At 50.4% G+C, this 56512-nt stretch carries 57 protein-coding genes, 3 tRNA genes and 1 pseudogene (1 of these 61 cut by a window edge); 34 read left to right on the forward strand and 27 right to left on the reverse strand.

Features of this window, described 5'->3' with window-relative positions:
• Nucleotides 1-103: 103 nt before the first annotated feature.
• Nucleotides 104-177: transfer RNA gene (locus GQE98_RS11210), tRNA-Gly, on the reverse strand.
• A gap of 57 nt (nucleotides 178-234) precedes the next feature.
• A tRNA-Tyr gene (locus GQE98_RS11215) sits at nucleotides 235-319 on the reverse strand.
• Nucleotides 320-487: 168 nt separating this feature from the next.
• Between GQE98_RS11215 and rlmB the strand changes: the two genes are divergently transcribed.
• The gene (gene rlmB / locus GQE98_RS11220; RefSeq protein ID WP_161315725.1) at nucleotides 488-1363 is read left to right on the forward strand and encodes a 23S rRNA (guanosine(2251)-2'-O)-methyltransferase RlmB; all 876 of its coding nucleotides are present in this window, start codon (nucleotides 488-490) and stop codon (nucleotides 1361-1363) included.
• 70 nt (nucleotides 1364-1433) lie between these two features.
• A tRNA-Thr gene (locus GQE98_RS11225) sits at nucleotides 1434-1509 on the forward strand.
• A gap of 163 nt (nucleotides 1510-1672) precedes the next feature.
• On the opposite strand, the gene GQE98_RS11230 is transcribed toward GQE98_RS11225, so the two are convergent.
• A complete protein-coding gene (locus GQE98_RS11230) occupies nucleotides 1673-2938 on the reverse strand; it encodes an amidohydrolase/deacetylase family metallohydrolase (protein ID WP_161315726.1) in 1266 nt (421 codons plus the stop codon).
• Between the two features lie 252 nt (nucleotides 2939-3190).
• Between GQE98_RS11230 and GQE98_RS11235 the strand changes: the two genes are divergently transcribed.
• Genes GQE98_RS11235 through GQE98_RS11250 form a run of 4 tightly spaced genes read left to right on the forward strand, consistent with a single transcriptional unit; the run spans nucleotide 3191 to nucleotide 9286 of the window.
• The gene (locus GQE98_RS11235) at nucleotides 3191-5569 is read left to right on the forward strand and encodes a xanthine dehydrogenase family protein molybdopterin-binding subunit (protein WP_161315727.1); all 2379 of its coding nucleotides are present in this window, start codon (nucleotides 3191-3193) and stop codon (nucleotides 5567-5569) included.
• Complete coding sequence (locus GQE98_RS11240; protein WP_161315728.1) at nucleotides 5566-6393, forward strand: FAD binding domain-containing protein; 828 nt, start codon at nucleotides 5566-5568, stop codon at nucleotides 6391-6393. The genes GQE98_RS11235 and GQE98_RS11240 overlap by 4 nt, the downstream gene beginning before the upstream one ends.
• Entirely contained in the window at nucleotides 6390-7559 is a 1170-nt protein-coding gene (locus GQE98_RS11245) for a 2Fe-2S iron-sulfur cluster-binding protein (protein ID WP_161315729.1), read from the forward strand. The genes GQE98_RS11240 and GQE98_RS11245 overlap by 4 nt, the downstream gene beginning before the upstream one ends.
• Before the next feature lie 56 nt (nucleotides 7560-7615).
• On the forward strand, nucleotides 7616-9286 hold the full coding sequence (locus tag GQE98_RS11250) for an oxamate carbamoyltransferase subunit AllG family protein (protein ID WP_202526230.1): 1671 nt from the start codon (nucleotides 7616-7618) through the stop codon (nucleotides 9284-9286).
• A 7-nt stretch (nucleotides 9287-9293) separates the two neighbouring features.
• On the opposite strand, the gene GQE98_RS11255 is transcribed toward GQE98_RS11250, so the two are convergent.
• Nucleotides 9294-9641: a Rieske (2Fe-2S) protein gene (locus tag GQE98_RS11255; RefSeq protein WP_161315731.1), complete on the reverse strand. Its 348-nt coding sequence runs from the start codon at nucleotides 9639-9641 to the stop codon at nucleotides 9294-9296.
• Between the two features lie 32 nt (nucleotides 9642-9673).
• On the opposite strand from GQE98_RS11255, the gene GQE98_RS11260 reads away from it, so the two are divergent.
• Nucleotides 9674-10420 (forward strand): phosphoribosyltransferase, encoded by a 747-nt coding sequence (locus tag GQE98_RS11260; protein WP_161315732.1) that lies wholly within the window; start codon nucleotides 9674-9676, stop codon nucleotides 10418-10420.
• Here GQE98_RS11260 and GQE98_RS11265 read toward each other — a convergent pair.
• The 8 genes and pseudogenes from GQE98_RS11265 to GQE98_RS18560 form a co-directional block, all read right to left on the reverse strand.
• Nucleotides 10417-11133 (reverse strand): ABC transporter ATP-binding protein, encoded by a 717-nt coding sequence (locus tag GQE98_RS11265; RefSeq protein WP_161315733.1) that lies wholly within the window; start codon nucleotides 11131-11133, stop codon nucleotides 10417-10419. The two genes, GQE98_RS11260 and GQE98_RS11265, sit on opposite strands and share 4 nt — an antisense overlap.
• Nucleotides 11126-11884: an ABC transporter ATP-binding protein gene (locus GQE98_RS11270; RefSeq protein WP_161315734.1), complete on the reverse strand. Its 759-nt coding sequence runs from the start codon at nucleotides 11882-11884 to the stop codon at nucleotides 11126-11128. Before GQE98_RS11270 ends, GQE98_RS11265 begins: the two co-directional genes overlap by 8 nt.
• Nucleotides 11881-12855 (reverse strand): branched-chain amino acid ABC transporter permease, encoded by a 975-nt coding sequence (locus GQE98_RS11275; RefSeq protein WP_161315735.1) that lies wholly within the window; start codon nucleotides 12853-12855, stop codon nucleotides 11881-11883. Before GQE98_RS11275 ends, GQE98_RS11270 begins: the two co-directional genes overlap by 4 nt.
• Entirely contained in the window at nucleotides 12855-13715 is an 861-nt protein-coding gene (locus GQE98_RS11280; RefSeq protein WP_161315736.1) for an ABC transporter permease subunit, read from the reverse strand. The genes GQE98_RS11275 and GQE98_RS11280 overlap by 1 nt, the downstream gene beginning before the upstream one ends.
• A 119-nt stretch (nucleotides 13716-13834) precedes the next feature.
• On the reverse strand, nucleotides 13835-15043 hold the full coding sequence (locus GQE98_RS11285; RefSeq protein WP_202526231.1) for an amino acid ABC transporter substrate-binding protein: 1209 nt from the start codon (nucleotides 15041-15043) through the stop codon (nucleotides 13835-13837).
• Nucleotides 15044-15431: 388 nt separating this feature from the next.
• Nucleotides 15432-16259 carry a phytanoyl-CoA dioxygenase family protein gene (locus GQE98_RS11290; protein ID WP_161315737.1) on the reverse strand — a complete coding sequence of 276 codons (828 nt, stop codon included), beginning with the start codon at nucleotides 16257-16259 and terminating at the stop codon, nucleotides 15432-15434.
• Nucleotides 16260-16283: 24 nt separating this feature from the next.
• Nucleotides 16284-17489 (reverse strand): amino acid ABC transporter substrate-binding protein, encoded by a 1206-nt coding sequence (locus GQE98_RS11295; protein ID WP_161315738.1) that lies wholly within the window; start codon nucleotides 17487-17489, stop codon nucleotides 16284-16286.
• Nucleotides 17490-17924: 435 nt separating this feature from the next.
• Nucleotides 17925-18056, reverse strand: a pseudogene (locus GQE98_RS18560) (LysR family transcriptional regulator); the annotation flags it as partial.
• A gap of 3 nt (nucleotides 18057-18059) precedes the next feature.
• Between GQE98_RS18560 and GQE98_RS11300 the strand changes: the two are divergent.
• Nucleotides 18060-18323, forward strand: coding sequence for a pirin-like C-terminal cupin domain-containing protein (locus GQE98_RS11300; protein WP_161315739.1), 264 nt, complete (start codon nucleotides 18060-18062; stop codon nucleotides 18321-18323).
• A 142-nt stretch (nucleotides 18324-18465) separates the two neighbouring features.
• On the opposite strand, the gene GQE98_RS11305 is transcribed toward GQE98_RS11300, so the two are convergent.
• On the reverse strand, nucleotides 18466-18813 hold the full coding sequence (locus tag GQE98_RS11305) for an antibiotic biosynthesis monooxygenase family protein (protein WP_161315740.1): 348 nt from the start codon (nucleotides 18811-18813) through the stop codon (nucleotides 18466-18468).
• Nucleotides 18814-19147: 334 nt separating this feature from the next.
• Here GQE98_RS11305 and GQE98_RS11310 point away from each other — a divergent pair, with 334 nt between their 5' ends.
• The 14 genes from GQE98_RS11310 to GQE98_RS11375 all read left to right on the forward strand — a co-directional run bounded on the left by GQE98_RS11310 (nucleotide 19148) and on the right by GQE98_RS11375 (nucleotide 32713).
• On the forward strand, nucleotides 19148-19795 hold the full coding sequence (locus tag GQE98_RS11310; protein WP_161315741.1) for a TetR/AcrR family transcriptional regulator: 648 nt from the start codon (nucleotides 19148-19150) through the stop codon (nucleotides 19793-19795).
• 95 nt (nucleotides 19796-19890) lie between these two features.
• A complete protein-coding gene (locus GQE98_RS11315; protein WP_161315742.1) occupies nucleotides 19891-20934 on the forward strand; it encodes an NAD-dependent epimerase/dehydratase family protein in 1044 nt (347 codons plus the stop codon).
• 22 nt (nucleotides 20935-20956) lie between these two features.
• Entirely contained in the window at nucleotides 20957-21886 is a 930-nt protein-coding gene (locus GQE98_RS11320) for a dihydrodipicolinate synthase family protein (protein WP_161315743.1), read from the forward strand.
• Between the two features lie 66 nt (nucleotides 21887-21952).
• The gene (locus GQE98_RS11325; protein WP_161315744.1) at nucleotides 21953-22954 is read left to right on the forward strand and encodes an ABC transporter substrate-binding protein; all 1002 of its coding nucleotides are present in this window, start codon (nucleotides 21953-21955) and stop codon (nucleotides 22952-22954) included.
• A gap of 44 nt (nucleotides 22955-22998) precedes the next feature.
• Nucleotides 22999-23820: an ABC transporter permease gene (locus GQE98_RS11330; RefSeq protein WP_161315745.1), complete on the forward strand. Its 822-nt coding sequence runs from the start codon at nucleotides 22999-23001 to the stop codon at nucleotides 23818-23820.
• Entirely contained in the window at nucleotides 23820-24593 is a 774-nt protein-coding gene (locus GQE98_RS11335) for an ABC transporter ATP-binding protein (RefSeq protein WP_161315746.1), read from the forward strand. The genes GQE98_RS11330 and GQE98_RS11335 overlap by 1 nt, the downstream gene beginning before the upstream one ends.
• 32 nt (nucleotides 24594-24625) lie before the next feature.
• The gene (locus tag GQE98_RS11340) at nucleotides 24626-25339 is read left to right on the forward strand and encodes a DUF4286 family protein (protein ID WP_161315747.1); all 714 of its coding nucleotides are present in this window, start codon (nucleotides 24626-24628) and stop codon (nucleotides 25337-25339) included.
• A gap of 21 nt (nucleotides 25340-25360) precedes the next feature.
• On the forward strand, nucleotides 25361-26209 hold the full coding sequence (locus tag GQE98_RS11345; protein ID WP_161315748.1) for a fumarylacetoacetate hydrolase family protein: 849 nt from the start codon (nucleotides 25361-25363) through the stop codon (nucleotides 26207-26209).
• Nucleotides 26210-26216: 7 nt separating this feature from the next.
• Entirely contained in the window at nucleotides 26217-27836 is a 1620-nt protein-coding gene (locus GQE98_RS11350; protein WP_161315749.1) for a GMC family oxidoreductase, read from the forward strand.
• Between the two features lie 346 nt (nucleotides 27837-28182).
• A complete protein-coding gene (gene rfbF, locus GQE98_RS11355) occupies nucleotides 28183-28956 on the forward strand; it encodes a glucose-1-phosphate cytidylyltransferase (protein WP_161315750.1) in 774 nt (257 codons plus the stop codon).
• A gap of 13 nt (nucleotides 28957-28969) precedes the next feature.
• On the forward strand, nucleotides 28970-30046 hold the full coding sequence (gene rfbG / locus GQE98_RS11360; protein ID WP_202526233.1) for a CDP-glucose 4,6-dehydratase: 1077 nt from the start codon (nucleotides 28970-28972) through the stop codon (nucleotides 30044-30046).
• Nucleotides 30046-31281, forward strand: coding sequence for a methyltransferase domain-containing protein (locus GQE98_RS11365; protein WP_161316277.1), 1236 nt, complete (start codon nucleotides 30046-30048; stop codon nucleotides 31279-31281). The genes rfbG and GQE98_RS11365 overlap by 1 nt, the downstream gene beginning before the upstream one ends.
• The gene (rfbC, locus tag GQE98_RS11370; protein WP_161315752.1) at nucleotides 31278-31814 is read left to right on the forward strand and encodes a dTDP-4-dehydrorhamnose 3,5-epimerase; all 537 of its coding nucleotides are present in this window, start codon (nucleotides 31278-31280) and stop codon (nucleotides 31812-31814) included. The genes GQE98_RS11365 and rfbC overlap by 4 nt, the downstream gene beginning before the upstream one ends.
• Nucleotides 31814-32713: an NAD-dependent epimerase/dehydratase family protein gene (locus GQE98_RS11375; protein ID WP_161315753.1), complete on the forward strand. Its 900-nt coding sequence runs from the start codon at nucleotides 31814-31816 to the stop codon at nucleotides 32711-32713. The genes rfbC and GQE98_RS11375 overlap by 1 nt, the downstream gene beginning before the upstream one ends.
• 11 nt (nucleotides 32714-32724) lie before the next feature.
• Here the strand turns inward: GQE98_RS11375 and GQE98_RS11380 are convergent, their stop codons facing one another.
• Nucleotides 32725-33531: a methyltransferase domain-containing protein gene (locus tag GQE98_RS11380; protein WP_161315754.1), complete on the reverse strand. Its 807-nt coding sequence runs from the start codon at nucleotides 33529-33531 to the stop codon at nucleotides 32725-32727.
• A 227-nt stretch (nucleotides 33532-33758) separates the two neighbouring features.
• Here GQE98_RS11380 and GQE98_RS11385 point away from each other — a divergent pair, with 227 nt between their 5' ends.
• From GQE98_RS11385 to GQE98_RS11395, 3 genes are all read left to right on the forward strand, one after another.
• Nucleotides 33759-34622, forward strand: coding sequence for a glycosyltransferase family 2 protein (locus GQE98_RS11385; RefSeq protein WP_161315755.1), 864 nt, complete (start codon nucleotides 33759-33761; stop codon nucleotides 34620-34622).
• A 111-nt stretch (nucleotides 34623-34733) separates the two neighbouring features.
• Nucleotides 34734-35399 (forward strand): class I SAM-dependent methyltransferase, encoded by a 666-nt coding sequence (locus tag GQE98_RS11390; protein WP_161315756.1) that lies wholly within the window; start codon nucleotides 34734-34736, stop codon nucleotides 35397-35399.
• Nucleotides 35400-35414: 15 nt separating this feature from the next.
• Nucleotides 35415-36251: a hypothetical protein gene (locus GQE98_RS11395; protein ID WP_161315757.1), complete on the forward strand. Its 837-nt coding sequence runs from the start codon at nucleotides 35415-35417 to the stop codon at nucleotides 36249-36251.
• On the opposite strand, the gene GQE98_RS11400 is transcribed toward GQE98_RS11395, so the two are convergent.
• Entirely contained in the window at nucleotides 36248-37204 is a 957-nt protein-coding gene (locus GQE98_RS11400; protein WP_161315758.1) for a GlxA family transcriptional regulator, read from the reverse strand. The genes GQE98_RS11395 and GQE98_RS11400 overlap by 4 nt on opposite strands.
• A 150-nt stretch (nucleotides 37205-37354) precedes the next feature.
• Nucleotides 37355-38050, reverse strand: a complete 696-nt coding sequence (locus GQE98_RS11405; protein ID WP_161315759.1) for a 2OG-Fe(II) oxygenase — start codon at nucleotides 38048-38050, stop codon at nucleotides 37355-37357.
• A gap of 140 nt (nucleotides 38051-38190) precedes the next feature.
• On the opposite strand from GQE98_RS11405, the gene GQE98_RS11410 reads away from it, so the two are divergent.
• Nucleotides 38191-39213, forward strand: a complete 1023-nt coding sequence (locus GQE98_RS11410; protein ID WP_161315760.1) for an NAD-dependent epimerase/dehydratase family protein — start codon at nucleotides 38191-38193, stop codon at nucleotides 39211-39213.
• A 21-nt stretch (nucleotides 39214-39234) separates the two neighbouring features.
• Nucleotides 39235-40116, forward strand: coding sequence for a DMT family transporter (locus GQE98_RS11415; protein ID WP_161315761.1), 882 nt, complete (start codon nucleotides 39235-39237; stop codon nucleotides 40114-40116).
• On the opposite strand, the gene GQE98_RS11420 is transcribed toward GQE98_RS11415, so the two are convergent.
• On the reverse strand, nucleotides 40113-40802 hold the full coding sequence (locus tag GQE98_RS11420) for a cell wall hydrolase (protein ID WP_161315762.1): 690 nt from the start codon (nucleotides 40800-40802) through the stop codon (nucleotides 40113-40115). The two genes, GQE98_RS11415 and GQE98_RS11420, sit on opposite strands and share 4 nt — an antisense overlap.
• A 705-nt stretch (nucleotides 40803-41507) precedes the next feature.
• On the opposite strand from GQE98_RS11420, the gene GQE98_RS11425 reads away from it, so the two are divergent.
• Complete coding sequence (locus tag GQE98_RS11425; protein ID WP_161315763.1) at nucleotides 41508-41828, forward strand: ArsR/SmtB family transcription factor; 321 nt, start codon at nucleotides 41508-41510, stop codon at nucleotides 41826-41828.
• Nucleotides 41829-41908: 80 nt separating this feature from the next.
• On the opposite strand, the gene GQE98_RS11430 is transcribed toward GQE98_RS11425, so the two are convergent.
• On the reverse strand, nucleotides 41909-42904 hold the full coding sequence (locus GQE98_RS11430) for an NADPH:quinone oxidoreductase family protein (RefSeq protein ID WP_161315764.1): 996 nt from the start codon (nucleotides 42902-42904) through the stop codon (nucleotides 41909-41911).
• Nucleotides 42905-43049: 145 nt separating this feature from the next.
• Between GQE98_RS11430 and GQE98_RS11435 the strand changes: the two genes are divergently transcribed.
• Both GQE98_RS11435 and GQE98_RS11440 read left to right on the forward strand, forming a co-directional pair.
• Entirely contained in the window at nucleotides 43050-43799 is a 750-nt protein-coding gene (locus GQE98_RS11435) for a cytochrome c biogenesis CcdA family protein (RefSeq protein WP_161315765.1), read from the forward strand.
• A gap of 313 nt (nucleotides 43800-44112) precedes the next feature.
• Nucleotides 44113-44805, forward strand: a complete 693-nt coding sequence (locus GQE98_RS11440; RefSeq protein WP_161315766.1) for an SOS response-associated peptidase — start codon at nucleotides 44113-44115, stop codon at nucleotides 44803-44805.
• Here the strand turns inward: GQE98_RS11440 and GQE98_RS11445 are convergent.
• Together GQE98_RS11445 and GQE98_RS11450 are read right to left on the reverse strand one after the other, a co-directional pair.
• Nucleotides 44802-45707, reverse strand: a complete 906-nt coding sequence (locus tag GQE98_RS11445) for an RNA polymerase factor sigma-32 (RefSeq protein WP_161315767.1) — start codon at nucleotides 45705-45707, stop codon at nucleotides 44802-44804. The genes GQE98_RS11440 and GQE98_RS11445 overlap by 4 nt on opposite strands.
• A gap of 231 nt (nucleotides 45708-45938) precedes the next feature.
• Nucleotides 45939-47177: an MFS transporter gene (locus tag GQE98_RS11450; protein ID WP_161315768.1), complete on the reverse strand. Its 1239-nt coding sequence runs from the start codon at nucleotides 47175-47177 to the stop codon at nucleotides 45939-45941.
• 196 nt (nucleotides 47178-47373) lie between these two features.
• On the opposite strand from GQE98_RS11450, the gene can reads away from it, so the two are divergent.
• From can to GQE98_RS11465, 3 genes are all read left to right on the forward strand, one after another.
• Nucleotides 47374-48012, forward strand: coding sequence for a carbonate dehydratase (can, locus tag GQE98_RS11455; protein WP_161315769.1), 639 nt, complete (start codon nucleotides 47374-47376; stop codon nucleotides 48010-48012).
• Nucleotides 48013-48143: 131 nt separating this feature from the next.
• Nucleotides 48144-48989: an AAA family ATPase gene (locus GQE98_RS11460; RefSeq protein ID WP_161315770.1), complete on the forward strand. Its 846-nt coding sequence runs from the start codon at nucleotides 48144-48146 to the stop codon at nucleotides 48987-48989.
• Between the two features lie 11 nt (nucleotides 48990-49000).
• On the forward strand, nucleotides 49001-50179 hold the full coding sequence (locus tag GQE98_RS11465) for a vWA domain-containing protein (RefSeq protein WP_161315771.1): 1179 nt from the start codon (nucleotides 49001-49003) through the stop codon (nucleotides 50177-50179).
• A gap of 30 nt (nucleotides 50180-50209) precedes the next feature.
• Here the strand turns inward: GQE98_RS11465 and GQE98_RS11470 are convergent, their stop codons facing one another.
• The 5 genes from GQE98_RS11470 to GQE98_RS11490 form a co-directional block, all read right to left on the reverse strand.
• A complete protein-coding gene (locus tag GQE98_RS11470) occupies nucleotides 50210-50995 on the reverse strand; it encodes an SAM-dependent methyltransferase (RefSeq protein ID WP_161315772.1) in 786 nt (261 codons plus the stop codon).
• Between the two features lie 93 nt (nucleotides 50996-51088).
• A complete protein-coding gene (locus GQE98_RS11475; RefSeq protein WP_161315773.1) occupies nucleotides 51089-51643 on the reverse strand; it encodes a paraquat-inducible protein A in 555 nt (184 codons plus the stop codon).
• 101 nt (nucleotides 51644-51744) lie between these two features.
• Nucleotides 51745-52176, reverse strand: a complete 432-nt coding sequence (locus GQE98_RS11480; RefSeq protein WP_161315774.1) for an EamA family transporter — start codon at nucleotides 52174-52176, stop codon at nucleotides 51745-51747.
• 128 nt (nucleotides 52177-52304) lie between these two features.
• Entirely contained in the window at nucleotides 52305-52769 is a 465-nt protein-coding gene (locus tag GQE98_RS11485; RefSeq protein ID WP_202526236.1) for a MarR family winged helix-turn-helix transcriptional regulator, read from the reverse strand.
• A gap of 65 nt (nucleotides 52770-52834) precedes the next feature.
• Nucleotides 52835-53389, reverse strand: coding sequence for a histidine phosphatase family protein (locus GQE98_RS11490; RefSeq protein ID WP_161315775.1), 555 nt, complete (start codon nucleotides 53387-53389; stop codon nucleotides 52835-52837).
• A gap of 228 nt (nucleotides 53390-53617) precedes the next feature.
• Between GQE98_RS11490 and GQE98_RS11495 the strand changes: the two genes are divergently transcribed.
• Entirely contained in the window at nucleotides 53618-54532 is a 915-nt protein-coding gene (locus GQE98_RS11495; RefSeq protein WP_161315776.1) for a LysR substrate-binding domain-containing protein, read from the forward strand.
• 11 nt (nucleotides 54533-54543) lie between these two features.
• Here the strand turns inward: GQE98_RS11495 and GQE98_RS11500 are convergent, their stop codons facing one another.
• Together GQE98_RS11500 and GQE98_RS11505 are read right to left on the reverse strand one after the other, a co-directional pair.
• Nucleotides 54544-55398, reverse strand: coding sequence for an MBL fold metallo-hydrolase (locus tag GQE98_RS11500; protein WP_202526237.1), 855 nt, complete (start codon nucleotides 55396-55398; stop codon nucleotides 54544-54546).
• Between the two features lie 156 nt (nucleotides 55399-55554).
• Nucleotides 55555-56512 carry the 3' portion of a M20 aminoacylase family protein gene (locus tag GQE98_RS11505; RefSeq protein WP_161315778.1) on the reverse strand. It continues 218 nt past the right edge of the window, so the window shows 958 of its 1176 coding nt (coding positions 219-1176); the start codon falls outside the window, past its right edge — the gene reads right to left on this strand; it ends in the stop codon at nucleotides 55555-55557.

Here is a 56512-nt window from a genome sequence, read left to right on the forward strand (position 1 = left end):
CCGTCGTCCCGAAGCAATAAATTACACAGCCCAAAAATACCGAATCTCACTCAACCCGATATCATCAATTCCTTGGCCTATTTATAATGCGCTGACCAGCGCGTGGAGCGGGTGAAGGGAATCGAACCCTCGTATTCAGCTTGGAAGGCTGCTGCTCTACCATTGAGCTACACCCGCCTCGTTCGCGTCGATCGATGCCAGCTCCGTGACATCTTATATATATCAGCATGCAGATGGTGGAGGGAGTTGGATTTGAACCAACGTAGGCATAGCCAACGGATTTACAGTCCGTCCCTTTTAACCACTCAGGCACCCCTCCGCACATGCATCAGGCCTCCAGCTTACGCCGAAGGTGTCCGGCACTATCGAAAATTCCCGAACAAAGTCAACCGAAAAAGAGTAAATCTTACCGATTTATTCAAATTTTTTCAGTCCATTCGAAAATGCTGACTTGTTGCAAGATACGAAGCACCATATAAGCATCGCCATGACGAGAAGCAAGTCGACAAATACACGAAGCAGGAAACCGCACAGAGAAGCGGGGATTTCTGCGCGGAACAGGCCTCGGTCACACCATGGCGGCAAGCCGGGCGCGGCCCAGGACAGCTGGTTATATGGCGATCATGCTGTTATGGCCGCGCTGGCTAACCCGTCGCGAAGATTCCGTCGCCTCGTCATTACGAAATCCAAATTTGACAGCCTGGATGTGGAGGTCCAGGGAACAATTGAAGAAAAGGTCCCACCGGAACTCATGGAGAAAGAGGGTATTGCCAAACTTCTCCCTGAGCATGCCATCCACCAGGGCATTGCCCTCCTGCCCCTGCCCCTCCCCGATTTCAGAATTGAGGATCTTCCAGGCAAGGATGACCAAGGTTTCAAGGTGGTTGCCGTTCTCGATCAGGTGACCGATCCGCAAAATGTCGGCGCCATATTGCGCTCGGCTGCAGCTTTTAATGTTGGCGCCGTCATTCTTCCCGACCGGCATTCCCCGCCGATTACAGGCGTTCTGGCGAAAGCCGCGTCCGGCGCCGTTGAGTGCGTCCCGGTTATCCGCGTTGGAAACCTGTCCCGTGCACTCGAGCAGCTGGCCGAACTAGGCTATTGGCGAATCGGCCTCGACGGTCATGCGGACCAGGAACTGGAGCAGGCCGCATCCGATTTACAAAAAATTGCCATCGTTCTGGGTGCGGAAGGGAAAGGCCTTCGTCAACTGACCGCCCGAAAGTGTGATTTAATCGCCAAGCTCCCTATCAGTTCGGAAGTTGAAAGCCTTAACGTCTCCAATGCCGCGGCCATCACTTTTTACGAATTGGCGCGCGCCGCTCGCACCCGCGAGAACACTGCTCTGGCGGGCCAAAAATAGCCATATAAAAAAAACTCAACTTTTTGCTTGTAGAAGCCGCATAAGCTGACTATTTTGCGCCCCGCACAATGCCGCTATAGCTCAGCTGGTAGAGCAGTTGATTTGTAATCATCAGGTCCCGGGTTCGACTCCTGGTGGCGGCACCACATAAGCCCTTGGAAGCCCCGGTTTCCGAGGGCTTATCTGTTTCCAGGCCCCTTATCAGCTCTAGCAGAAAGAACGCTTTAACACCGCTTTTCACCCCACAGAAGCGCGGGCGCTCTCCTCTGAAAGCATCCACTCGACTATTTTTAACTCCTGAACACGCCCTTAAGCGACAACAGCTTCCGGCACAAAAGCTGAGGTGGCATCGAACCTTTGACCGGCACGCAAGCAAAATGCCGGCCTGATCAGTTTTTCCGCCGTCACATTCTCACCGCTGTTATCGGACAGCTTGAAACGCCCCGTTTCAATTTTAAGAACAGAAATATCCGCCTCACGCCCCACCGCAATGCTGCCAAGCTCATCTTCCATTCGCAACAGTTTTGCAGGGTTACAGGTAACCATTTCAATGACTTGCTCCAACGGCACCCCAAGATGCAGCAGCTCCGACATTGCAATGGTCAGGTTAAAGGGAGCAACGCCAGAAAACGGATTCGCTGCGCGCTCAGACTTATCCGTGGCGTCAGGAATAGTAACATTATATCCATGCATATCCGCCCCGAGGGTGAAAGGCATAATTCCCGCATCCAGAATTCGCCGGGCAACATCAAAACTGAAATGAGATCCATGCCCGACATCCACGAGAATCTGTTTCTGTTTCACGGCTTCCAGTAATATCGGATGAATTTCTCCTTGATCGGAGACAAAGCCGCCAGGATGGCGAGTGAAAGGATGCGCCAGTACATCCCCCTCTTTCATGATCGGCAACAACTCGCGCATGAGCTCGTCCGATGACGGAATCGGTGCACTATTGCTTGTCGGCCACAATTGACCGAGATGAATATAGAGTGGAAGGTCTGTCGCCGTCGCAATCTCCTGCCCGATCTTGATGACTTCCATCCCCCAGCGGGACTGACCGCCAATTTCCGCATGGGCCTTTATACCCTTGACCAGATCCAGGTTATCCTTTGCAACAGCGATCGTATGCTCTGCGTTCACGCCGTTCGGCCCGTAAAGCTCAGGATATAAATGTCCCTCCAGACCACCAACGAGATAGGCCGAAATAAAGGCAAGGACACGGCTGGCTGATGGTCTCGCAATAAAATTTCGAAATCCACCGATCGTCATGCAGCTCGGGCCGCCCTGATCAACCAGGGTTGTCACGCCGGAATAAACTCCCACAAGATCAGGTGATAACCCGAATTTACCGGTTACATGTTCATACACATGCGCGTGAGTATCGATCATTCCGGGAATGACATGATGACCCGCTACATTTATCCGCTCAACCGCCTCTACTGATTTAAGGCTGTCACTTACTGCGACGATGACTCCATCCTGAACACCGATATCAAAGCTTCCATTCAACCCTGTTGCAGGGTCGATCAATGTCCCGTTTTCCAACACAACATCAAGAGGTTTCAAATTGCTCATCGGTGGCTTCCTTCTACTTTATGACAACGCGTTTAAATGAATATATCCCGCAGCGCACAATGGGAAAAGGAAAAAAGTTGTAATAGCTAAAATTATATCTACAATTATTTATCGAAATCCATTATTGTGCTCTTGTGCAGTGCAATATTTAATGACCTGAAAGAGCAGTATGGCGCCCTTCAAACAAGATTCACGGCGCCAATACCAATCATCCAGGGTGATGTTTTTTTAGGGCGCAATGGAAAGGTTGATATGAGTAACGATCCAGACGTCAAGGAACGCGAGACCGGCATCGGCGCGCGGCTTATACGAAAAGAAGATGATCGCTATTTAAACGGCAAGGGTCGCTACATTGCCGACATGCGCATGACCGGCATGCTGGAGCTGGCGTTTTTAAGAAGCCCACTTGCGCATGCCAAGATTATTTCCCAGACGAAGCCGGAGCAGTCGGATAACAGGGTGTTCTTGGGCCGGGACCTGGAAGGGGTTTCCGGCATTCGCGCAGTATCCGGGCTGCCGGGCTTTCGCCCTTCAACCCAGCCCATACTGGCAGATGAGAAAGTTCGCCATGTAGGCGAGCCAATTGCAGCCTGTCTTGCCGATAGCAGAGCAAAAGCCGAAGACCTGGCAGAAAAAATCGATGTTGTCTTTGATGAATTGCCGGCGGTCCATGACATGACCAAAGCTCGTGACAAGGAGAGCCCCTTGCTGCATGAGGATTGGGAGGAAAATTCCTTCCTTGAAAGCAACGCCGATATCAATTTTGAGGCGGCTATCGCAGAGGCTGACGTTATTATCAAGCGCAGCTTCAAGACAGCACGGCAATGTATGGCGCCCATTGAAGGGCGCGGCCTTATCGCGGTCTGGGACAGGAACCTGGAACTCCTTACTCTCTACTCCGCAACGCAAATGCCCCATATTGTGCGCACTGGCCTTGCGGATTGCCTGAATATGGATCATGGGCAAATTCGGGTAGTAGCGCCAGATGTGGGGGGCGGATTCGGTTATAAAGGCATCCTGCTCGCCGAAGAAGTTTGTGCCTGCTTCCTTGCAATGAAGCTGGATCGTCCCATCAGGTGGATTGAGGATCGGCGTGAACATTTGATCGCGGGAGCCAATTGTCGGGAACATAGCTATGAAATTACAGGCTATGCAAAAGCGGATGGTGAATTGCTGGCTGTAGACTGTACGGCCATCGTCGATTCCGGCGCCTATTCCAGCTATCCTTTCTCTGCCTGCCTTGAGGCAGCGCAGGTCGCCAGCATATTACCGGGCCCCTATGTTATGAAGGGTTTTCGTTGCAAGACCTGGTCAGTCGCGACCAACAAACCGCCTATCCTACCCTTTAGGGGCGTCGCCCGGACCGGGGTGTGTTTTGCATTGGAGGTTTTGCTGGACGGTATCGCAAGAGAGTTAAAGATTACGCCCGAAGCCATTCGAGCCCGCAATCTCGTGCAGCCGGAACAGATGCCCTTTACCAACATCACGAACAAATTCTTTGATAGCGGTGATTATCCCGAAGCTCTGAAACGCGCCGTTGCCGCAATCGACATGGAGGGTATTCGTGCAGAGCAAAAAAGCCAGACAGGCCGCACTCGCATCGGCGTCGGCCTATCAATATTTTGCGAACAAGGAGCGCATGGAACCTCGGTCTATCACGGTTGGGGAATTCCGATGGTTCCGGGGTTTGAGCAGGCTACTGCCCGCCTGACGCCTGACGGGGGCCTTGAATTACGGGTGGGTGTTCACAGTCACGGTCAAAGCCTGGAAACAACACTGGCCCAGATTGCCAATAGTGAAATCGGAATTGATCCGGAAAAAATCAAACTCGTCCATGGGGATACGGCTTCTACGCCCTACTCCACTGGCACTTGGGGCTCACGATGTATCGTTATGGCAGGAGGCGCCGTAGGTTCCGCCTGTGAACTTCTAGGGGAGCGTGTCCGAAAGATCGCGGGCCACTTAATGCAAGCTGATCCGGCAGACATCAAACTCGAAGGTGGTATGGCATCTGCCGGTAGCAGCACCATCAGTATTGAGGAGGTAGCCCGAACCTGGTACCTCAAACCCCAGTTGCTACCCGATGATGTCGACCCCAGAGGCCTGGATGTCGTCGCAGGTTATAAAACCACCAAGGATACGGGCACCTTTTCCTATGCCTGCCATGCGGTGAAGGTAGAGGTGGATATGGATCTGGGCCATGTACGCCTGCTCGACTATGTTATTATCGAGGATGCCGGCACGATGATCAATCCGATGGTTGTGGATGGTCAGGTCTATGGCGGCGCTGCACAGGGAATCGGTACGGCCCTGTTCGAGGAGATGTGCTTTGATGCCTCCGGCCAGCCGCTGGCCTCAACCCTTGCGGATTATCATTTGCCGCTCGCCTCCGATCTGCCGAACATCCGGATTGAGCATATGGAAACCCCTTCCCCTCTGAGCAGGTTTGGTCAGAAAGGTATTGGAGAAAGCGGGGCAATTGGTCCGCCGGCGGCAATTGCAAATGCCGTTAATGATGCCCTTTCCTTCATCGGAGCGGAAGTAGCGGAGGTTCCCATGACGCCGGAGCGGGTGTTGTCAGCAATCGCTCAGGCAGAATTCTCCAAAACAACTGAAGGAGACGTAGCATGAAGCCAGCACTGTTTGACTTTGCGGTTGCACAATCCCTTTCCGACGCCCAGAGCGCCCTTCTTGGGGGACAGAACAAGCTGGTATCCGGAAACCAATCCCTGGGGCCGATGTTGAACTTGCGATTGACCCGACCAGCCGGACTGATTGATATCTCCCGATTGCCGGAATTGCGCAACATAGAGGAATTTGAGGACCGCGTTCGATTTGGTGCCGCTATCACCCATGCGGAGATTGAGGATGGGGAGTTTCCGGACCCGACCGGCCATTGGATGCGCGATGCGGCGGCTAATATCGCTTATCGTGCCGTTCGTAACCGTGGCACAATTGGCGGAAGTCTTGCCCATGCCGATCCGGCGGCGGACTGGGTTATTGTCATGACCGGGCTTTGTGCGACGGCCATTATACTCGGGCCAGAGGACAATACGCCCCCTCGCTCCCTTCCCATGGAAGACTTCTTTACGGGCCCCTATAGTACCGACCTTGGTCCGGACGATATTTTGGCGGCAGTAGACGTACCCATCCCGGGCCAAGGCGCGCGTTGGGCCTATTGGAAATATACCCGGCAAGTCGGGGAGTTCGCCAAGGCAAGCGCGACAATCCTGATTGATCCCGCACATAACCGTACCCGAATTGCAATCGGAGCGCTGGGTCGACAACCTGCACTGCTCTCAAACCCCGAGGCTGTTCTTGATGGAAAGCAATCCCCGATAGAGGCCTTATCTGAGGCGATCCCGGACCAGCCCGCAAACGCGCTTAACCTTCATGCCGTTGCCCTTTCCAGAGCCCTCGAGCAGATAAAAGAGTCCAAGGAGTTTTCAGCATGACCAATATGACTGTCGATCTTGTCGTCAATGGTACACCAGTTTCCGAAACGACAGAGCCCCGCACCCATCTTGCTGATTTCCTGCGCGAAGAGTTACACTTGACGGGCACACATTTGGGTTGTGAGCAAGGCGTCTGCGGCGCATGCACTGTTTTTGTCGATGGCCGGCCGACACGATCCTGCATCACACTGGCTGCCACCTGCGAGGGGGCGGAAGTTCGGAGTGTTGAGGGATTTGATGATGACGCCTTGATGGCCGCGTTGCGCGATGCCTTCAAGCGACACCATGGCCTTCAATGCGGATATTGCACGCCCGGCATGTTGGTGACGGGCTATGATATCGTCCGGCGTCTTCCAAATGCCGATGCGACGCGCGTCCGTAAAGAGCTCTCGGGCAATTTATGTCGTTGCACCGGATATGCCGGCATTGTCGCTGCGATAATGGATGTTCTTGAGAATAATCCGCCGCTGGCAACTGTCCAACCGCAGACAAGAACTGTGCAGAAATCGGAAAAAAGCGCTGTTGAGTCAATCGGGGCGACCGCAAGCATCTTGTCTCCTGTTGCAGCAGAAAAAATTACCCCTGCCAGCATACCAACAAAGTCATCACTTGCTGAGGCGCCTACTCTCTCGCGGACCCGTCGATTTGATCTGGCCGCAACGGATATCTGGAACGTAGTGTCCGATCCTGAAAAGATTGCATCCTGCATGCCGGGCGGCCAGCTCGACAGCATCACTGACGATAATCTGTTGCAGGGAAAATGCGCGGTTTCTATGGGGCCTATCAAGGCCGCGTTTGCCGGAACCGCGAAAATGGACCTAAACGAGGCCGAGAAATCCGGTCATGTGATTGGCCGTGGCAAGGATGGCCTGAGCCGGTCTCAGTTGGACGGCATGCTTGATTTCAAAGTAATCAGCTTACCCGAAGGCGGTGCAGAACTTACCCTTGATATGGTTTACAAATTGACGGGCCCGTTATCACAGTTTAGCCGCCCCACTCTGGTCGCGGAGATAGCGGACCGTATCCTTGATCAGGTCGCGGCCTCAATCGACGCGCTTGCCCGGGGCCAGGAACCGGACCTTACCACGCAAAGCAACCTGAACGGCCTGTCTCTGATGGCTTCCGTGTTTATGGGATGGATTAAAAGGGTCTTGAGGTTTCGCTAACTTTGTTTCACTCTAAAAAGAAAAATGACAATGATAACAACTCAATGGCTGATTTCATGAATGAAGACAACACACAGACCGCTTCCTCTGATCCGTGGCGAAATGGATCCCTGACGTCGCGCCCTGGAGTTCTGATAAGACGGTTACATCAAATTCATACAGCTCTATTCGCACTCGAATGCGGTGACCAGAACATCACACCGGTAATGTATTCAGTGCTATCTGCGCTGCAGCAACACGGCGCCGTGGACCAAACGACCCTTGCCAAAGCAGTGGCAATCGACAAAACCAACATGACTGACATTCTCGACCGGCTGAAAAAGCGCGGCCTGATCAAGCGGCGCGTTTCCAGCAGCGACAGGCGCGTCCGTCTCACCTCCCTTACAGAAGAAGGACAAAATATTCTCAGCACGCTGGATGAACGGGCACAACGCGCGCATAACCGCACAGTCGAAAGCCTCGCGCCTGAAGATCGCCCTCGCCTCATCGAGATGATGACACAGATTATTAACGCGAATACCCCGAACAGTGACGAGCAAATTCCAATTACGACTTCCGGTGACAAAATCGCCGCAAGTATCTCCCGCTCTTCTTCAGCCACACAGAAATCCTACAAGAAACTGATTGCGGTTGAGCCTGCCCTGACACGCATTGCAAAGCTTGAAGACCTGATCACGAACCTGCCAGATCGCACCCTGTTGCATGCAGGCCCACCCTTTTCTGATCTGGCTGCACTGCCCAGGCCGATGCGTAATTCGCTGATTGCGGCTGCCCGGCTTGAAGGCTGGGCCACATCTGAGGAAGAGGCCCTTTCCCAGTTACAAAGCGGCAAACTTCACCTTCGTCCAGCGCAGGATTTTGGTGTGGTGACGCCCTTGGCCTTTATCGTCGGGCCCAGCGCCTACTGCCTGGAAGTTGAAGATTTGGCGGCACCTGGCCATCGCCGACTTTCACCCTTGAATGACGGCCCCCTTCCCTACGCACTGCGGTTGGGAAATGGGCATCCTGATGGATTGGCACTGTTACACCGGATGTCGGAGCATATTGGTTCGGTGCTTGCAAAAATGCTGACCACGCCAATTCCGTTGCTGCCAATACTGGACCACGGTTTAAGAAATGGCGACGACCTGCATGGGCAGGTCGCAGCCGCACAGGAACAAGTACGACGCCTGTTTCCGGATCCAGATGATTCTGAAACAGCAGACTATCTTGCATCGGCCGGCCAGTTTTCCCTGAACATCATCATGGCTACAGCTGCCCTCATGATCGGTGCCGGGGCAGATGTTAGTGAGAGCAACATGGTGATTGCGTGCGGCGGAAATGGACAGGAAATCGGCTACAAGCTGGCGTCGGATCCAAGTTCATGGATTACACTTCCAGCCTTGCCACCAGTAGGGATAAAATTTGAAGGTCAGGAAATGGCGGATGCGCTGCCTGCAATTGGGGACAGTGCCGTGATTGATGCGCTCGGCTTTGGCGCTGCCTGTTTGCGGACCGCGCCCAGCTTGGGAGAGGGTTATCGTGGGCATATTCATCCCGATTTCTTCAGCCCTGCCGCGCACGCACCCTTCATTGGGCCACACCCTGCATTGTCAGATAGTAGTATAATGTTGGGGCTAGATCTGACGCGGCCCCGGTCATGCCTTGGCATTAACCTTGGTATGGTGGAACGAACGGGAACGACAGGCCTGATCGGTCGCGGCGTGTCCTCTTGGCCAGAGGGATAGATAATTGTCAATCCTGCCCAGGCTTGAACACCAGAGGATTAGGCAGCGATACGACCCCCGCTTCCACGCGGACATGATACTGACGCAAAGCTGGCAGCTGCCAGCCGGGCCCGCAAACGCCGTCATGAATATCAAAACATGCTTTATGACGGGGGCAATGTATGAAGCCCTCTGAGATGGTTCCCAAGGATAATCTGGCGAATTGATGCGGACACAAACCCTGGTATGCCTTGACGTCGCCCCCAACCTTCAGCAGGATTACAGCTGTATTCCCGACGAATATCTCCAGTGGCCGATCGGCTGCAATGTCGGTAAGAGAGGCGACAACTTCCCATTCAAGCATTTCATTTTTCATATTTTTGCAAGATCCAACAAAGAGTTTCACATATGAGCCAACAGCCGCCAGCATCTAGTGACTATATCATGCCCACAACCAGTTTCTGGCAGGAATTGATTCCCGCCGGAGACCCCAAAATGCTGCAGAACCCGCCCTACCAATATGGCTATCCGGCCATTCTGCCAGACGGAAGAGCCTTATTGTTACCGTTGCGCAAACTTCCCAATGATACGCGTGCTGTTGCTTCCCTCATTGCAAATCAGGCCAGCTTTCCAGTGATTACCTCCCTTGCGACATCGATGGTAGAAATCGCGAAGGCCTTCAATCCGGATTATATTGTTGGATTACCAACATTGGGACTGGCCTTTGCTCCGATGATCGCAGAAGGACTTGGACACCAGAATTTTATTCCCTTGGGCTACTCCCGAAAATTCTGGTACTCCGAGGATCTATCCGAACCTGTTAATTCAATTACAAGTCCGGACCGAAGCAAGAAAATATTTCTTGACCCTAACATGTTGCCACGCCTTGAAAAGAAGCGCGTCCTCGTCGTTGATGATGCGATCTCCAGCGGATCAACCATCCTGTCTGTCTTGAAACTCCTAAGCCGTATCGACTGTGAAGTCGTTGGCATACTCGTTGCCATGCGCCAGGGCGTTTTATGGAAAAGCAAGCTGGAAAAGGAAATGCCCGGCATGTCTGCATTGGTCAAGAGTGTCATTGCTGCGCCGCTGTTTGAGCGTGCGGTGGAGGGATGGGTGCCAATTGCCGAAACAATTGACACCGGTGTTTCCTAAATTCCCATATAGGCTTCCTTGATCTTCGGATTGTCACCGAGCGCTTCAGTCGTGTCCGAGACTGTGACGCGACCTGTTTCAATAACAAAGCCGTGCCGCGCAATCTCGAATGCTGTCATAACATCCTGCTCAACCAGTAGAATCGTGAGACCGGCCTTATTGATCTCCAGCAACGTTTCGCTTAACCGGTCGACTAGGCGCGGAGCCAACCCGAGAGATAATTCGTCGATCATCAACAGGCGAGGCCTGGACATGATACCGCGTCCGATGGCACACATCTGTTGTTCGCCGCCGGACATTGTCGTCGCGTCCTGCGTCGCCCGTTCTTTCAATCTTGGAAAGATCTCATAGACGAACTCCAGATCTTCCTTGATTGCCTCGCGATCATTGCGCAAGTAGGATCCCAGCATCAGGTTATCCTGAACGGATAACCCTTTGAAGAGGCGGCGGCCTTCTGGAACATGGGCGATGCCGGCCTTCAAAACCCCATCGGGAAGCGTCCCGACCAGTTCCTGCCCGTCCAGCTTAATACTCCCGGCGGTCGGCTTTACAATTCCGGAAATCGTATTGAGCAAAGTTGTCTTCCCGGCACCGTTGGAACCGACTATACAGGCAATTTCTCCCTCCTTAACCGAGATAGAGATATCCCACAGAACACGCACATCACCGTAACCGGCTTGGACGCCACTAATTTCGAGAAAGGACTCAGACATGATGAGACTCCGCTTTAACGCGCGCTGCAAACTTAGAGCCTAAATAGGCTTCTACCACTTGAGGATCTTCAATGACGGTGCGCGGATCGCCCTGTGCGATCAGCTCCCCATGATGCAACACCAATATTCTTTGAGAAATTGACAGCACCACCTTCATCAAATGCTCAATGATCAAGATTGTCACCCCTCTCGCCGCAATCTTGCGGATCAAATCAAGGGCACCATCAATTTCGGAGGCATTAAGACCCGCATTCACCTCATCTAGAAGCAAAAACTTAGGGCGCATTGCCAAGCTCTTGGCCAGCTCAAGACGCTTCCGGTTGGGGAGCGCCAGTGCGGAGGCTGGGGTATCTGCAACCGCATCCAGACCAACGAACTTCAATTCTTGATGAGCCGACTCCAAAGCGTCCTGAACAGAACCGGTACCCCCGCCAAACAGGGCCCCCGCGGCAACATTTTCCAGAACGGTCATGTTCGGGAAAGGCTGGACAATCTGAAATGTTCGCGCCAACCCGCGTCTTGCCGCCTGAAATGCTTGCTGCTTGCTCACATCCTCTCCGGCAAAGATCACCTTTCCTGAAGTTAGAGGATGCACGCCGGTTATCAGGTTGACCAGTGTTGTCTTTCCGGCCCCATTCGGCCCGATCAAACCGATGATCTCACCTTCTTCCAGGCTAAAGGAAACATCATTGACCGCATGGTTACCGCCAAAACTTTTACTGACATTTTCCAATCTGAGAATTTCAGTCATGAGCTTTTCTCCGCTTCCTTAGGGGCTTCACGTAGCTTTTGCATCAGCATCCCAAAGAGAGTGCGATACTGGATTTTCAGCAATCCATTCGGCAGGAAGAAAATCAGGAATACGATAATCCCCCCCAGAATGGCACGGTTCCACTCAAGAAAGTTAGCCCAGAACACCTCTTCCAGCATGACGAACACACCCGCGCCCAAGACCGGGCCAAGCAATGTTCCGGCACCACCCAGAAGAACCATAACCGGCACCTTCAATGTCAGCAGGATGGAGAAGCTGTCCGTTGGATCGATATAGCCAACCCAGGACGCATAAACCGCACCAATAGCACCGCAGAAAACGGCCGACAAAGTATAGGCAACAACCTTGAAAGATGTCGTATTGACGCCCACCATGTCGGCTGCCTCTTCATTTTGGCTGATGCATTTAAGGCCGAAACCAAGCCGGGAGCGGTCCACATAGATGGAGGTCAGGAAGGCAACAATCAGGATGGCAAGCATCACATAGAGGACCAGTGCCGAAACCTCTTGCGGGCTGCCCTGCAAAAGCGGAACGTTCAAGCCGTCCCCGCCACCTGTAAGGCTTCCCCATGACGATGTAATCAGGCGCGTTAAGTCGACAATCGCGATGGACCCGATCGCAAAGTAATGCCCCTTCAAGCGAAGGATAATGGCCCCGAGCATCGCCGCAAAAACCGCAACGAACAGTGTCGCCAACAACCAGGCCATAACAAGGGGAATACCATTACGCTGTGCAATCGCCCCTGCATAACAACCCAGACCGAAGAATGCCGCCGTCGAGAAGGAGGGATAACCTGTAAAACCGCCGATAAAATTCCACGAAACGGCCATCCCCGAAAACATGGCGATCGAGATTGCAATCCGGATTGTATAGTTATCTGCAAGTAATGGAGTGGCCGCAATCATGGCGACCCAAAGCGCAAAAACGCCAAAATAAAGGAACTGTTTCATTACTCGTATCCCTTAACACCGACAAGACCTGTTGGCCGGACAATCAATAAAAACAACATGAGGACAAAACCAACCGTCGTCGCGTTTTGCGGGCCAATCGTGTAGCCTGCAAAGCTTTCAATTAGTCCAAGTGCAATTCCCCCGATCAGAGCGCCCGGGACACTTCCCAAGCCACCAATCACGCAAATAATAAACGCCTTGCCTAGAAAGGTTCCTGTCAGGTTGGTCGTAATCGGAAAAACCATGGAGAAGATGACCCCTGCGGCACCCGCCATGAAGGCCCCGATCCCAAATGTAATTGCATAGACATTGTTCACGCGAATGCCCATCAATGTGGCGGCCTGCCGATCCATGCGGACAGCAACAATGGCGCGGCCAATCTTTGATGCCCTCATCACGACGAAAAGCAATGCCGTGAGGAAAAGCGCCAGCCCCATCCCCATTAGGCGGTCAACCGGCAGATACATATCGCCAAGGTTTACCGTGCCGAGGTCTAACGTCACACGTCGTGGCGTTGCGGTGAAGAAGACCGTCATCAGATTATAGAGGATCATGTCCAGACCAAAGGTCAGGGTCAGGGTCGTCAGCACCGGCGATGAAACGACTTTATTGATAAAGAAATATTGCAGTAGGTAGCCTAGGCCAAATAGCGCCGTTGCGATAATCGGCAGCAGAAAAACAGGGTTTACACCTGAATACTGCCACGCGAAGAACGCCAGATACCCACCTAGAATAATAAAGGACCCATGCAACATATTAATGATGTTCAGAACACCCCAGACCAGCGAAAAGCCAATTGCGATGCAGGCATAGAGCGATCCCAGTACAATGCCGTTTAGTAGTATTTGAATAATGTCCACTGTGATTGATTCCCAGAATTAGTCTCAGTTGGGCGTAATAAAATTCTGCATTTCGTTAAGTGTCGGGGGCGGCATCTAGTCACAGAACTGCCCCCGACCCTTCAGGTTTTACGTTAAGCCTACTTGATCATTTTCATTTCAGCATCGGCGATTGATGCCGGGTAAAGGACCTTGATTTCCTCCCCCTGAACCTGGATGATAGGCATTTCGCGGCCCTGGTTCATTCCGTTGTCACCGAAGTCAATCGGTCCGTAGAATGTCAGGATATCCGTTGCCGCCAGAGCGTCGCGAACCGCCTGTTTATCCTTGGAACCCGCGACCTGAACAGCGTTCACCAGAACATCTGCCGCCGCCGCACATGAGGCAGAGACATAATCAGGATCAGACTTATAGGCGGCCGTGAAATCCGCATAGAAATCTGCTGTTGTGCTCCAAGCCCCAACAGCATTGGTGTAGGCTGTGGAATGGTGCCACCAGGTTGAGCTGGTCACGCCATCTGCCAACTCACCCACGCCTTCGGTATACTCACGATAGGCTGGCCCTGTTACCATGGTGACGATCGGGGTATTTACGCCCATATCGGCCAACTGCTTGCGACCCAGGATAAGATCCTGTGTATATCCGGTCATGTAAACCCAATCCGGGTTTGCAGATTTAATCGCGGAGATGGCAGCCGAGTGATCCATCGTACCGACTGCGTAAAGTTCGTTATATACAACATCAAGACCGCCGCTTTCGGCCGAGTTTGCCAAGGCCGTTGCCATGGATTTCGGGAACACGTCATCCCGACCATAAACAGCTACCTTCTTGAGTTCAGGATTCTTCTCCTTGAAGAATTCGACCATGGATTCCGTCATGCCGGTATTTGGCGCAAGGGTCCCAAACAGGTATTTGAAGCCCTGATCATAGACCGACACGGAAGACGCCACACAGGCAAGCATCGGAACCTGGTAGCGCTCTGCAACAGCGGCGATAATCTTTGTATGGCCCGAGCCGAATGGTGCCATGATCACGTCAACTTCATCATCAGTAATCAGTTTTTCAGCCAACTGGCCCGCGCGCTTGCCATCTGTCTGGTAATCATATTCAACAAATTTGACCTGCATTTTCTTGCCCGCTACATCAATACCACCAGCGGCATTGATTTTTTCGAGCCAGAGTTTCCAGACATCCTGCTGCTTCTTGCCTTCATCGGCCAAACCGCCCGTCAAGGCCAGCGGTGCCCCGATCACCAACACATCATCATCCGCAGAGGCAAGCCCAACGCTTCCAGCCATTGCCATTCCCATTGTCACGGCAGTAACCGCTAATCGCTTTTTGAAAGTCATTTCCATAACCATCCCTTTCTTCCAATCCAATTTAATCCCCGGACGATCGTGCCCAAGGCAGCATCTCACAGGAAACCTAGCAAGAGATATGCCAAAGTCGTAACTATAACTATTGTAACTACAATTTCAAAAGCGGGAGATATTTGGCTGCGAAAATTGATTAAATATTCACCAATTATTCGGCGCCTGATCGAAAAACAGGCAAAGTCTTTGAAACGCCAGAGCCAGAGGCGTTTAAATAAAAAATGGACGGCCCTGTATATACAGAACCGTCCATTTTTCAAGAATTAAGGATCTATCCCGAAATGAAATATACAGGATGATTGCGAAAATCTGCCCGCCAGGACGACGGCACATTTACGCCAGTATTATCTCCTTTTGAAAATTCTTAAAGTTTTCCGCTCCTTGCGGCTTGCTGGACTTCCTTACTCTGGTATTGCGTCCACATATTCGTCAGGAAATTAAGCCCGAGTGGATCTAGATCATACCGTGGCAATGGATCCTCATCCCAGTAATTGAATTTATCCTTACCCCGCACCTGTAACGCAGTCCGACGGCCAAGCGTTGAATCTACATGAGCCCCCATATAGAAGAAGGCCAACCCGATCCGGCGATCATCCGAGAAGTTGCCAAGGCTGCCATGGGCGGTCTTTACATGATGTATGGAAAACTCGCCCGGCTCCAACTCAAGATACTCGGCGTTATCATCGTCTACGCCACGGATTGTCTGGCCCTTCGCAAGTAGATTCTTAGGGTCATAGGTTTCGTCATGCTCCATGTTGTCACCCAGATGCGACCCAGGAAGAACGCGCAAGCCGCCATTACCCTTGTTACTGGGCGTGAAGGCAAGCCAGGCCGTCACAGAATCATTCGGTGTTAAGCCATAGTAGGCTGAATCCTGATGCCAGGAGACAAACCTGTCACTATTTGCAGCTTTGGCAAACATGGACGAACCGAAAAGCTTGATATTTGGCCCCAAAAGCGATTCCACCGCATCCAGAATTATCGGGTTTCGGGCCAAATCCACCATCCAGGGGGAAACAACATGCGCCTTGATCTTCATCCGCTTGTTGCAGTCCTCCTGAAGGCTCTCTTCCATCGCCTCAAGTCGACGGCGGCAATCCAGAGCATGGGCTTCTGAAATAGCCCGCCCCTTCATGAAGTATCCATCGCGTTCGAAAGCCGCCACTTGCTCTGGCGTCAGGTATCCACTCATTTTATATTCCTCAATTTTGAGCTTCTAGTTCAAAAGCAGTTCTGATGTCGCCAGGTTGGCAGGAGATAAAATCACTGGCTTGCCATCCTGAATCTGGATAATAGGCAGGTTGCGATTATCGTTCAGGCCGTCTTCGCGAAACTTGATTGGGCCATAGAAAGTATCGATTTCAAGAGTCTGGAGCGCTTCGCGTACGGCATCACGGTCCAGCGTCCCCGCCTTTTCAATCGCTTTTTGCAGAGAGATCATGGCAGCAGCAGAAGAAGCGTGAACGTAGTCTGGGTCCTCACCAGAGGCTTTTTGAACCGCTTCTGTGAAAGCCTGCGTCGTTCCAAATACATCATCCCCGGAATAGCCAGCGGAATAGTGCCACCAGGTTGCACTGGTCACATTTTCAGCAAGCGGGCCAAGATTTTCGACAAACTCGCGATAGGCCGGGCCGGTAATCATTGTAATAACCGGTGCATTGAGCCCCTGCTCCGCCATTTGCTTGCGAACAAGAACAAGATCTTCCGTATAGCCGGTAACGTAAATCCAGTCCGGCGCAGCAGTACGCATTCCTACCGTGGCGGTCGCGTGATCAAGCGTTCCGACGGGATACAGCTCCTCATAAACGACCTCAAGCCCACGCGCGGTTGCGCCCTTTGACATCAATGTCGCCATGATTTTCGGGAATACGTCGTCACGACCATAGATGGCGATCTTTTTCATGTCAGGCTTCTTCGCCATAAACAAATCCAACATACCATCAATTAATCCGCCTGACGGCGCGAGCGTACCAAACAGGTTCTTGAAGCCCTGATTATGGACTGGCTCAGATGATGCTACGGCAATGATTGGAACACCATAACGCTCAGCCACCCCAGCGGTAATCTTCGAATGCCCCGAACCAAAGGGAGCAGTCAAAAAATCCACTTTATCGTCAATAATCAGCTTCTCCGCCAGCTGGCTCGCCCGCTTGCCGTCGGTCTGATAGTCATAGGTGATCAGCTCAACCGGCATCATCACACCGCCGACATTAATGCCTCCTTCGGCATTAACCCGCTCAAGCCACAGATCATAGGCAAGTTTTTGCTTCTTCCCTTCCGCAGCAAGACCGCCGGAAAGCGCCAAGGGCGCCCCTATTTTCACGACACCATCCGCCGCAGAAGCCTGTCCCGCGAAAGTAATAGCAGCTACACCCGCTGCAGCGGCAGCGACCTTGAGCCTATTTAGAAATCCCTTCTCCATTGCACACCATCCTTCCTATTCAAAATCTTCCATTGGCAACCTTGTAAGGGCTGACCACCTTTGAAGGAGAGCAAGAAGCATGCCAAAGTCGTATGTACAACTATAGTAAATACATTTTTATTAAGGAAGGTTTCTAAACCCGCAAAAATGCGCACTTTTTGACCATACTTTAGACTGAAATGCTTATATTATATGCAATCAACAAATTGCCAAATTCTTGCTCAAAACATCAAGAGAATGAACATATTTCGTTGATTACACGTTTTGGGTTATGGAAGAAGAACAACAGAAACCATGCGAACACTATCCGCTTCTGAAAGAGGCCTCCCTTGGTCAACCACTTGCCATTAAATTCATATCCACTGACCGCGACAGCCAGGGTATCAGAAGACATCTGCATACCTGGCACGGCTGGATTGCTTGCAGGGAATTGTTTTAGGTGGCTGGGCCCTTCGCATCATACTCAGCTACTAAAAAGTCAATGAAACTCCGCACGGATGACAGGAGGCCACGCCGCGTCGGAAATATCGCCTGAACTATGCCTGTAGTTGGTAGCCATGCCATCAAACCTTGCTCAATACAGACATTCCAGAGGGACATACACTGTCAGTGCTCGTTCTTTCCGGAACTATTGAGGTAAACGGCCAGGAAATTGCCCGCGAGGCTCAAATGGTCCTGCTCGGCCGCGATGGTGGCGGGGTAATCATTGAAGCGAACAATGACGCCAAGCTTCTTGTCCCAACAGGCCCGCCAATTGAGGGGCCGGTCATCGCACATGGCCCGTTTGTCATGAACACTGCCGAGGAGATCAATCAAGCAATGAGGGATTTCTAAAGCGGAAACTTCGGCACGTTACTCGCAGCAGAAACGGCATGAACTGAGACGGCTCTAACTTGCTGGTTGGAGCCGTCCTTTACTAATGTTTTCCCAAAGAGTGCTTTCTTTCATTCATTCAAAAAACCCTTCCGCTTCTCTGCTAGCCTTTATGCTCCGCTTTGCTATCCACGGGCACTTCATCCCGTTCATGCATTCCATAATCGCGTATTACACTGGCAATGCGTATTCTATAATCCTCGAAGATGGAGGCGCGCCCCATGGCCTGGGCGCGGCGGTGAAGCTCAGTATTGCGCCATTGTTTAACCGCCGCCTCGTCGCGGAAGAAGGATATTGATAGAATTTTTGCCTCGTCTGTCAGGCTTTGAAAACGCTCGACTGAGATAAATCCGTCAATTTCCTCAAGTATTGGGCGAAGGTCTGCGGCTATATCCAGATATTGCTGTTTACGCTCACGATATGGACGAACCTCAAATATAACTGCAATCATCGCTTATCTCCTATTTTTCTCAGTCAACTATACGGCCGTATCGACAGAATGTTCCTGTGAGACAGAGCCTTTGCTATAAAAACCCCCTTAACTCTTCGTTGCCATTACTGGATAGAAATTACAACAGTTTTAAAGCAATCTATAGTTATTAAAAAGCAATTGTTCCGCCATATCCGATAGTCTAGGAATAAAGGGTCTGGAGTGTGAATATTACTGCATTTTCTGGCTCCTGCTGATCCTTTGGCAACCTATCCAAAAATGCCCGCGGAATATGTTGTTTGATTTATCCCGGGCATACGATTAACTTCCGGCCTAAGTGATAGGAGAAAAAATCTTGCAGCAATCCGGCCAGAAGAAAACGAGAAATGCTGAGCTTACAAAGGCAAAAATACTCGAATGTGCAACGCATGAATTTTCCCGGCACGGCTTTGCCGGCGCCCGTGTCAGCGGCATCACCAAGCGGGCCGGCGTCAACATCAATCTGGTATATCATTATTTTTCCGGAAAAGAGGGCCTGTTCATTGCCGTGATGGAGCGAGCGTATAAAACCATACGCTCTCACCACAATGACACGGAGATACGCGGCCTCGACCCGATCGAAGCGATGGAGACGCTTGTACGCTCAACCTTCCAGCTGTTCCTGAAGAAACCGGAGATCATCGGGCTTCTGAACGCCGAAAATCTGTATAGCGCGTCCCACATCAGGAAATCAAAAGAGATTGAAACCCTCTATCACCCCCTGCTGGAGGCAATTGAGGAAATATTGGAGCGCGGCGCAAAGGAAGGAAAGTTCCGCTCCAACGTTGACCCGATCGACCTGTTCATCTCGATCAATGCCGAGGGATATATGTTCCTCTCCAACTGCCACACACTTGGCTTTGTCTTGCACGAAAACCTGATGGACCCGGAGCGGGTTCGCCAACGCGAAGAGCATATCGTCAAGGTCATTTTATATTTTCTACAATTTCAACCGCCCCAATAACCCCACCCTTATAAGGTGAAAAATAATCTTGACTCGAATTTCGTTATGCGATTAATTAATTAAACAATTAATTAATTAAGGGAGCAGGGCATCCGATGAGCCAAACCATAACATTCGATAACCTTCCAGACACCATTGCAGATGAAGAAGCGTTGGAGGAACTGTTGTCGACGCCGCCACAATGGCTTGTGGATACATTTCGGTCTCTGGATGGAGATATAATTGTTCTCGGTGTGGGTGGTAAGGTCGGACCAACTCTTGCTCGCATGGCAAAACGCGCGGCACCTGAGAAACGAGTAATCGGCGTTGCCAGGTTTTCAGATCAGGATGTCAAGGCCCGGCTCGAAAGCTGGGGTGTCGAGACGATTGCCTGTGACCTTTTGGATAGAGAGGCTGTCGCAAATCTTCCGAAGGTGAAGAATGTTATCTATATGGCAGGAAAGAAATTCGGAACCGACGAAGAACCGTCATTTGCCTGGGCAATGAATGCGCATGTACCGGGAATAGTTGCAGAGGAATTCAAGGAGTCACGAATAGTGGTCTTCTCTACCCTCTGTGTTTATCCCTTTGCGTCCATTAATTCCGGTGGATGGAGTGAGGAAGTACAGCCAAAGCCTCTCGGAGACTATGCGAACTCTTGTGTAGGAAGAGAGCGGATTTTCCGACATTTTTCAAATAAGTATAAAACGGAAGGCCGTCTTATCCGGCTCAATTACGCAATAGATATGCGCTATGGTGTGCTTTACGACATTGCAAGCTGGGTCCGGGATGACACTCCAATTCCAATTGCAACGGGCTTTGCATCTGTAATCTGGCAAGGCGATTCAACAGCACAAATTCTGGGTTCATTAGCACATTGTACCTCCCCGGCAACTCCTTTGAATGTTGGAGGGCCGGAGCATATGAGCGTGAGAATGGCTGCTATGGAATTTGGCCGCCGCCTAGGAAAGACTCCGATATTTGAAGGGGAAGAAGCTGGCGATGGGTGGCTTAACAATACGTTGGAAGCGCAGCGCTTGTTCGGCTACCCGACGGTGCCGCTCGCTAAAATGCTGGATTGGGTGAGCGATTGGGTATCCCGGGACATGCCCGTTCACAATAAACCAACATGCTATGAAGTCCGTGATGGATATTTCTAGGGTCTACCTGAAGGAAAGAACAATGAAATTCGAAGGTACAATTCCAGCAGTCTTATGCCCTTTTCTGGATAACGACCAAATTGATGAAGCGGGATACGCCGCCCACCTGGAAGACGTCGGAGCCGCGGAAGGTGTTACCGCGATCACCGTAAATGGTCACGCGTCCGAGATGGTCTCCTGCAGCTTTGATGAGCAGCGGCTTATCCTTGAAAAGACCCTTGATGTCGTCGGATCAAAATTTCCGATTATCGGCGGCGTATATAATGGCAGTTCAAAACAGGCTGCCGAAATCGCCAGAATGTCGGAAGCCGCAGGCGCCAAAGGCCTATTGATCTTCCCGTCAGATGTTTTGCAGATGGGCGGACAACTAAAGCCGGATATGGCCCTGCGCCACTATGGAGAAATTGCAAGCGCAACCAGTCTGCCTTTCATCATTTTCCAGTATCCAGAAGCATCCGGAATGCAGATTCCATTGGACACGCTAGTCAAGCTGGCAGAGGAAATTCCAACTTTCGCGGCGATCAAGGATTGGTGCAATAACCCGCTTCAGCATCAATATCACATTGATGTTCTTCATAATCTGCCACGGCCGGTTTCGGTTCTAACCACTCATTCTTCATGGCTGCTGCCATCACTTGTGATGGGACCAAAGGGCCTGCTATCCGGCGCAGGTAGTGTTATTGCTGCGGAACAGGCGCAACTGCTGAAATTTGTTCAATCGGGCGACTTGAAAAGTGCACAAGAGCTGGATCAACGCCTGCGGCCCATCGTCAATGCGTTCTATTCAGATCCATTTCTGGATATGCATAACAGGATGAAGGAAGCCCTGGTTATGCTCGGACGTTTTCCAAGCGCACGCGTACGTCCACCCCTTACTAAAATTACTGAATCTGAAAGGTCTAAGTTGCGAGAAGCGCTCCTTGCATCCGGCCTTATGACGTCCAAACCATAATAAAAACCCTGCTTTGGATATAACAAATAAGAAAAGAGCGTAAATTACAGGAAACGGGAGGTTTCAATGAAAATTAAGAAAAACGCACTACTTGGCGTGCTGGCGCTGTCTGCCGCCGCCTTCGCAACCACCGCCGCAAAAGCGGCAGATGAGGTCAGCGTGATCCTGAACTGGACCACCGCTGGCGCGCATTCGCCGCTCTACTTTGCCAAGAAAAATGGCTGGTTTGAGGAAGCTGGCATCGACCTCGAAATCGAACAAGGCAAAGGTTCCACTCTCTCCGCCCAGAAAGTAGGTTCGGGCGCGACAGAATTTGGTATTGCGGACCTCGGTACAGCCATGGTTGCCAAAGGAAGCGGTGCGAACATTGTTGCCGTTATGAACATCTTCGCCAATTCCCCCTACCAGATGTACTGGCTTAAAAGTTCCGGCATCAAGGGGCTTGAAGATTTTCCGGGCCGCAAGTTTGGTAACCCTCCAGGGGATGCAGCGCGGGCCATGTGGCCGGCCTTCGCACAGGTCAACGGCATGAATCCGGATGATCTCAAATGGGTCAACATCGCACCAAATGCCAAGGTGAGCGCCCTTAAATCCGGTGCTGTTGACGGCACGACCTTCTTTGCCAACTACCACTACATCATGGAAGGCGCTTTTGGGGATGATCTCGGCTGGCTCGCATGGTCAGAGATGGGGCTTAACCCCTATGGCAACTCCTTCATTGTAAATGGTGATTTCCTGAAAGAAAACCGGGATACGGTCGCCCGCTTTGTCAAGGTTGCCCAGAAAGCCTACCGCCACTGCGTCGATCATGGTGAAGAATGCGTGGCGGTTCTGCCCGAATACTCCTCCGGTCTAAAGCCAGAGAACGAAATCAAGAACTGGAATGGCGTTATCAGTCTGATGACCGATGATTTTTCCACTTCGAAAGGTCTTGGTTATTTTGATCCGGCCCGGGTCAATGATGACTACAAACTTGTCTCCACCTATTTCAAGATTAAGGAACCCTTTGATCCATCAGCATTCTTTACGAATGAATTCATCGATGAATCTGTCTTGATGAAGAAATAAGCTTTCAAGACAAACGGACATAACTAGAAAAAACAGGTGATGGCATGAGTCAAGCGAGTACCAATCCCGGCATTTCGCAGGAGGGGAGTGACGTTCCTACGGCCCCTCCCCCCCAGAATTTCGTCAAAAAATACTCTGGGCCAATAGCCGTCCAGATTGCGTGTATAGCGTTATGGCAACTGATCTCCACCACAGGAGGGTTGCCCAGCTATATCCTGCCATCACCGATCGAGACCCTTGCCACGTTGGCCGATGGGTCAAATGACTGGTTTAACAACACAATGGTGACAACCGTGGAGATTTTCGGCGGGTTTATCCTCGCCGTTATTGTCGGGGTCGCAATCGCCTTGTTCTTTTCCTGGAGCACGCGGCTGTTCACCCTGTTCATGCCCCTTTTGGTCGCTCTGAATATGGTCCCGAAGGTAGCGCTTGGCCCCATCATTATTGTGTGGTTCAGCTATGGTATTTTTACCAATACGCTTATTGCCTTCGCAATTTGCTTTTTCCCGATCGTGATCACAACCGCCCGTGGCCTTCGAGAGATAGAACCTGAGCTTCTATATCTATCGCGCACGCTAAAGGCTTCCAAATGGCAGATCTTTACTAAAATCCAGTTTCCAGGATCCCTGCCCTACCTGTTTTCCGGCATGAAGGTATCTGCGGTCCTCGCCGTTGCCGGCGCCATCGTCGGGGAGTTTATCGGATCGGAAAGAGGCCTTGGCTATCTGATGCTGCAAGTACAGATTAACCTGGATACCGCGACAATGTTCATGGCCGTTCTGATGATTACATTGGTCGGTGTCATACTCTATGGCGCCGTTGCCTTTCTTGAGTTCATACTTGTTAAACGTGGAGGGCAGGCATAATGGACGCGCAGATCGAACCCTTTATCAGTCTTCAAAATGTAAAAAAAATATATGGATCCGGCACCAACCAACATCTTGCCGTATCCGACGTAACGCTGGATATCAATGCAGGGGAGTTAATTTCCATCGTCGGGCCTTCCGGCTGCGGAAAAAGCACGGTGCTGATGATCCTCGCGGGCCTCATCTCCCATGAAGACGGTCAGGTTCTTATCGGCAACACTGATAACCCCTTCGATGCAAATAGGGATATCGGGATGGTGTTCCAGCAGGATCTCCTGCTGAAATGGCGAACGGTGATAGACAATATCCTGCTGCCTGCCGAACTTCTAGGGTTGCCCGTTAAGGAGTCCCGAGAAAGAGCCCTGGATCTTATTAATCTTGTCGGGCTGGACGGTTATGAAGATAAATATCCTAAACAGCTCTCCGGTGGGCAGCGCCAGCGCGTCTCGATCGCCCGGTCGCTTATCCATGATCCCAAACTGATCCTGATGGATGAGCCATTCGGCGCATTGGATGCCTTAACCCGAGAGAAAATGAATCTGGAATTGCTCCGTATCTGGGAGAAAAGCCAGAAAACAATCCTCTTTGTGACCCACGGCATCAGTGAAGCGGTCCTGCTCGGCTCCCGCGTTGCGGTTCTGACTGCGGGCCCGGCCCGCATGGCCGCGAATATTCCCATCGAACTGCCCTACCCCCGGACACTTGAGATGAAAACCCATGAGGAATTTGGCAAATACTGCCGCGAAATTTATGACCTTTTGGGAATGGCGTAGTTGTTGGAGTGACAAAATCGATAGGGACTAGAATGACAAAGACAAGAAAAAATCCGCTCGGTTCCGGCCTGATGATGTTCTGGGCTGATATAGAAAGAGCCCATATTCTTCGGTATCAGGAATGGCACAACTGTGAACATATACCAGAACGCGTCTCCATCCCCGGGTTTCGGAATGGACGACGGTATCGTTCGTTCGATCATGATGCGCAGTTTGTCATGTTTTATGAAACGGACGCGCCCTCAATATTCAATTCAGAGCCTTACCTGAAGGCATTGAACAACCCAACCCCCTGGACGAAAGAGGCGCTCACATATTTTCGCGAACCTGTCCGTAACATATATGAATTGATTAATTGCAAAGGCGGACCTGCTGAGTTTGTGTCCCCTTACCTTGCAACATTACGCTTCAATCTTCAAACTTCCGGGGAAGAAGAACTGTTGGCCGCCTATTCCGATATATGGCTAACGGCGCTTTGCGATCTCGACCATGTCACCGAAGCCCGGCTCTATCAGGTGGATGAGGAAATCTCCAGCATCATGACGTCAGAGAGAAAAATCTATGGTGGTGGACCCGGCCAGCAGAAATATCTCGCCTTTATCGCGGCTGATCGTCCATTTGAAGAGATCGGCAATCCGATTATGGCAGCTTCAGAAAAAATATTCGGCGATAACAGCGGCCGGATTGATGAATTCACAAATCTTTCCTGGCTTGAAATCAGCCATGAAAAAACATCCGACAAATAAATAAGCCCACAGGGGGAAAAAATGAAACTGGTTCGCTACGGAGAAAAAGGTGCTGAAAAGCCGGGCATTCTGGACGCATCCGGAAAAATTCGCGACTTGAGCGGGATTGTTGATGATATAGATGGGACGACAATAGCGCCGACTTCACTGGAGAAACTCGCCTCTGTCGATATTGACGAATTGCCCGTTGTTAATGGTCAGGTTCGTCTTGGGGCCTGTGTCGGAAATGTCGGCAAGATAGTCTGCGTCGGCCTGAACTATTCCGATCATGCCAAAGAAGCGAACCTTCCTATACCGAAAGAGCCAATCATCTTTATGAAGGCGACCACGTCCATAAATGGGCCCTATGATGACGTTGAACTGCCGGCGTCGTCCACGAAGCTGGACTGGGAAGTTGAGCTTGGGTTTGCGATTGGAAAGCGCGCTAAGAATGTGTCCGAAGCCGATGCACTTGACTATGTAGCCGGGTATTTCATTGTCAATGAACTCTCGGAAAGAGAATGGCAGGCAGAGCGCGAAGGCCAGTGGACCAAAGGCAAAAGCCACGATACATTCGCACCGTTAGGGCCCTGGTTCGTCACTGCCGATGAAATTGCAGATCCGGGCGACCTGAACCTCAAACTTGCTGTCAACGGGGAAACACGCCAGAACGGCTCTACAAAAACCATGATATTTGGAGTCGCGGAAGTGTTAAGCTATATTAGTGGCTTTATGACGCTGGAGCCCGGTGATGTCATCTCAACAGGAACCCCGCCGGGTGTGGGCCTCGGCATGAAGCCCCCTCTCTATCTGAAGGACGGAGACCGCATGCATCTAGAAATCAACGGCCTCGGTCACCAGCAGCAACTTGTTGTCAAAAAAGCAGAATAAATTCAACATGTTGAAATCAGGTAGCTCCAGAGATTTTGGTGAATTCGATATTGTAATTATTGGTGCAGGATCGGCAGGTTGTGTGCTCGCCAACAGGCTGAGCGCGGACGCAAGTACCCGCGTTTTGCTGGTTGAAGCCGGGGGTAGTGACAACCGGTTTTGGGTTCATGTCCCCGTCGGATACCTCTATTGCATGGGAAATCCGAAAACGGACTGGTGCTACAAGACCGAGCCGGAAGCCGGTCTCAATGGGCGGTCCCTCGCCTATCCGCGCGGTAAATTGATTGGCGGCTGCTCCTCCATCAATGGCATGATTTACATGCGGGGTCAGGCCCGCGATTATGATATTTGGCGCCAGCTCGGGAATGTCGGCTGGGGCTGGGACGACTTGCTGCCGTATTTCAAGAAATCCGAACATCACTTTAACGGCGCGGATGAGTTCCACGGCACGGACGGGGAATTGCTGGTAGAGGAACAACGTCTCTCCTGGCCGGTGCTGGATGCGGTACGCGAAGCTGCAGAAGAACTCGGCATCACCCCAACCGAAGACTTCAATGCGGGAGATAATGAGGGCTCGGGGTACTTTCCGGTTAATCAGAAAAAGGGGATCCGCTGGAATGCGAGAAAGGCATTTCTGGATCCGGTCCGCAACCGACACAACCTCACGGTTCTGAAAAATGCCCAGGTCGAAAGACTGTTATTTGATGGCAAACGTGTCGTCGGGGTCGAGTTTCGACGCAACAACATTGTTGAGAAAGTAACGGCCCGAAAGGAAGTGGTTCTTTCCGCCGGTTCCATTGGCACCCCGCAAATCCTGCAGTTATCCGGCATAGGGCCTTCCAAGATATTAAAGGAGAAATCGGTCCCTATCGTTCATGAGCTGAAAGGTGTTGGCGAGAATCTTCAGGATCATCTGCAAATCAGGACCATTTTCGGCATCGAGGGGGCAGCCACGCTAAACGAACGCTCCAACAGCATTTTGGGGAAACTATCAATTGCCGCTGAATATTTCCTGAAACGGTCCGGGCCAATGGCAATGGCCCCCAGCCAGCTTGGCATATTCACGAAATCATCGGCTGAATACGAAACTGCCAACATTGAGTATCATGTGCAGCCGTTGTCACTGGACGCATTCGGAGAGCCATTGCATAAGTTCCCGGCAATAACTGTATCCGTCTGTAATCTACGTCCTGAAAGCCGCGGCACATGCCATATAAAAAGCAATGACCCGCGCGATTTCCCCGCAATCCAGCCCAATTATCTGTCAACCGTTAACGACCGGAATGTCGCTGTGGATAGTATCCTGCATGCCCGAAAGCTTATGGCGACCGAAAGAATGACCGAGTTTTCCCCGGTGGAACTAAAGCCCGGAACCGATATTTATGAGCCCGAAGCTCTAGCGAAAGCCGCGGGAGATATTGCGACAACAATTTTTCACCCAGTCGGGACAGCAAAAATGGGGAGTGACGAAACCGCCGTAGTCGATGACCAGTTGAGGGTTCACGGGATTGGTGGATTACGCATTGTCGATGCCTCCATCATGCCAACAATAACCTCGGGCAACACTCATGCCCCCGTGACCATGATCGCCGAAAAGGCGGCGGACCTCATTGCCGGCAAACATTAATTGAAGTTCGACCGACATATTGATCCTGAAGAATAATTATGCAGCAAAGATTTTGGTTCAATGGCTGAAGTCGTGTCGACCTCCATTCCGATATACGCAATTTAAAAGCGGGCCATATCAAATTTTCAGCTGTCATTTTCTCTCTATTCGACAGTGAGCCGTTTCAGCCCGCCCAATTCACGACGAATTTGATTTCCCAGAATCTCGAGACCAAACTTTTCAGAATTAAGCCGTAAGCTGCGAGTGAGGCGAACTTGACACTTTCGTCTGATATTGAAATAAGACTTACTAACTGAGCAACGCTTGCTTAAAGTAAAGCCAGCGCAGAAAAATTAAGGGGATATCGTTGAAAGCAGTCATCTTAGCCGGCGGGCTCGGCACTCGTATTTCAGAAGAATCCCACCTCAAGCCAAAGCCCATGATTGAAATCGGGAATTATCCGATTTTATGGCATATCATGAAGATCTATTCCCATTACGGCATACATGATTTCGTCATCTGCCTCGGCTACCGCAGTTACGTCATCAAGGAATATTTCGCAAACTATTTCCTGCATCGCTCTGATGTCACTTTCGATCTAGAAAGCAATCAGATCACCTATCACAAAGCGAAAGCGGAACCTTGGCGCGTCACGCTGGTGGAGACTGGCGAAAACACAATGACGGGAGGTCGGTTGAAGCGCGTTGCGAGCTATCTTGAGCCGAATGAAACTTTTTGCATGACCTATGGCGACGGTGTCGCCGACGTTGATATTGCGAAGCTTATTTCATTTCACAAGACTGAAGGACGCGAGGCCACCCTGACGGCAGTTGCGCCGCCCGGACGGTTTGGGGCAACCGTAATCGAAAATGGCGCAGTGAAGGAATTTGTAGAAAAGCCCGCGGGCGACAACGGCTTGATTAACGGGGGCTTCTTCGTGCTGGAACCTTCTGTCCTCGCCCGAATTTCCGGCGATGACATGCCGTGGGAGAACGACCCGCTCACGAGTCTTGCCGCAGACAATGAACTTTCCGCCTATCGCCATCGCGGATTCTGGCAGCCAATGGACACCCTGCGGGAGAAAAACTACCTGGAACAGCTTTGGGCAAATGACAAGGCGCCCTGGCGGGTCTGGGATTAGGCGTTAGGACCGAATGATGACCCTCTCCACAGTAAATCCCGATTTCTGGAAAGGACGCCGGGTCCTTCTTACCGGTCATAGTGGCTTCAAAGGCGCCTGGGCGGCACTCTGGCTCTGCCGGATGGGGGCAGAGGTTACAGGGGTATCACTGCCGCCAGAAGGCAACTTCTCCCTTTATGACAGCATCAAAGACCAATTGACGCTTAACTCGAACTTTATCGATATTCGCGATGCAGAAAAACTCAATGCCGTCGTCAAAAAGAGCAACCCGGAAATTATTCTTCATATGGCGGCACAGGCACTGGTGCGGCGCTCCTACCGCGAACCTGTAAATACGTATGAAACCAATGTCATGGGCACAGCTAACTTGCTGGAAGCAATGCGGGATTTAGCTGAGCTGAAAGCCGCACTAATCATTACAAGTGACAAGGTTTACAGAAACAACGAGGATGGCCACGCCTTCCGGGAAACCGACCCCTTGGGCGGTGATGACCCGTATTCAGCCTCCAAGGCGGCCTGCGAAATTACAACGGCCTCCTTTGCCAAGAGTTTTTTCAATGACAAGGGTATTCCTATTGCCACTGCGCGTGCGGGGAATGTGATTGGCGGCGGCGATTTTTCAGAAGATCGGCTTATACCTGATATCTGGCGCGCCGCACGAGAGGGCGAAAGCGTTACCCTACGTTATCCTGGCGCCACACGTCCCTGGCAGCATGTACTGGAATCTGTTTCCGGTTACCTTGTTTACCTGCAGGCACTGGCAGGTGACGATGGTGCACACCTCCCTAAGTCGCTGAATTTCGGACCGCAAGGTGGAGAAGTAGTTACGGTTGGTGAAATTGCTCTCGAAGTTCAAAAGGCTTTCGGGATCGATAGCAACTGGTCGCTGGTGAATAGCGCACAACCGCCGGAAAAATCCTATCTTGCACTAGACGCATCGCTCGCCCATAAAGCCTTGGGCTGGCAATCAAAATGGGCTCCTTCGGAAACACTGACAAAAACAGTCGAATGGTATAAGGCATTTAGCGAGACACCCGATATCTATTCTTTCACCCTCTCGCAAATTGATGAGTATGAGGATATTTCATGATGAGCCCCCTTACCTGCCGTTTCTGTGATCAGGAACTAACCCGGACGTTTGTAGATTTAGGCTCAACACCACTTGCCAACAGCTACTTGCGGGAAGAACGCGACATTGCCGCGGAGAAATCCTATCCCCTTCATGCCCGCGTATGTGTGAACTGTTTTCTGGTACAAGTTGAAGATGTCGTACCGGCAGAAGATATTTTCTCTGATTATGCATATTTCTCTTCCTTCTCAAGTAGCTGGGTTGAACATGCAAAGGCCTATGCGGAAAAGCTCTCAGAGCAGCTAGGCCTCAACCGAGATTCCCTTGTTATCGAAATTGCCAGCAATGACGGCTATCTATTAAAACATTTTGTCGACAGGGGTATTCCAGTTCTCGGTATTGAGCCCGCTGCAAACGTCGCAAAAGCAGCGGAGGCCGTTGGTGTTAAGACTGAAGTAGCCTTTTTCGGGGTAGAGACAGCAAAACGGATAGTCGCTGAAAAGGGTCAAGCGGATCTGATGGCGGCCAACAATGTGATGGCGCATGTGCCGGATATCAACGATTTTATAGGCGGCGTTCCAGTACTTCTGGCGGAATCCGGCGTCTTCACCATCGAATTTCCGCACCTCCTGAACCTGATCAACAAGGTCCAGTTTGACACTATTTATCATGAACATTACTCCTATCTCTCCCTGCTGACGGTAGAGAAAATCCTAGGCGCACACGGCCTGAAAGTCTTCGATGTTGAGGAATTGACAACCCATGGGGGGTCACTGCGTGTTTATGCCTGTCACAAGGGTGCAAGCAAATATTCAGAAACAGCCCGATTAGCCGCGCTTCATTCAAAAGAGGCAGCGGCGGGCCTCCACACCCCTGCTGCCTATCAGAATTTCACGCCCCGGGTTGAAAAAGTGCGCGATGACCTTCTCTCCTTCCTGCACAATGCCAAAGCCGCAGGAAAGAAAGTTGCGGGTTATGGTGCGGCGGCCAAGGGAAATACCCTGCTTAATTATTGTGGCATCGGGCCGGATCTCATCGACTTTGTTGTTGATCGTAATCCCGAAAAGCAGGGGACTTTATTGCCGGGAAGCCATATTCCTGTTTTCGCACCCGACAGGATTTGGCGGGAAAAGCCTGACTATGTGCTGATCCTGCCCTGGAACCTCGCAGATGAAATATCAATGGAAATGACGGCTATCAAGGATTGGGGCGGTGGTTTCGTCATTCCTATTCCGGAGCTTGAGATCCTTTCATGAACTTCGCGGAAACGGAAATTTCAGGGGTCTATCTAGTCGAGCCCGAGTTCATTGAGGATAATCGCGGTTATTTTACACGGAGTTTCTGCGAAGAGGAATTCGCTGCTGCCGGGATTAATTTTCTGCCCGTTCAAAGCAATGTCTCCTATAATAAAAAAGCATATACATTGCGCGGAATGCATTTTCATGCGGCGCCCTATGCAGAGACAAAACTCGTGCGGTGCAGTGCTGGAAAAGTTTTTGATGTTGCCGTGGACATCCGCCCGAACTCCCCATCTTTTAAAAAATGGGTGGGATGTGAGCTTAGCCGGAAAAATGGCCGTGCTCTCTTTATTCCGGCGGGATGCGCCCACGGTTTTCTTACCTTGGAGGATGATAGTGAAGTTTCCTACCAGATGAGCCCCGCCTATACAGCCGGCCATGATTGCGGATTTTGCTGGGATGATCCCGCCATCGGCATTACCTGGCCAGGAGAGCCAAAGGTGATTTCTACTCGCGATGCTGATCTTCCCTCTCTGGACGAGGCTATCTGATGAAACGCTGTCTGGTTACCGGCGCAACAGGCTTTATCGGGTCCCATGTGGTTCACCAACTGCTGGGTGAAGGGTGGCAGGTTCTTTCTGTCTCGCGTAACGCGGCACCAACGATCTCGCAAAACCATAAGCATATCGCGCTTGACCTGCATGATCCTGCGGCGGTGGAACAAGTCGTTGAAAGCCAGCGACCGAGCCACCTAATCCACCTTGCATGGGAAGCGACACCCGGTAAATTCTGGCATTCAAAGGAGAATTTTCGTTGGGTTTCTTCCAGCGCCTTCCTCCTCGATGCGTTTATTCGCCATGGCGGAGAAAAGGCAGTTCTGGCAGGGAGTTGCGCAGAATATAAATGGGAAAACCGCCCACTCGATGAAGAAAAATCACCGCTCAACGCGACAACCTATTATTCCGCCTCCAAGCTCGCATTCAAAGACCTTGCAGAGGTTATCGCGAGAGATATCTCGCTCATCTGGGCGCGGATTTTCTTCCCGTATGGCCCAGATGAGGATCAGAATAAACTTATCTCCTATATTTTCCGGGAAATTTCCGCGGACCGCCTACCCGTCATCCAGACCCCGGACCGCGCTGTCGACATGATCCATGTTGAGGACGTCTCGGCAGCCTTGGAAAAGCTCGCTGCATCGGATGCAACGGGTACCATCAATATTTGCTCCGGAAACGCACATCTCCCTCATGAAATCGCGCTTGAATTTTCTAAATTGATGGGAAAGCCGGCATTGGAAAAGAGCCTGCGCAACAGCGTTGAAACACATCACGCAATTATAACTATCCGCGGTACCAACAAAAAATTGGCGGACCTGATGGGCGGACAGCTCCGGAATACTCTCGCTCAGGGTCTTCGCACATATTTACCGCCTAGCAGTACGGCTAAATAATATCAATAGGTCTATTTTTTCTGGCTCTTCTGCAGAATAAAGATGACCTCATCTCCTGAAGACATGACATGCCGGATGCGGAAGTCCAGGTCATATTTTTTTGCCATTCCTGTTATCATTTCAAACATGGCATTCGTGTCCCAGACATGAAAATGAATGGAATAATCGTCATTGATTAGTTTGTTAATAAGAGCTTCGCGCTCTACGTCAGTCTCCCACCCGGGACGTCCGATATCTTCAAGATCTGCCAGTGCGACAAATTCCTCGAAATGTTGCCGCTTTGACCATTCCGGACCTTCAGAAAAATCTCTCTCCAAATGAGCAAACTCCGTGACCGGACGATCGCGATCGAAAGTTTCTTCCTTGTTTGGAATGGCAAGAAATAAAATGCCGTCCTCTTTAAGAACCCGATAAACATTGTGAAAGAACAGTATCGGATTCTGAAAATGTTCGACGACATGGTTGGCGATAACAAACTGCTGACTTGCATCCGGAATTGGGACGAGCGTCTCGCCATTTGCGACAATATCCGGCACCAGCACCCTGTCCGCGGGCATTTCTGGATAGCTAGCCTTGAGTTCCTCTATGGAAAACCGATCAACATAACTAACCTTTGCAGTCGGGACAACATCCAGCGGTCGTCCCAGGCCGCCGATTTCTATACCTTCACCATCAATATAGCGGGCGGAAAGCACCATGCGATTATGGCTGACAACCCGCCCAAGGCGGCGACTATGGTCCTCAGACAACCCAAATAGATGCCGCATAAAGAAAAGACGAATCGGTGCGGGAAGCTTACTTCTCAGGCGAATTGACATAATTCGTTACTTTCCGAAAATACAATCCTAAGGGCCTAAAAAAATCCCTGATAGATTGAATTGAATTTATATATATTCCTTATTAAAGAGCGCTTTTATTATAGAAATCAGAGTGTAAACAAGCCAGAATTATACTCGCATTCACCCTACTCTTGCTGCATATCTTTGGATAATAAAATAGCCAAGAAAAACACTTTTATTGTATATGCAGTGTCTGACTAACAAGTATGAGTAATGAATTGCCCCTGATTTCGATTGGAATGCCGCTCTATAATGCCGAGAAACATATCCGGCAGTCTTTAGATAGCCTGTTGCGCCAGACGCATACGAACTTCGAAATCATTATTTCGGATAACTGCTCCACCGATAACACCGTCGGCATCGTTCAGGAATATGCCGCGCGCGATTCCCGGCTAAAATTATATCAGCAGTCGGAAAACATCGGTCCAATCCCAAACTTTCAGTATGTCCTGCAGAAGGCTGGCGGTGCCTATTTCATGTGGCGATCCTACGATGATTGGTCGGACGATAATTACCTCGAAGCACTGGGGCAACTACTGGACCGGGATAGTTCAATCGATCTTGCTGTTGCAAATATCGTAAAGGTAAAGGAGAGCGAGCAAAAGCCGGTTGAGCTCTATATTGAGAAGGCGAACGGCTCGACATCCTTTTCTTCCTCCCTCCATATGCTAAAACAGTCTCATCCGGGATGGATGTATGGTCTGTTCAGACGAAAGGTCGCTTTGGCGGCTATTAATGACGTGGTCGAGAACTTCCCGCATGTCTGGGGCTGGGATCATCTGATCCTGTTCCCCACCGTCTCTCGAAACCGTGTTGCGGCATCCGATGACACCCGCTTTTTTCAGCGGGAGACTGGAATTTCCCACAGCCGATATCGTCCTAAATTACCGAGAGAACAGGTTAGTCTGGCCACGGATTTTTATCAGGTATGCCTACGCAGCTACCAAAAATCGGACGCGCCCTTTTTGGCAAAACTCGCCATGGCCCTGTATCTTTTGAGATATACGAGTTCGAAAACAGAGAAATTTACCCGGATTTTGCGCATTGCACTTAAGCTTCGCAAACCATGACTTTGAGCGCAAAAAGCAAAGCTCATTCATTGCAAAGAGCCCGGCGATTGTTTATAGAGAGCTAACGGGTAATTCGAGCATTCCGGCTCCTCAGCTAAATGGACGACTAAAGTGGATATTTCACGCGACCAGATCAAAGAGGCAGTTATCGCTGCTGGTTCAGATAATGAAGAGTTTTTTCATTTTCCAGTGGTTGAAGAAGGGCTCTACCTTCAGCAGGACCCGGATGAGTACGCTGATTTCGTTCACTTTATGGCGACCGAGTTGCCGCCGTCGAAATTCGCGCTTGATATCGGCGTGGCGTCTGGCGGCCAGACGAAGTTCCTGCGTGATTACTATAATATCGAAAAAACTGTCGTCCTAGATATCGGGCAACATCCGAATTTCAAGCATTGGGATCGTATCAAGAAATCTGTAAACACGAACATTGTTCTTGAACTGATCATGGATTCTCACTCTAAAGAAGCCCGCAAAGCTCTGCTTCCCTATCAAGGGCAATTCGATTTTACCTTTATCGACGGGGATCATAGCTACAAAGGGCTGATGCAAGATATTGAACTCGCCAAGGAAGTCGTCAAGAAAGGCTGCATTTTCGTTTTTCATGATACGGGGGCGGTGCCGGATTGCGTGCGTGTCTTCAAAGAACTGCAGAAAGATCCGGACTTTGAAATGCTAGCGAATTTTGATACTCGCTTTGGCATATCCGTATTCCGGTACTTGGCAGTAAACGGCCCAAAAACAGGCTTGCGGAAAACGATTTCAAAGCTCTTTTCATAAAAGATGATGTAGGAGATGACAGGTTCTTCAGTTGCTGTCGTGCATTTGGTTCGCAAATCAAACGGCATGGAGCCATTCAGAAACTTCCTCTCCTCCTACAAGGCGTATAAAGAGCCTCTGGACCATGATCTCATCCTGATCTTCAAGGATTTTAACCAGGACGAGAAAGCACCTTATCTCAATCTTCTGGCCGGTACGGACTTCATCCCTTACGATTTCCCGGGGGATTCCGGCCTCGACCTTGGCCCCTATATCGAGGTTAGCCGAAAGCTCGATTACACGTATTTTTGCTTTCTGAATTCCTTCAGCGAAATCCAGTCCGATCACTGGCTTACACATCTCTATAATTGTCTCACCAACTCGCAGGATGCCGGCATTGCTGGTGCGACCGGTAGCTGGGAAAGCACCGGGGCGGACGACCCTCCGTTTCCCAACCCCCATATTCGCACGAATGGATTTATCATCTCGGCGGATATTATGCGGCATATCGAGTTTATCGACATCAGCACAAAAGACGACGCCAGACACATGGAGTCCGGCTATAACAGCATTACCCGGCAAATTCAGAATATAGGAAAGCAGCCTTATGTTGTCGATCAAAACGGCACATGCTGGGCGGTAATTAACTGGCCCGACAGCGCGACATTCCGAAGCGGGAATCAAGGGGCACTGCTCATCTCCGACAACAGGACCAGGGCATTTGAAGACGGTGACGACTGGACGCAGGAATACCTCATTGATCTTGCCTGGACAGGGAAACCATCAAAGGCCAACCCGTTTAAACGCCACAAGCTGCGTCATAGATTGCGCAGGTTTATGGAAAAAAGACGTCCGAAGGCGCAAGGCTATTAGCTATAAGCTGGCTTTCTTTCCCGGCTTGGACTGACGCCATAGTACTCACGATAGCTTTTCGCAAAATGCGAATGAGTGGAAAAACCGGACGCAATATAAATTTCCGTAATCGACATGCTTGTCTGCAACAACAGCAGCCGCGCATGCTCTAGGCGCATTTCCAAATAATATCGCGCCGGGGATCGTCCTGTATGTTGCCGAAACAGCCGCTCCACCTGGCGTATCGAAATACCAACCATCCTGGCCAGGTCATCCGGCGAGACAGGCTCCTCGATATTTTGTTCCATTATTTCAACGATGGTCAGCAGCTTCTGCGATTTCGCGGCAAGTTGCAGTTTCCTGATGACCTGCTGCTTGTCACTATGGCTTCGAATACGGTCATGCATGAATTGCAACGAAATGTCGTAGGCGAGCTTGTCGCCATGCTCCTTCGCAATAATATAAAGCAACAAATCAATCGCTGAGGTGCCGCCGGCACAGGTATAACGGTTGCGATCAATCTCGAAAATGCTGCCCGTAAAAATAACCTCCGGATAGCTCTCTTTCAGGCTGATAGCCCCTTCCCAGTGAATTGTACATTGGTAGCCATTCAGGAGGCCGGCCGCTGCCAGGATAAAAGCCCCGGTACTGAGCGCCCCGATTTCAGCGCCATGATGAACAATCCGGCGCAATTCCGCGAGGAGGTGTTCATCCTTGATCTTGTCCGTCCCGATCCCACCGCATACAAACAGGATATCAAGGCTGTCAGCATCCGCCAGGTCCATGTCCGGTAGAATGCTGATACCATTACTTGCCTGAACGCTCTGTCCGTTCGGCGTGAGGATATTCCAATCATAAAGATGGCGGCCGCTCATACGATTCGCCGAGCGCAAAGGCTCAATCGCGCTACTGAAACAAATCATACTCGACTGATCGGTCAGGAGAAACCCGAACCTCTTCGCTTTCTCTGTCATGCAATGCTTCTGTTGCCTCCCAAACAACCATAGCAATCGTCAGCAATAACCGCGGGGGCCATGCCGTTGACAAAACAGTAGTTCAAAGAATGCGCATATTAAAGCAAAAACAAAGCGCACCAATCGTCCAGATAGCGCCACCGTTCAAAATTATTTCGCGTCATGAAAAATGATGCCGAGGGTATAGCGATTTCCTGACCACACATCGCTTACTCCATGACGCATAGTGACCTGCAAGACCCCGTTTTTCCCCTGAACCGGTCGCTGATTTACCGGGAAAATTACTGCATCGGCCCGTTGCAAAGGAACAACTCGTGCCCTTGACTGCTGCCGCACACGCTGTTCGGTCAGGATGAACTCCCCTCCCTCAAAATCAGAATCCCGGGCGCTTAATAACACCGTCATCTGTAGAGGAAAAAGATGCTCGCCATAAAGATCCTGATGCAGGCGGTTATAATCTCCAGTCTTATATTTCAGTATTAACGGCGTCGGCCTCACCTGACCCGCCGCATGACATTGCGCCGTATAATCTGCAAGCAACTCAGGATACTTGGTTCCAATAGAAAGACGTTCGGCCCAATTATTGGCGATCCGCGCAAGCGGCGGATAAAATGTGTCACGCAGCTTTGCAACCAGATCAGGCAAGGGATAGGCATAATATTTATACTCTCCCTGACCATAGCCATGCTGCTGCATAACAATATGACTCCGGTAAAGCGCGCCATTTGAATATCCGTCGATTAAGGCTGCACATTCATCCGGCGTCAGCAGGTTTTTTATTCTGGCATAGCCGTTTTGATTGAGATCCTCTTCAATCCCCCGCCAATCGAATACATCGCTCCTCATTATCCACTCCAACAATAATTCGAGATGGCCAGTTTCAATCTTCCCGTCAAAAACATATAGCTGAAAATCGACATCGAATTTTTTTTACAGTAGGACTGCGAAAACTTCCCTATGCTACAGCAAGGGTTAAGGAGTGTGGAATGAATGAGAAGAAACTGGTCACGGTAACCGGCGCATCCGGTTTCATTGCGCTTCATACAATCCGTGAATTACTTGAAAAAGGGTATGCTGTGCGCGGAACAGTACGGGATACTGGCCGCATAGAAGGTTTGCTGCGATCTCTGTCAGAATATTGTGATGTCACGGATTTGAGTTTTGTGCGGGCCGAGCTAGGCGACGATTCGGGTTGGGCCGAAGCATTGGCCGGTGCGGACTATCTTATGCATATGGCCTCCCCGTTACCCGCCGAAGCACCCCGGGATGAAAATGATCTGATCATCCCGGCCCGCGACGGAGCCTTGCGCGCCATACGCGCTGCTGTTGATGCAGGTGTCCGCCGCATTGTATTTACGTCTTCGATTGCTGCAATTTCTGGTGGTCAGGACAAATCTTCCGTTCTTGATGAATCCCATTGGAGTGATACGAACAAGGACATCGGTGCCTATCCAAAAAGTAAGACAATTGCAGAACTTGCCGCGTGGGAGTTTATTAATTCCTTACCCGAGGGACAGAAGCCGGAGTTTGCGGTTATCAATCCGGGTTTTGTACTGGGCCCCATGATTGATCCGGACACCAGCGCTTCACATGAAGTGGTACGTCGTCTGATGGCACGCGAAGTGCCCGGTCTTCCAAATATTGGTTTCAGCCTAGTAGATGTCAGAGACGTGGCAACGGCGCATGTCATCGCGCTGACCCACAAAAGTGCACCGGGCAACCGTTATATTTGTGTCGCTGAATCATTGTCATTCAGGGAAATCGCCCGGCGTCTTCATCTGCATCTATCAGACAGAAACTATAGGATCCCGCAACGCCCGGTCCCGGACTGGCTTGTTCGCGCACTAGCCCTGTTCAGCCCTACCTTTCGCCTGATCGTCAGCCGGCTGGGTCCTGCGACAAAGTTTGATACCAGCCGCATCCGTCAACATTTTGACTGGACCCCAATACCCATGTCCCAATCCATAACCGAGACCGCTGACAGCATGATCACCCATAAAATCACCTGAACCAGCGAGATGAGCTAAATCATGAGAGAAAAGTCTCCTCATCTTTACGGCATACTGATTACAGCGGCCGGTGTTCTCCTACTTACGCCTGATGGCCTGCTCGTGCGCCTCATCTCGACGGATAGCGCGACAATCATGGTTTGGCGCGGCGTCCTCTTTTCACTAGCAATATTCGGCTTCTATTTTGCGCGCCGAGGCCTCGCCACCTTTGGAATTATTCGGGACATGGGAATACGTGGCCTCATCGCCGCAACACTATTTGCCAGCAGTACCTGTTTTTTTGTTCTGGCTCTTACGAATACCAGCGCGGCAAATGCCCTGGTCATTATTTCGACAGCGCCCCTTTTTGCGGCCCTGCTTTCCTGGCTGATACTTAAGGAATCAGTTTCTCTTACGACCTGGATTGCCATCGGGGTCTGTATCGGGGGAATAAGCCTCATATTCCTCGGCAGCGTTGGTGGCGGCAGTCGGCGCGGCGATTTGTATGCCATCATTTGCGCCTTCATGATTGCCGGCCAGCTCACAACCGTACGCCATGCGAGAAACGTTGATATGGTTCCTTCGCTCGGGATCGCCGGGACTATTACGGCCCTTCTTGCCCTGCCATTCAGTGCTCCGCTTTCCGTAAGCGGGCCCGATCTGATGTATCTGTCTATTCTCGGCTTGATCGTTTTGCCCTGTGCCTTCGGATTGATCACCATTGGCCCGCGCTATATTTCGGCGCCGGAAGTCAGCCTGCTGATGCTGTTGGAAAGTATACTGGGCCCGTTCTGGGTATGGCTGGTGCTCGCAGAGGTCCCGCGTTCAGAAACCATCGCGGGAGGTGTTATTGTTATTACGACCCTCATTATCCATACAGCGATCGCCTATCGAAAGAGCCGCCAATTGTCGGCAAAAGGCTAGATCGTCTCTTCGCGATAGAATATATGACTGCCAACCTGGCCAAGCTTATTTAAGTGCGCGCTCCATCTTGGAGAGACATAGGAGGCGTGGTAATGAGTTGCCCGCTTGGCTACGCCGCTCCGCTCACCTTTCATGACAAGGGCGACAACTTTAAGGGATTTCTCCCAGGCCGAGGCATTTTTTGGCCGGTCCGGCATTCCATCACAGGCAAACGAGAATTGGCACTTATTCCGCAGATGCTGATTTTGAAAAACGACATCACATGCTGTATCGGGATAACGTGAATCGACGATTCGATTGAGAATGACCTCGGCGATAGCAACCTGGCCGACGAGAGGCTCACTCCGTGCTTCGAAATATACTGCTTGCGCAATGCACATCTCTTCCCGTGTAAAGTTACGGTCGAACAAGTCAACGGACTGCAACGAATCATCCAGCTTATCGCCATTTGGCATATCCAGATTTGGAAGGATGCCCAAAGTGTTCTGTAGCGGCGGAAGCTCTGCAAATTTCCTGTCCAGGCGCGCAAGATTTGCATGCTTTACCGCGCTGGACATCGCAACATGTTCAAATGGCTTGGCCGAGACACCTATTTGAAAAAGCAGGCTGAAACCAATGACCACAGCAGCCAGGATACTCGTGCCACCGAGGAAGACCCCAACTTCATGAGACCGTGCATTTTTCATCGAAATTATCTTGCTCCAGAGGCTTTGCATCGTCACTTTTCCGTTTTTATGTAGTTTATAAACCTGCACTCAACGCCTTCACTTACCGTACGATGATTTTAACAAGTCGCCAGCCCCATCCTCATCCCCCTAATATGGGATAGGCCGAGGTTTTTTTTACCCTCTATTAACCATCAACAGGACACTCTGGTTAATAAAAACTTACCAAGTACAATTTCAATTGTTTGCCAAAGATACAATAAACCTAAATAAATCAATAAATTAGGTTATCTAACCCGTCATATTGACGAATGGTCTTCTCAAGTTACAACCCCATCCCTCAAATGAGGTATATGCCGATATAACCCTTCATTACACAGGAGTCGACAATACCCTTCGCTATTCTGGCGAGATACGCCTTCCGAGCGGCTGACTTCGTACCAGAGATTAACGTAATATACAAGAATTAGCGACCAATGGATTCCTGAGCCAAAGAACCTATGCCTAGAATCTAACGGCAAAGATTTGTCACAAGAGGATAAAAAGTAAAAATAATCTTCCAAAATTTAAGCATTTTTCGCCTAATTTTTGTGCTCACTGCCCATAAAATAGAGTTTCACAGAATATTTTTGTTGTTTCATATTGTTTTCCTTGCATCAATCCGTCGAGTTGTTATATCAGCTTATCAGAATTTTCAATTTGAATTAAAAGTGTATGGTTTTATTGATGAATATCACGTCGCTCCAAGATAAGGCGCAAGACGCCAGCCGATTTCTAAAGGCAATCTCCAACAAGCACCGTCTCATGATTTTATGTAACCTGGTCGAAGCGGAACGTTCCGTCGGCGAGCTTGAAAAGATAGTAGGATTGAGCCAGTCGGCCCTGTCGCAACATCTTGCCCGTCTTCGCAAGGAAGAGGTTGTAAAGACAAGGCGCGAAGCCCAGACGATCTACTATTCCCTGCAGGACGAAAATATCGTCGATGTTCTTCGTTTACTGGAAGATATTTTCGTCGGTGATTCTTCCAAACTTGCCGAAGTCGCTTAAATCTGCGCACAAAATGTCGGGCGGCCATAACATTGTGGCCCCCGCATAAGCCTACAGTAAAGTTTATTCAATTGACGGCGCTAGTCGTCTATCAGAATGACTTGCTTACCGGTCACATCCCGTCTCTCCATGGCGAGTAATGCGTCAGATATCTGCTCAAGTCTCCAGGATTTTCCAATAATAGGCCGCAGATTTCGTTCTTCAGCAACTTGTCTGAGAGCAAGGCTTACGCGCTGACCTGCCGCTGGATTGCGACGCCCAAACTCACCGGCGCGCACCCCAATGACGGAGCATCCCTTCCTTACCGTCACATCAGTCTTTAGAACGCCAAATTCCCCACTTGCAAACCCCGCCACCAGCAACCGACCAGACCAGGCGATGCAGTCAAGACTTTGTTCAAAGAAAGCGCCTCCAACGGGGTCGAGAATGACATCCGCGCCCTTGCCCTTTGTTATTTCCTGCACTCGGTCCGGAAAGACGTCGTCGTGATAGTTGATAAGATGGTCCGCCCCGCTCTCTTTCGCGATCGAGAGCTTGTCCACAGAACTTGCAGCCGCAATAACAGTCGCCCCCAGCACTTTTCCAAGCGCGACTGTCGCCTGACCAACCCCGCCGCCAGCGCCCAGTACTAACAGGGTCTCCCCCGCCTTCAATCGCGCCCGCTCGACGAGAGAGACATAAGCCGTCAGGAAGGTCACGGAGAAAGCAGCTGCTTCCGTAAAGCTCAGGTTTTTCGGCATTGGCTCAATCTGGGATGCCGTCACGGTAACGTGGCTCGCGAAAGCGCCTGTCTTGCTTTTATAAAGAACGGCATCGCCAACTTTGTACGGCGCAGACGGATCCCTCGTTTCTTCAATAACGCCGGCCCCCTCCATACCAAGGGTAAACGGCAATTCAGGCTTGAACTGGTACTTCCCGTAGGTCATCAAAAGATCGGGGAAATTGAGCGCTGCTGCCTTCAGGCGGACACGCAACTGCCCCGGCGCCAGCCGTTCCAGTTGCTGTTGTTCAAGCGACACTCCATTGGGGCCGCTAAGGTCGTGACATATCGTCGCGGTAGCAAATTTGTCGGTCATTACATGTTCTTTTTATTCTAGACCTTATATTGCTACCTTATTCCGCCCTTCGATATCCAGCGTAATTTACAATCTTGTGACTGGATCGTGAGTGATAAACGGGGTAACTGTGGCCCTGTCCTTAACGGAGCGAGATTTAGTTGTAATGGCCGGTTTAGAAATTTCTTATTTGGCGGCGGCTGGCGGCGGCATCATCAGTTTTCTGAGCCCCTGTGTCCTGCCCCTGGTTCCGGCCTATCTCTGCCTTGTCGCGGGAACCAGTCTGGAGGAATTGGCGGAGCCTGAAGAGAGCGGCAGCCTAAAAGGCATTGATTGGCGTGTTGTCGCAACCTCGATAATATTTGTCCTCGGATTCTCGACTGTATTCGTCCTGCTCGGCGCATCGGCCTCTTATATCAATCGACTACTTATCGAACATCTGGAGCTTCTGTCCAAAATAGCTGGTGGCGTGATCATTATTTTCGGTATCCATATGACAGGGCTGGTGCGTATCCCCCTGTTGTACCGGGAAGCGCGCTTCAACGATCTTGAAAAGCCGCGGAGCTGGATTGGCGCCTACGTCATTGGCTTGGCGTTCGGTTTTGGCTGGACTCCCTGCATCGGACCCATCCTCGGGACGATCCTTGCGATTGCCGCTAGCGATAGCTCGCTTGGTTACGGGGTAAGTTTACTCGGGGTCTACTCCCTGGGGCTGGGAATCCCCTTCATTCTGGCTGCCTTTACGATAAACCGGTTTCTTTCTTTCATGCGGGGGTTCCGGCGCTACTTCAAATTGGTTGAAGTCGCAACCGGCCTCATTCTGATCGCAACCGGTTTGCTCATATTTACAGGTCAGTTCCAGATACTGGCCTATTGGTTTTTAGAAACCTTCCCCGGCCTCGCAACTCTCGGTTAGGCTGATGTGCCTAACCAAAAAATGAGGCTAAGCCCAATCCGCCAACGACTATTATGGCAATAAACCAGGTCGCTTTGATTTCATCGAACATCTTTATTATCCTTCATGCCAGTGGGGTGCTTGCTTCAGCTTGACCCGTGACAAATTTAACTATTTCTTAATACTGTGTGTTGTTATGCGAGCAGATATAGACAGCGGACATTCGGATCAAGTATTGCCCAGCGGAAAAGATGGATAATCGGCTGAAAACAGGGGAGTTTGTAGCGATAGTCACAATGCCGCGAAAAGATATAAGCGAAATAGGATATGATCGATGTGTGGCCGATTTAGTTTAACAAGCCCGGTGGAGGCAATGCAGCGCCTGTTTGGGTTTCCTGAACGGCCTAACATTGCGGCACGTTTTAATATTGCGCCGACAACGCATATTCCTGCGATCCGCCTGGGCAAGGATGAAAATGGGGGAAACCGCCATTATTTTTCGGCACATTGGGGATTGATCCCGCCTTGGGCAAAGTCCACCGAATTCAGCGCCAAGATGATCAACGCCCGAAGCGAAACAGTCGCAGAAAAGCCTGCCTATCGCGCAGCTTTCCGGAGCCGTCGTTGCCTGATACCTGCGAATGGATTTTATGAGTGGGAGAAGCAGGCCAAGGGGGTAAAGCAACCCTGGCTGATCGGCATAAAAGACATGCCTCTCTTTGCATTTGCCGGTCTATGGGAAAGCTGGACGTCACCGGATGATGATATCATTGAAAGCTGTACGATCCTGACCACAACGGCAAGCGAAAGCATCGCCTTTATCCATCCACGCATGCCGGTCATTCTTGATCCAGCCGACTATACCCCTTGGCTCACAGGTGAGGCGGGAACGGAAATTTTAACGGCTATTGATGCTGACCGGATGGGTTTTTACAAAGTCTCCAACCGGGTTGGCAATGTCCGCAACGACGATGCGGACTTACTCAAGCCTCTTGATCCACCTCCGACACAGGCACGTCTACTCTAGGAGTGGTGCCGATGATTAGAGATAAGATCCGGGCTGCGGTTTGCCTCCCGGCTGATTCGAACAACAGTAGTTTGCAATTTTTCAAACGCCTTATGCTCAATCTGACGCACCCGCTCCTTTGTGATGCCAAGGCGATTTCCCAGCACTTCAAGGGTGGTTTTATCATCCTGCAGTCGCCGCTCCCGGATAATGATCTGTTCGCGATCTGTTAGCTCCTGAAGCGCCGCTTCAAGCCATTTTGACCTGACCTCACCGTCAAAATTACGCATGGTATTTTCTTCTGGTGTCGGATTGGAGTCCTCCAGGAAATCTTCGATGCTGTCATCCCCGTTCTCACCAATTGGGGCATTGAGGGATTGATCGCGCGTAGAGAGCCGATGCGCCATCTTCTCAACATCCTTTATGCCGATTTTCAGCTTTTTCGAAATGGCGATCAAGGTATCCGATGTAAACGCCGTATCATCCACATTCTGTATTTTTGCGCGCAACCAACGCAAATTAAAGAACAATGATTTTTGCGACGCACTTGTACCGGACCGGACAATTGACCAGTTCCGCAGGACATAATCCTGCATCGCCGACTTGATCCACCAGCTGGCATAGGTTGAAAACCGGATTTCCCGCTCTGGCTCAAACTTGAATGCGGCCTGCATAAGACCGATGTTCCCTTCCTGAACAAGATCGCTCATGGAAAGGCCATAGTTCCGGAACTTGGAAGCCATAGAGACAACCAGTCGCATATAAGCTGATACCAGCTCATGTAGCGCCTTCTCATCCCCTTTTTTTCGCCAGAGATAAGCAAGCTCGAACTCTCTTTCCCGCGATAGAAGCGGGATGGACATCGCAGCCGAGACGAAGGCGCGATTGCGCTTTTGGGTGTTAGCGGTCTCTTGCTTATTCATGTGATCTTCCTCCCACTCAATAAAGCCGAATGCCGACGCTGTGGAACCGGGCGCACATTATAACAGTTCTAATATTAGACTTTTTAGTTAATTTTGCAACGCCTTTACAAGCACGGTGACGAAATTGTGATCGGTGATTTATGCGCCATGCTTTACTGCAAATATATTTGATGAGATTGTTCTAATTATGACAACCAAGTAACGCCAAATAGTGCAGCTGAACGAGAGAATTCAGGGGCGTTGCGGGATGGTTTCTTCGCTCGATCCGGCGTATATAACCAGCGCGATAATCAACAGGCCGGCGACGAAGAGGAAGGAATATTCATATCCATTCTCCCCATTAACGGCGAGAATCCAGCCAAATAGCGACTGCATAAACCCTACGCCAGTAATACTGATCAAGTTGAGTGTCGAATTGGCACGCCCGACAAGGTGATCCGGAAAAGAATTTCGGCAATGAGCGCCGAGCACCACATAATATTGCTGGACGAAGGCGATATAGACGAAAAGGCAGGTCACCGCCCAAAGCGGAAGGTTGTCAACCAGGCCCAGAATACCAAACGCGACCAACTCGGTCAGAACCGCAGTAATGACGATTTTCTTACGACTGCTGAAAATGCGGTCGAGTGGGCCGAAGAACAAAGCCCCGATTGGCACGACAACTGTCATCAGAAACAGGATCTGCCCCCGCTCAACCCCATCCAGGCCATAGTTTTTCTCAAGATAGGGCCCGCCCCACATCCCGAGTACTGCAACAGCGGGACCATAGGCAACGAACCCCATGGCAAGAAGGTTGAAGAACCTCGGATGGAGCAGCACTTCGCCATAACCACGGACGCTTTGCCCTATGGTTCCCGGTGTCGCATCGTCATGCTTATAACCGGGCGGGACATCGCGGATAATATAAACACCAATCAGCAACATCAGCAAAGTGATGATGGCAATTACGATGAAAGGACTGCGCCACCCGTAATGCTCAATGATATAGGCCAGCGGCCCGGACGCCATCATACCGCCAATACTGGATGCCGCCAGCAACCAGGACGCCAGGGTCGCGAACTTCGTGGGCGGAAACCATTTGGCGAACAATACGTATGAAGACATCATTATGGCGGAATACCCAACCCCGATCAGGATTCGTGCGGCCAACACTTCGTGAAAGTCCGTTGCGATCGCGAGCATAAGCGATCCGACCACACCCAGTATGGTAATGGAGGGGATGATGATCCGTGGACCGAAACGGTCAAGGGCCATGCCGGTCGGAACCTGAATCAGCGCAGATGCAAAGAAAAGTGCCGCGGCCGCTATACCTAGACTTTCAACTGCAATCCCGAGGTCATTGGCGATAGGAAGCATGACAACCCCACCGGAATAGCGATGGAACTGTCCCAGACCAAACAGCGAAGAACATACGAGGAAGATATAAATGGCGCGTCTTTTAACGGCGGGAGGTCTGGTTTCCGAGGACATAAAGTTTTCTGACTTTTATTCTTGTTGTTGTAACGCTCAGCCCAAACCATAAATTTGTCAAATCATTTAGCTGAAAAATTGTCATCCGGGATATTTCATAAAACAGTTTCTCCAACTTGAATTTATGTTAAATAGTCGCGCCTGCACGGATCACAGGATACGAATCATCAGGAGTCAGTTTACAAGGATCAGGGCGATGGAAGAATTTAAGAAAGTATTTGAGAAGAACAAAGCATGGGCAGCGAACACAACGGCGGCGGACCCTGACTTTTTCACTCGCCTCGCCCATCAACAATCCCCGGAACATCTCTGGATCGGTTGTTCAGACAGCCGGGTTCCGGCCAACCAGATTATGGATTTACCTCCGGGAGAGGTTTTCGTTCATCGCAATATCGCAAATATTGTTGTCCCCTCGGACCTCAACTGTCTTTCCGTCCTGCAATTTGCCATTGAGGTATTGAAGGTCCGCCATGTTATTGTCTGTGGTCATTATGGGTGCGGCGGTATTGCAGCGGCCATGTCGTCCAAGAAGAACGGCATGATCGACAACTGGCTGAGACATATCCGGACGACTGCGCGGATTTATTCCGATCTGATTGATAAAACATCTAGCGAGGAGGAAAGAAACGACCTCCTCTGCGAACTCAATGTCATTGAGCAGGTCCAGAATGTCTGTGCAACGACAATTGTTCAGGATGCATGGGACAACGGACAGAAATTTGCCGTTCATGGCATTATCTATTCCGTAAAAAATGGCCTGCTCAAAGACCTCATCCATGTAGAGGCTGCCAACAAGGTAACCCATGGGGAGGACTTCCCCGCAGTCTTAAAATGATCCGGCAATTTGATCTTTGCTAAATTGACTTTTTGTCAAATAGCTTGATCAAAACGTCTGCTGGGCTTATTTTCCAATCAATAGCGCCATCGCAATCCATAGAAATAAGAAAAAGAAATCGAGAATACGGCATGAAATTTAAAGGTACAGATACATATGTAGCGACGGAAGATCTGATGATCGCCGTCAACGCCGCCATGACACTGCAACGTCCTCTTCTGATTAAAGGCGAACCTGGCACCGGCAAAACCGTATTGGCCCAGGAAGTGGCGAAAGCCCTCGGCAAACAGTTCATCGAATGGAACATCAAGTCGACTACCAAGGCACAACAAGGTCTTTATGAGTATGATGCCGTTTCCCGCCTGCGCGATTCACAGCTCGGGGACGACAAGGTGCACGACATTTCCAACTACATCCGCCCCGGCAAGATGTGGGAGGCCTTCACCGCCGACGAAAGCCCAATCCTGTTGATCGACGAAATTGACAAGGCGGATATCGAGTTTCCGAACGATCTTTTGCAGGAACTCGATCGGATGGAATTTTTCGTCTATGAAACCCAGCAAACAATCAAGGCCATTCATCGGCCGCTGGTGATCATCACCTCGAACAACGAAAAAGAGCTGCCGGACGCCTTCCTGCGCCGCTGCTTCTTCCATTACATCAGCTTCCCTGACCAGGAAACGATGGAAAAAATTGTTGATGTCCATCATCCGGATGCCAAGCAGGAACTAGTTCGCGATGCCCTCAAGGTCTTTTTTGATGTCCGGGAAACACCAGGCCTCAAGAAGAAGCCTTCAACCAGTGAATTGCTCGATTGGCTAAAACTGCTGATGAGCGAAGAACTCCCCGAAGACGTACTCCGCTCGAAAGATCCGTCGAAACTCATTCCGCCGCTCCATGGCGCGCTTCTCAAGAATGAGCAGGATGTGCATCTTTTTGAACGGCTTGCCTTCCTGTCCCGCCGCGAACAACGCTAAGGCGGCAGACAATGTTCACTAAATTCTTCTTCACACTTAAAGACGCCTCGATCCCCGTGACTTTGCGGGAATACCTGACCCTGATCGAAGCGCTCAAAGCCGGCTGCGCCGAATATTCGGTGAATGATTTTTATTATCTCGCCCGGACGACTTTGGTGAAGGATGAGAAAAATCTGGACAAATTCGATCAGGTTTTCGGACATTGTTTTAATGGAATAGAGTTTATTTCCGATGCAGCCGAAGTTGAAATCCCGGAAGAATGGCTAAAAAAGCTGGCTGAACTCAGCCTCACGGATGAGGAGAAGGCCCAGGTTGAAGCTATGGGCGGCTGGGAAAAACTCATGGAGACGTTGCAGGAGCGCCTGAAGGAACAGGAAAAGCGCCATCAGGGCGGCAATAAATGGATCGGCACGGCCGGAAAATCTCCTTTTGGGGCCTATGGCTATAATCCCGAAGGGGTGCGTATCGGCCAGAAAGAAAGCCGCAACCGGAAGGCCGTGAAGGTCTGGGACAAGAGAGAATACAAAAACCTTGATGATAACGTTGAACTTGGTACCCGTAACATCAAGGTAGCAATGAAACGCCTGCGGCAGTTCGCCCGCGAAGGTGCAGCTGAAGAGCTTGATCTTGACGATACTATTCGGTCAACCGCAAGAAACGCAGGCTTTCTGGATCTTAAAATGCGGCCTGAGCGTCATAACACGGTCAAGGTCCTGATCCTGTTCGATATCGGCGGATCGATGGATGATCATATCAAGGCCTGCGAGGAGTTGTTCTCTGCGGCGCGCAGCGAGTTCAAGCATCTTGAGTTCTATTATTTTCATAACTGTGTTTATGAAAAGCTCTGGAAGGAAAACAGTCGTCGCCACACATCCTTCATGCCGACATGGGATGTGTTGCATACCTACCCCGCGGATTACAAACTGATTATTGTGGGCGATGCGACCATGAGTCCCTATGAAATTGCCTACGCGGGCGGCAGCGTCGAGCATTGGAATGAGGAAGCCGGGCAGGCCTGGATGGAGCGGATGCTGAACATCTATCACAAGGCAGTGTGGCTTAATCCGGTACCGGAGAAATATTGGGATTACACCCCGTCAGTCCAGATGATGAAGCAGCTTATGACGGACCGGATGTATCCGCTAACCATTGGTGGCCTTGAAAGTGCCATGAAAGAACTAAGCCGGTAAGACTCTTATTAACCGGTTTGCTTTATTAAATCAGTATTTTGCGGGGCGAGCGAAAACCATCCATTTTCCACCGAACGCATTGGAAAGCTTGTCGAATTCCGGACTCAACTCCAATAGCTTGTGATGCATTGGATTGTTGTAAAGGAAGTAAATCGGCTCCCTTACCTCCGCAAGATCAGCAGAGATATTGTCAAGCACGCCCTGCAAGATATCAGGACCGAAGGCGTTAAACACATAGATCACATGAGGAACAGGCGGCAGACGATAGCTTGCCGCATCCCCATGAATTGAGATGATATCGCCAGCGCGAACCCGCCCGCGCCGCGTCAGTTCCTCGATATTCTGAAGTGCCGTCTGATGCAGTTCACCACTAAGTTCAATGCCGGTCACGGACTGAAAGGGATATCTCGCGGCGGCCGCCAGGACAGCCCCTTTCCCCGACCCATAGTCAATGAAGCGGTATGCGGAACAATCGATATTAAGCTTTTCGAGGATGTGCCGGAATTCATTTTCCGAAGAGGCTTCATACCTCTGGGCAGAGGCTTTTCTTTCCTCGGGAATATCCAGCGCCTCCCGCTCGACAATGCCATCCGTATCAATCCCACTTTCCAACAGATTCTGGCGATAAAAGCGATAGTCCTGCAAAATGGGAAGTCCGGCTTTTGCGCAGACTATTGCCAATAAGCCCAGAACGGTCCGCCGAACTCCGCGATACTTAATGTTCACGAAGAGTGTTCTTAAGCTGCGCAGGAACTGGTTGTGCTCAACCTCTAATCCAGGATAACGAGCGGTTTTGGTAAAAACAAAACGTAACAAACGACATTCCCATAAAAAAAATTAAGCCACAGATATTTCTGGTCGCAAATATGGCGGTTATCCGGATTATCAGGGGGAATTCTTAATTTTCTTTTAGTCTTCAACCTCCTCAACAAACTTTACTGCATTAATCAGCGGCTGTATTCGCGCGGCGACCAACTTCTGCAATGCCAGTGACACAATAAGATAGTAGCCCGTAATATGCAGAATAGTGCCGGTATCAGACTGCTCTGTGAAATAGATCGCAAACACAACAGTGAAAAAACTCAAAAACCAGAGACGACCGAAATGGCGCAGCAGGTTTGCCTTGCGCACGAATTTGGTATCCGACAGTTCATATTTGTACCAAAGCTCGAATGCCGTCGAGAGGAGCATTATTGGCAATAGAATTGTAAAGACGGCTATCAACAGAGCTATACCGCCCTGCCCGCCTTTCAAGAATTCCGCCATACCACTTACCAACGAGAAACTGCCGTTCAGACCCATAAATCCAAAGCTTGTTAAAATCGGCTGAGTAATTGCAACGCCGAGCAACGCAGCCGACGCAAGAAGCACAACACCAAGAAAACGATCGGCACCGTTCGCATATTTTGAAATAGTCTGCCGGTCGGGGCGCCCAACCAATATTCGCTCAACGACCCAATGCATGAAACATCTTCTCCGACTTTATGATCTAAAACTCGCTTATACCCACCCGGATGGAAACCACGAAATAAAAAAAGGATTCAGCAGGTGTTATCCGGTCAGGCCTAGCTAACGGAAATCAGGATTGCTCCGCCTGCAATCATGCCAACGCCAACCCATGCAGGTGCTGAGAGATTTTCACCCAGAAACAATGCGGCAATAATCGCAACAAAAACAACACTTAGTTTATCAACGGGTGCGACCTGGGATGCCTTGCCAATTTGTAGAGCCCTAAAGTAACAGAGCCAGGACGCACCTGTCGCAAGACCTGAAAGCGTCAAAAATATCAACGACTTCCCCGATATGTTTCCGATACTGTTAAATTCACCCGTATAGAGAAGAAGGAAGGCTAACGCTACCACGACTACAACCGTTCTCAGGAAGGTAGCGAAATTCACGTTGACGTCACTTACCCCAACCTTGGCCAATATAGCCGTCAGAGCGGCAAAAACTGCGGCCAGCAACGCCCAGAATTGCCAGTACCCGGAATAACTCATTCTATTTTTCCCACCTCCGGCCTTGTTATCAGGGCAGTCTAGCGAATATTGCAACAAAGAGGTAGGACTTACGCCGAAGATAGAATTCGCCTAAAGGTTCGGCATCATTGTCGGAAACCAAACCGATATCAGCTTATTTTTCGCAACAGTTCGAGAAATTGTTCCTGCTCTTCCTGCGAGAGCGGAGCAAGGGTATCATCTGTAATATTGAAACCATACGGAATGAGATCCTCGGTCAAACTCAGTCCGGCCTCGGTCAGACTTAAAAGCATTCGCCGACGATCAGTCAGGTCCGGTCGGATCTGCACTAACCCGCGATCAATCAATCGCCGGGTCACGCCCTGGATAGTTGCCGGATCCATTGCCGTCAGGCGGCCCAAATGATTTTGCGACAGCTCACCCTCATCCCTCAGCTTGGTGAGCGTGGCGAATTGTGTCGGGGTGATCTGTTCATGCCCCATATAGGACTGGAATATGGCGCTGGCGCGCTGATGTGCCCGACGCAACAAATGCCCGATTTGGGCTTCCACATGATAGTCATCAATAGGTCGGTTGTCCTTATTCCGGGGCTTTAGCGGCTTCATATGCGTCATAACGGCGACCATTTCCATTTCTAACAATTCAGAATCAGACTGCCAGCCTCCCCCGCAAAAGGCAGTTATTTTACAACAGTAACAGCTTCCTGACCTTTTTCAATAATGCTCATGCTGTCACCAGAGACCTGTATTTTTGTGATAGAACAGTGGTCGGGACGAAAAACAACGACATTATCATTGTTCTCAATCGCGCCAATAATGGAATTTATCACGACAAAATGGGTCACGAACACTGCATCGCGTGTCTGTTTTCTCGTAAAATCGAGAATCGTCTCGCGCCAGCTTTGTAAGTGATCGGATTGTTCCGACCATTTTCCCTCCATCACACTGGTCAGCCAAGCGCGCCGATTTCCCAGGTCTAATCCTGCCGAAGGAACTTCCGATAGCTCAGGCGTGATGATTGCCCCATCCTGCCATAAGTCTGCCAACGGGAATGCTGTTTCCCGGGTCCGGTTAAGAGGACTGCTAAAAAGTTTAACAGGAGTAATCTCCCCATTAAGGCGAGCCGCCATTTCTCTGGCCTGTTGAGCTCCCCGCTCACTTAACCCCGGATCCAGTGCCTGGTCCCAGGACTCCGCTGCCTCGCCATGGCGTACGAGATAAACTGTAGTACTCACATCAACTCCCTTTCGCACCTAAACGGTGCCCACTTCAAATAGGATTGAGTTTATAACGTAAATCATCACATCATAAACGAGAAATACGTGAGTAAAATGTCAGTCGCTCTAATGACAGCAAACAAAACACTCTGTATTAGTGTATTATAGATTTTTGTTTCAATTGACAGGTGTTAACATATAACCTAATCGTTATTTACGTTAGCAGAATATCCCAAATAGGGAGGCGTGAATGCAGAACACCCTATCGAGACGCAAACTAGCATAGCGATGATGAACCATGCGCAGTTAAAGGCGTTTCATGCTGTTGCAAAAACAGGCGGTTTTTCAACCGCTGCAAAATTCCTCGGCCTCACACAACCAGCAATCACCTTACAGGTCCGGGCATTGGAAAAAAGTTATAATACCAAGCTGTTCAAGCGTCGCGGACGGAAGACCGAGATGACGCCCTCGGGTAAAATACTTTTCAACCTCTCCAAAAGAATATTCGGCCTGGAAGAAGAGGCCCACACTATCCTATCCTCACTCAATTCGATAGAAAATGGCCAACTGAGTATCGTCGCGACCTCCTCAATTTTCTCATTGCCCCTGATATCAGTATTTCAAAGAAAGCATCCAAACGTGCATCTTTCTTTTGCGACCTTGCAGGGCCATCAGATAGAACCGGAAGTTCTCAAGTATCGAGCAGAGATTGCCATACAACACACTCCCCCTGAAGATAACAGGCTGTTTGGTCTAAAACTTGGTGAAACACCTCTTAAGGTCGCTGTTTCCAAAGAGCATCCTTTATCAAAGAAGAAAACAATCTCGTTAAAGGATCTGACCGATCAAATGCTTATAGTACCGTTCGACCTAGATATGAGCCGCAATATAAGGAAGCCGTGGTCCACACTTGTCAAACGTAATGATAATCTGATTCTAACCCTGCAAAACAAAGAAATCGGACGGGAAGCGGTCGCAAACAATCTCGGCATTTCCGTTCTCTCAGAAAAAGAGATCCTTTGGGATGAACGCATTCAAGGGATTGAGATTGAGGATACGGTTTATAGCGAAGCAACTTACATAGTTTGTCTTGCGGAAGAGCGGAAATCTCCACTGGTTGCTTTATTTTTTGAATCAATTACCAAAACCAATAACCAGTAACCCGCCATGAGCTATCGCACAGCAGAAATTTTATTTGGAAAGCTCTCGGACTTGATTTCTACCCTCATCCCTTCGCGGGCAACAAAGGCATTTGGCCAGGCGTTGGATGCGTCCCGCGCGACCTGATCCATGAATTTGTCATCATGACTAGGATCATGATGGAATATCGCCAACTGACCGACATCGGCTGCCTTGCACAAGCGCACCCCTTCCTGCCAGGTTGAATGTCCCCACCCCTTGAACTGGGGATACTCCGCATCCGTATAGGTAGAGTCATAAATGACCAAATCTGCTCCCTGAATGAGATCCAGTATATCCTGATCAGGTTGACCGATGACATGCTCGGTATCTGTAATATAACAAAGCGCCTTACCTTCAAACTCTATCCGGTATCCGGTACCACCCCCAGGGTGCTTCATTGGAGCTGTCCGGATAAAAACACCATCGCCCAGTGAAAAAGAATCGCCCGACCTAAAATCCTCAAAACTCAGCTTGGCGGCGAGCTCTGCGAAAGGAACAGGGAAAGTCGGTTGGCACATTTGCGACGACAGAACCTTTTTAATGCCGCCAAGATCAGATAAATGGCCCGCCATGACCTTGATGCTCACATCATCCCGATAAATCGGACAGAAAAATGGAAAGCCGTTGATATGATCCCAATGGGTGTGAGATTGCAGGAAGAGATAGTCTTTCAGGTTGCGGCGCATAAGGCACTCACCGAGCAATCGCACGCCGGTGCCGGCATCCAAAATGATGACGCGATTATTTACATTGACTTCAACACAAGAGGTGTTACCGCCATACTTCATGTGATCAGGTGACGGGGTCGCGATTGAACCCCGAACTCCCCAAAATGTAACGTTCATACTCATTTAAGCCGACATCAAACCTACTTTTGAGACCAATTACACTATTTATATGTGAGGTTACCAAACTGTGAAATCCAACAAATTTCCCACTACTTTGTAACCGGGATCACTAAAAATTGGTCAAAAAAGCTCAAAAAACGAACCGGCTTCCGCCTAATTTGCCTCCTGAGAGAGGATCCTCTCCGTCAAACGGACCCAGTAATTCGTTCCGAGGGGTAGAATATCGTCGTTAAAATCATAATTTGGATTGTGTACATGGCAGCTTCCCTCACCCGCGCCATTTGCAATCATGATGTAGCAGCCGGGGCGCTCTTTCAACATCCAGGAAAAATCCTCTGCACCCATTACCGGGATCACGTTTTTGTTCACAGCGGCATCACCCACCAGTTCAACCGCGGCAGAGATAGCCTCATCCGTTTCCTCAGGAGAATTGATAGTCGGTGCATAACGACGGTCATACTTGAATTCCGCTGTTGCCCCGTGAGCTTCTGCAATACCAACCGCAATCTGGCGCATCCGGTTTTCAATCATATCCTGAACTTTTGGATCAAAGGCCCGGGTTGTGCCTTTCAAGACGACATCGGCAGGAATAACATTCCCGGTATGGCCGCCGTTGATTTGGGCAACTGTCACGACAGCAGACTGAAGCGGATCGACATTCCGGCTAACAATATTCTGCCAGGCCATTACAATCTCTGAGGCTATCACAACCGGGTCTGTCGCAAGGTGCGGAAATGCACCGTGCCCGCCATTGCCGATAATACGTGCCTCAAAAAAATCCGCAGACGCCATAATCGGCCCCTTGCATACAGCGAAGGAACCGACTTCATGTCCCGGCATATTATGCATTCCATAAACGCTATCGACCGGAAATTTATCGAATAGGCCCTCACTGATCATAACGCGGCCGCCAGCAACATTTTCTTCTGCCGGTTGAAAAATAAAGCGGACCGTGCCATCAAAATTTTTCGATTGCGCCAAATATTTTGCCGCACCAAGCAGCATCACCGTATGGCCATCGTGGCCACAGCCATGCATTTTCCCGTCAATCTGCGAGCGATGCTCAAACTCATTAAGTTCCTGGAGGTCAAGGGCATCCATGTCGGCGCGA

Origin of the sequence: Sneathiella litorea (assembly GCF_009882915.1) — a bacterium.
GTDB lineage: Bacteria > Pseudomonadota > Alphaproteobacteria > Sneathiellales > Sneathiellaceae > Sneathiella > Sneathiella litorea.

What these genes read in the sequence shown, in the direction of transcription:
- rlmB (WP_161315725.1), top strand. Translation starts at nt 488, where the DNA reads ATGACGAGAAGCAAGTCGACAAATACACGAAGCAGGAAACCGCACAGA.
- GQE98_RS11230 (WP_161315726.1), bottom strand. Translation starts at nt 2,938, where the DNA reads ATGAGCAATTTGAAACCTCTTGATGTTGTGTTGGAAAACGGGACATTG.
- GQE98_RS11235 (WP_161315727.1), top strand. Translation starts at nt 3,191, where the DNA reads ATGAGTAACGATCCAGACGTCAAGGAACGCGAGACCGGCATCGGCGCG.
- GQE98_RS11240 (WP_161315728.1), top strand. Translation starts at nt 5,566, where the DNA reads ATGAAGCCAGCACTGTTTGACTTTGCGGTTGCACAATCCCTTTCCGAC.
- GQE98_RS11245 (WP_161315729.1), top strand. Translation starts at nt 6,390, where the DNA reads ATGACCAATATGACTGTCGATCTTGTCGTCAATGGTACACCAGTTTCC.
- GQE98_RS11250 (WP_202526230.1), top strand. Translation starts at nt 7,616, where the DNA reads ATGAATGAAGACAACACACAGACCGCTTCCTCTGATCCGTGGCGAAAT.
- GQE98_RS11255 (WP_161315731.1), bottom strand. Translation starts at nt 9,641, where the DNA reads ATGAAAAATGAAATGCTTGAATGGGAAGTTGTCGCCTCTCTTACCGAC.
- GQE98_RS11260 (WP_161315732.1), top strand. Translation starts at nt 9,674, where the DNA reads ATGAGCCAACAGCCGCCAGCATCTAGTGACTATATCATGCCCACAACC.
- GQE98_RS11265 (WP_161315733.1), bottom strand. Translation starts at nt 11,133, where the DNA reads ATGTCTGAGTCCTTTCTCGAAATTAGTGGCGTCCAAGCCGGTTACGGT.
- GQE98_RS11270 (WP_161315734.1), bottom strand. Translation starts at nt 11,884, where the DNA reads ATGACTGAAATTCTCAGATTGGAAAATGTCAGTAAAAGTTTTGGCGGT.
- GQE98_RS11275 (WP_161315735.1), bottom strand. Translation starts at nt 12,855, where the DNA reads ATGAAACAGTTCCTTTATTTTGGCGTTTTTGCGCTTTGGGTCGCCATG.
- GQE98_RS11285 (WP_202526231.1), bottom strand. Translation starts at nt 15,043, where the DNA reads ATGACTTTCAAAAAGCGATTAGCGGTTACTGCCGTGACAATGGGAATG.
- GQE98_RS11290 (WP_161315737.1), bottom strand. Translation starts at nt 16,259, where the DNA reads ATGAGTGGATACCTGACGCCAGAGCAAGTGGCGGCTTTCGAACGCGAT.
- GQE98_RS11295 (WP_161315738.1), bottom strand. Translation starts at nt 17,489, where the DNA reads ATGGAGAAGGGATTTCTAAATAGGCTCAAGGTCGCTGCCGCTGCAGCG.
- GQE98_RS11305 (WP_161315740.1), bottom strand. Translation starts at nt 18,813, where the DNA reads ATGATTGCAGTTATATTTGAGGTTCGTCCATATCGTGAGCGTAAACAG.
- GQE98_RS11315 (WP_161315742.1), top strand. Translation starts at nt 19,891, where the DNA reads ATGAGCCAAACCATAACATTCGATAACCTTCCAGACACCATTGCAGAT.
- GQE98_RS11320 (WP_161315743.1), top strand. Translation starts at nt 20,957, where the DNA reads ATGAAATTCGAAGGTACAATTCCAGCAGTCTTATGCCCTTTTCTGGAT.
- GQE98_RS11325 (WP_161315744.1), top strand. Translation starts at nt 21,953, where the DNA reads ATGAAAATTAAGAAAAACGCACTACTTGGCGTGCTGGCGCTGTCTGCC.
- GQE98_RS11330 (WP_161315745.1), top strand. Translation starts at nt 22,999, where the DNA reads ATGAGTCAAGCGAGTACCAATCCCGGCATTTCGCAGGAGGGGAGTGAC.
- GQE98_RS11335 (WP_161315746.1), top strand. Translation starts at nt 23,820, where the DNA reads ATGGACGCGCAGATCGAACCCTTTATCAGTCTTCAAAATGTAAAAAAA.
- GQE98_RS11340 (WP_161315747.1), top strand. Translation starts at nt 24,626, where the DNA reads ATGACAAAGACAAGAAAAAATCCGCTCGGTTCCGGCCTGATGATGTTC.
- GQE98_RS11345 (WP_161315748.1), top strand. Translation starts at nt 25,361, where the DNA reads ATGAAACTGGTTCGCTACGGAGAAAAAGGTGCTGAAAAGCCGGGCATT.
- GQE98_RS11350 (WP_161315749.1), top strand. Translation starts at nt 26,217, where the DNA reads ATGTTGAAATCAGGTAGCTCCAGAGATTTTGGTGAATTCGATATTGTA.
- rfbG (WP_202526233.1), top strand. Translation starts at nt 28,970, where the DNA reads ATGATGACCCTCTCCACAGTAAATCCCGATTTCTGGAAAGGACGCCGG.
- GQE98_RS11365 (WP_161316277.1), top strand. Translation starts at nt 30,046, where the DNA reads ATGAGCCCCCTTACCTGCCGTTTCTGTGATCAGGAACTAACCCGGACG.
- rfbC (WP_161315752.1), top strand. Translation starts at nt 31,278, where the DNA reads ATGAACTTCGCGGAAACGGAAATTTCAGGGGTCTATCTAGTCGAGCCC.
- GQE98_RS11375 (WP_161315753.1), top strand. Translation starts at nt 31,814, where the DNA reads ATGAAACGCTGTCTGGTTACCGGCGCAACAGGCTTTATCGGGTCCCAT.
- GQE98_RS11380 (WP_161315754.1), bottom strand. Translation starts at nt 33,531, where the DNA reads ATGTCAATTCGCCTGAGAAGTAAGCTTCCCGCACCGATTCGTCTTTTC.
- GQE98_RS11385 (WP_161315755.1), top strand. Translation starts at nt 33,759, where the DNA reads ATGAGTAATGAATTGCCCCTGATTTCGATTGGAATGCCGCTCTATAAT.
- GQE98_RS11395 (WP_161315757.1), top strand. Translation starts at nt 35,415, where the DNA reads ATGACAGGTTCTTCAGTTGCTGTCGTGCATTTGGTTCGCAAATCAAAC.
- GQE98_RS11400 (WP_161315758.1), bottom strand. Translation starts at nt 37,204, where the DNA reads ATGACAGAGAAAGCGAAGAGGTTCGGGTTTCTCCTGACCGATCAGTCG.
- GQE98_RS11405 (WP_161315759.1), bottom strand. Translation starts at nt 38,050, where the DNA reads ATGAGGAGCGATGTATTCGATTGGCGGGGGATTGAAGAGGATCTCAAT.
- GQE98_RS11410 (WP_161315760.1), top strand. Translation starts at nt 38,191, where the DNA reads ATGAATGAGAAGAAACTGGTCACGGTAACCGGCGCATCCGGTTTCATT.
- GQE98_RS11415 (WP_161315761.1), top strand. Translation starts at nt 39,235, where the DNA reads ATGAGAGAAAAGTCTCCTCATCTTTACGGCATACTGATTACAGCGGCC.
- GQE98_RS11420 (WP_161315762.1), bottom strand. Translation starts at nt 40,802, where the DNA reads ATGAAAAATGCACGGTCTCATGAAGTTGGGGTCTTCCTCGGTGGCACG.
- GQE98_RS11425 (WP_161315763.1), top strand. Translation starts at nt 41,508, where the DNA reads ATGAATATCACGTCGCTCCAAGATAAGGCGCAAGACGCCAGCCGATTT.
- GQE98_RS11430 (WP_161315764.1), bottom strand. Translation starts at nt 42,904, where the DNA reads ATGACCGACAAATTTGCTACCGCGACGATATGTCACGACCTTAGCGGC.
- GQE98_RS11435 (WP_161315765.1), top strand. Translation starts at nt 43,050, where the DNA reads ATGGCCGGTTTAGAAATTTCTTATTTGGCGGCGGCTGGCGGCGGCATC.
- GQE98_RS11440 (WP_161315766.1), top strand. Translation starts at nt 44,113, where the DNA reads ATGTGTGGCCGATTTAGTTTAACAAGCCCGGTGGAGGCAATGCAGCGC.
- GQE98_RS11445 (WP_161315767.1), bottom strand. Translation starts at nt 45,707, where the DNA reads ATGAATAAGCAAGAGACCGCTAACACCCAAAAGCGCAATCGCGCCTTC.
- GQE98_RS11450 (WP_161315768.1), bottom strand. Translation starts at nt 47,177, where the DNA reads ATGTCCTCGGAAACCAGACCTCCCGCCGTTAAAAGACGCGCCATTTAT.
- can (WP_161315769.1), top strand. Translation starts at nt 47,374, where the DNA reads ATGGAAGAATTTAAGAAAGTATTTGAGAAGAACAAAGCATGGGCAGCG.
- GQE98_RS11460 (WP_161315770.1), top strand. Translation starts at nt 48,144, where the DNA reads ATGAAATTTAAAGGTACAGATACATATGTAGCGACGGAAGATCTGATG.
- GQE98_RS11465 (WP_161315771.1), top strand. Translation starts at nt 49,001, where the DNA reads ATGTTCACTAAATTCTTCTTCACACTTAAAGACGCCTCGATCCCCGTG.
- GQE98_RS11475 (WP_161315773.1), bottom strand. Translation starts at nt 51,643, where the DNA reads ATGCATTGGGTCGTTGAGCGAATATTGGTTGGGCGCCCCGACCGGCAG.
- GQE98_RS11480 (WP_161315774.1), bottom strand. Translation starts at nt 52,176, where the DNA reads ATGAGTTATTCCGGGTACTGGCAATTCTGGGCGTTGCTGGCCGCAGTT.
- GQE98_RS11485 (WP_202526236.1), bottom strand. Translation starts at nt 52,769, where the DNA reads ATGACGCATATGAAGCCGCTAAAGCCCCGGAATAAGGACAACCGACCT.
- GQE98_RS11500 (WP_202526237.1), bottom strand. Translation starts at nt 55,398, where the DNA reads ATGAACGTTACATTTTGGGGAGTTCGGGGTTCAATCGCGACCCCGTCA.